Raw genomic sequence first — 57,671 nt, forward strand, 5'->3', positions numbered from 1 at the left:
CGTAAAATAAGTAAAGATTTTAAGGGCGTACGGTGGATGCCTTGGCGATATCAGCCGAAGAAGGACGCGGTAAGCTGCGATAAGCTACGGAGAGGTGCAAGCAACCTGTGACCCGTAGATTTCCGAATGGGGGAACCCGGCAGTGGTTATGCACTGTCACCCATAGCTTAGACTATGAGGAGGGCACCTGGGGAACTGAAACATCTAATTACCCAGAGGAACAGTAATCAAACGAGATTTTCTTAGTAGCGGCGAGCGAACGGGAAAGAGGCCAAACCGGAGCGGGCAACCGCACCGGGGTTGAGGACAGTCATCAAGTGTAAATGAGGTAGAAGAATCGAGCTGGAAAGCTCAGCCGTAGAAGGTGAAAGCCCTGTAATCGAAACCTTGCATACATGGGACTGTATCCAGAGTACCACGAGACACGTGAAACCTTGTGGGAAGCAGGGGGGACCACCCTCCAAGCCAAAATACTGATATCGACCGATAGCGCATAGTACCGTGAGGGAAAGGTGAAAAGAACCCCTGGCGGGGAGTGAAAGAGAACCTGAAACCGTATGTCTACAAACAGTCGAAGTCTGTATATATATCAGGACGACGGCGTGCCTATTGAAGAATGAACCGACGAGTTACTGTTGCTAGCGAGGTTAAGTGGAAAACATGGAGCCGCAGCGAAAGCGAGTCTGAACAGGGCGTATAGTTAGTAATAGTAGACCCGAAACCGTAGTGATCTATCCATGGCCAGGTTGAAGCACAGGTAAAATTGTGTGGAGGACCGAACTCGTGAGCGTTGAAAAGCTTTGGGATGAGTTGTGGATAGGGGTGAAATGCCAATCGAACACGGAGATAGCTGGTTCTCCCCGAAATAGCTTTAGGGCTAGCCTCGAGGTAGAGAGTATAGGCGGTAGAGCACTGATCGGGCTAGGGGCCATACCGGTTACCGAACCTAGTCAAACTACGAATGGCTATACTTATACTCGGGAGTCAGACAGTGAATGATAAGGTCCATTGTCAAGAGGGAAACAGCCCAGAACACCGACTAAGGTCCCCAATGTTACACTAAGTGGCGAAGGATGTGGAATTTCCAAAACAACCAGGATGTTGGCTTAGAAGCAGCCACCATTTAAAGAGTGCGTAATAGCTCACTGGTCGAGAGACTCTGCGCCGAAAATGTCCGGGGCTAAAGTGTAAAACCGAAGTCGTGTCATATGCAGCAATGTATATGGGTAGGGGAGCGTTCTCATCGGGCTGAAGCAGTACCGTAAGGAGTTGTGGACTGATGAGAAGTGAGAATGTCGGTATGAGTAGCGAAAAGAATGGTGAGAATCCATTCCACCGAAAGCCTAAGGGTTCCTGAGCAACGATCGTCGTCTCAGGGTAAGTCGGGACCTAAGCCGAGGCGGAAAAGCGTAGGCGATGGACAACAGGTTGAAATTCCTGTACCGGTGTGAATCGTTTGATCGATGGAGTGACACAGTAAGGTAGGTCAGCACGCGATTGGAAGTGCGTGTTTAAGCAGGTAGGTTGAGCTATAGGCAAATCCGTAGCTCTAAAAGCTGAGATGTGATGACGAGTGACTAGCGATAGTCACGAAGTGATTGATCCTACACTGTCGAGAAAAGCTTCTAGGTAGAGACACATCGCCCGTACCAAAACCGACACAGGTAGGCGGGGAGAGAATCCTAAGGTGCGCGGGAAAACCCTCGTTAAGGAACTCGGCAAAATGCCTCCGTAACTTCGGGAAAAGGAGGACTCATGTAGTGTGAAGAGCAGCAACGCTTGGAGCATGAATGAGTGGCACAAGAGAGGCGCAAGCGACTGTTTACCACAAACACAGGTGCCTGCTAAAGCGAAAGCTGATGTATAGGTGCTGACACCTGCCCGGTGCTGGAAGGTTAAGAGGAGGGGTTAGACTTCGGTCGAAGCTCTGAATTGAAGCCCCAGTAAACGGCGGCCGTAACTATAACGGTCCTAAGGTAGCGAAATTCCTTGTCGGGTAAGTTCCGACCCGCACGAAAGGTGTAACGACTTGCGCACTGTCTCAACGAGGGACCCGGTGAAATTGAAGTACCTGTGAAGATGCAGGTTACCCGCGACTGGACAGAAAGACCCCATGGAGCTTTACTGCAACCTAAGATTGAACTTAGTTAATGAATGTACAGGATAGGTGGGAGACGTAGAACCTAGGACGCTAGTTTTAGGGGAGTCGCTGTTGGGATACCACCCTTTCATTAATTGATTTCTAACGGGCCGAGTAACGACCGGCCGGACAGTCTTAGGCGGGCAGTTTGACTGGGGCGGTCGCCTCCAAAAGAGTAACGGAGGCGCCCAAAGGTTCCCTCAGAGCGGACGGAAATCGCTCGAAGAGTGTAAAGGCAGAAGGGAGCTTGACTGCGAGACGGACAGGTCGAGCAGGGACGAAAGTCGGGCTTAGTGATCCGGTGGTGCCGAGTGGAAGGGCCATCGCTCAACGGATAAAAGCTACCCTGGGGATAACAGGCTAATCTCTCCCAAGAGTCCATATCGACGGGGAGGTTTGGCACCTCGATGTCGGCTCATCACATCCTGGGGCTGAAGTAGGTCCCAAGGGTTCGGCTGTTCGCCGATTAAAGTGGTACGTGAGCTGGGTTCAGAACGTCGTGAGACAGTTCGGTCCCTATCCATCGCGGGCGCAAGAAACTTGAAGGGGGCTGCTCCTAGTACGAGAGGACCGGAGTGGACGAACCGCTGGTGTACCAATTATCCTGCCAAGGGTACAGTTGGGTAGCTACGTTCGGGACGGATAAACGCTGAAAGCATCTAAGCGTGAAACCAGCCTTGAGATGAGGTTTCTCATAGCAAAAGCTAGTAAGATCCCATGTAGACGACATGGTAGATAGGCCAGGTGTGGAAGAGCCGTGAGGTTTGGAGCTGACTGGTACTAATCGATCGAGGGCTTTACTTAAACAAAACATTAAGCAGAATGTGCAACAAATATATATACTTCTATGTGGTTTTCAGAGTACAAACTCTGACAGATTCAGTGGCGATGGCTATGAGGATCCACCTGTTCCCATCTCGAACACAGTAGTTAAGCTCATAAACGCCGAAAGTACTTGGCTGGAGACGGCCTGGGAGGATAGGAAGCCGCTGATTGATTAAAGGCACACTTGAGGGTGTGTCTTTTTTTGTATGGCTTCCTATCCTCCCAGGGGACCTGGTGAGCAGGGCAGTAAAAGTAGGGCAGTAGAAGATGGAGGAGCAACGCGACGACAGATTCACTGCATCACTTTCTTCCGAACGTAAGATTTACCGAACTGCGAAGCAGTGAAGGGAAATCCACAGTAAGGAAGCAAGTAGAGCAAGTTAAAGGTAATAAGAATTAAACGATGACAGATTCACTGCATCGCTTATTTCGGAGCGTAAGATGGATATGTAGCGCAGCTACATAGGTCCATCCACAGCGACGAACACCCAGTATCCTGGAGCAAAGAACCGTACATAAGAACTCGCTGATTAACGAAATAGAGGGTCAACCCTATAAAGGGTTGGCCCTCTATTTTTGTGCTCTAACGAGCACATTCTAATTCCTTCTAGAGCCGTTTTCAGCCAAGGTTGTAGAAGTATTGTCTATGTGTATTGATCAATAGAGACGGCGTGGAAAGGGTAGGGTGTGAGGCCACAGAGGAGTGAAACGACGTATGGGGCTCACACACCACCTTCTTCCGAACGTAAGATTTACCGAACTGCTAAGCGGTGAAGGGAAATCCACAGTGAGGAAGCAAGTAGGGAAAGTTAAAGGTAATAAGAATTAAGCGACGACAGATTCATTGCATCAACCGTTTTTATATTAATCTTATGAGAGATTTTCTTGATAATAGCCACTTATATGTGGTATTCTCATTATGTATGTAAGTCGATGGGAGTGATTATTTTATATGTATAAATATGGCAAGAGCTGTATTAAAAAGTTGTTATATTGTATTGCAATATGTATTGCAATTTTAGCGGTTTCTATTGGGGCTATGTGGGGTCTGTCTTCAAATTATAAGTTATATGGTGTACCGGTACTTAATTATCATCAAATAAATGATGAGAAACACTCTGCTTTAACATTGCATGTGGATCAGTTTAAGGAGCAGATGGAATACCTCCATAATCATGGATATCATACGATAACATTGGATCAATTGTATGAGTATTTGCAAAATGGTACGGAGTTACCAGAGAAGCCTATAGTAATAACATTTGACGATGGTTATGTAGATAATTATGAACATGCATTGCCTATATTAAAAGCATATAATATGAAAGCTACTTTGTTCATGATTAGTGACGCAGCCAATACGCCTGGTTTTGTAAATACAGCACAAATGAGTCAAATGGAGACGGCAGGATTTGATATTCAAGGGCATACAAATCATCATAAGATACTAACTCATATGGATCCTACAGAATTGCCTGATGCCATTCTCGGTGGTAAAACATCTATGGAAGGTATTTTAGGAGAACCTATCAATTATTTGGCGTATCCTGGTGGTTTTAATGATATGCTCGTTCAATATGTTACTAAACAGTCTGGGTATAAAATGGCTTTCACAGTTCAACCAGGAACAGTAAAGCCAGGGGATAATTTATATGCTCTAAATCGACTAGCTGTATTCCAAGGAGATACACCGTATTTATCTTTCTGGTTGCGCCTACATTGTGCACCGCTTATTAAGTATACATGGGCATTGCGTGATACATTACGCGATAATGGATGGCCGATATTGGCGTCTATTGTGCCTTTATTTTAGGAGGAACTATGTCTTACGAAGTTGTAGCAAGACCATTACGTGTTGCAGTATTAACTGTATCTGATACTCGTACATTAGAAACTGATAAAGGAGGCAACAAGGTTCAAGAATTTTTGGAAGCAGCAAATCATATTGTAGCAGATCGAAAAATTGTAATTGATGATTGTGAGGCTATAATAAATGCTATGACTCCATGGTGTAATGATGAGTCTATTGATGTCATTATATCTACTGGGGGAACTGGTATTGCTATGAGAGATGTTACCATCGAGGCGGTAAATAGCTTATATGAAAAGCATATTCCAGGTTTTGGTGAAATCTTTAGATATTTATCCTATACGGAGGATATTGGAACAAAAGCAATGGCATCTCGTGCAGAAGCTGGTGTTAAGAATAACACTTTGATGTTTTCTATTCCTGGCTCTGTTGGGGCCGTCACCTTAGCGATGAGCAAACTCATCATTCCTGAAATGGGCCATTTGGTGCGAGAAATTACAAAATAATATATATGGAGACTGTTCTTTTGAGAGCAGTCTTTTTATATATGATGACAATCAATATTTGATGGATATAAAAGTAGGTAATTGATCCATAAAATATGAGCATGAGAAGTAAGTGAATTAATTTATTCTGTTTAAAACAATACCATTGCAGTATTGTTTTATTTCATTTATACTAGATTTAGTAATACGTTTGTCCGAGTGCATGAGAAAGGAGACTTTATGAAGTTAAATCAGGCCACGGATTATGCATTTCGCATGGTCTTGCATATGGCGCTACTACCTTCGGGCTCGAAGATAACTGGTGCTGTATTGGCTGAGCAAGAGTTGATTCCAGAACGCTTTTTGCTCAAGATTATGCGTAGTCTCATTGCAGCAGGAATTATGAAATCTTTCCGAGGTGTAGATGGCGGGTTTGCCCTGAATCGAAGCCCTCAAGAGATTTCGTTGCTTGATGTAATTAGAGCAGTAGAAGGGGATGCGTATTTACAACGTTGTTTATATGATGTAGGTTCTTGCTCTAAGTCTTGTAAGGGACATTGCGCTATAAATGAAGCAATGGGCGTGATTCAGCATCAATTGATTAATCAGTTGGAAGCGGTTAATTTTAAGACCCTTGCCCAAAGAGAACAGTTGATTGGTGCTGAGGCTTGAGCTTTTTTACAGTCGCAATGATGCAAGGTTTTTTGTAAAAGCTCGTCAAGTGATGTTAGTATTTTATTCTAAGGAGGAAAACACATGTTTGAAGCTGTAGATTTAGCCCGATTGCAATTCGCGCTAACATCTATCTATCACTGGTTATTTGTGCCGTTCACACTAGGCATGACAGTGATTGTTGCTGCTTTAGAGTGGACCTATGTGTCAACTGGTAAAGAAGTATACAAAAAAATGGCTAAGTTCTGGGGCAAATTGTTCCTAATTAACTTTGCCATGGGTGTGGTGACTGGTATTGTTCAGGAATTCCATTTCGGTATGAACTGGGCAGAATATTCTCGTTTTATGGGTGACATTTTTGGTGCCCCATTGGCCCTTGAAGCATTAATGGCATTTTTCTTGGAATCTACATTCATGGGCGTTTGGATTTTCGGTTGGGACCGCTTACACAAATGTGTTCACGCCCTTGTAGCTACATTTGTAGCGTTAGGTACTAACTTATCTGCGTTCTGGATTCTCGTAGCAAACTCCTTTATGCAACATCCTGTAGGCTTTGTATTACGCAATGGCCGTGCAGAGATGGAAAATTTCCTGACCATCGTTCAAAATGGCTATGTACCTGGACAATTTTTCCATATCGTATTGAATGGTTTATTAACAGCTGGTGTAATTATTATGGCAATCAGTGCATGGCACTTATTGCGTAATAATGCGACAGAGTTCTACCGCCGCTCCGCTAAATGGGGCATGGTTATCGCCCTTGTATTTGGTACTTTAGGTGCATTAGCTGGTCATCATCAAGGTCAATACATCACAAAAGTACAACCTATGAAAATGGCTGCTATGGAAGCGTTGTGGGAAACACAAGATCCAGCGCCATTCTCTTTGGTAGCTAATATTGATACTAAAGCACAAAAGAATACAGGTGCTCTTGAAATTCCTGGTGGTTTATCCTTCTTGACTCAAAACTCCTTTACGTCTGGTAAGGTAGAAGGTATCAAAGACCTTCAAGCAAAATCGGAGGCTCAATATGGCCCTGGCAACTATATTCCAGATGTTCCAGCAATCTTCTGGACATTCCGTGTCATGGTAGCATCTGGTTCTCTTATGTTACTTGTTGCCTTTGTAGGTCTTATCCTAAATGCAAAAGACAAGCTTGTTGAAAACCGTACATTCTTAAAAATTATGTTCTGGATGTTGCCATTGCCATTCATCGCTCACTCCACTGGTTGGTTTGTAGCGGAAGCAGGTCGTCAACCATGGCTTGTATATGGGTTGCAATTGACTGCAGATGGTGCGTCTAAATCCGTAACGGCTCCAGAAATTATGACTACAATCATCGGCTTTACACTTGTGTATATCGTGGCTGCTATCGCGGCTATCTACCTTGCTGTAGAACACATTAAAAAAGGTCCAGATGGAAATCCATCTCATGATGTAGTTGAAAAAGAGGAGGCAAGATTATGGAATTAATTTTTAATAACCTTGAAGTGGTATGGTTTATCTTAATTACTGTACTATTCGCTGGCTTCTTCTTATTAGAAGGTTTTGACTATGGTACTGGTATTTTGTTACCATTCATTGGTAAAACTGACGTTGAACGTCGACAAATGATCAATGCCTTAGGTCCTGTGTGGGATGGTAATGAAGTTTGGATGATTACTGCCGGAGGGGCATTATTCGCATCCTTCCCTCACGTGTATGCTACATTATTTAGTGGATTCTACTTGGCTCTATTCTTGATGCTTGCAGCTCTTATTATTCGTGGTGTATCCTTTGAATTCCGTTCTAAGAGCCCTAATTTGTTATGGCGTAAAACATTCGACTACTGCATCTTCTTTGGTTCCTTGATTCCTGCACTATTGTGGGGGATTACAGTAGGTAACTTGATTCAAGGTACTCCAATTGATGCAAGTATGACATATGTTGGTACATTTTTTGATTTATTAAGTCCATACACCATACTTTGTGGTATTGCGTTCATTTTGGTATTTACATACCATGGTGGTTTATTTACTTCTATTAAAACAGCTGGTGCTGTTTCTGAGCGCGCTCGTGCGACATCCTTGGTAGTAGGTGTTCCTACAGCTATCGGTGCATTGGCATTGGTAGGTGCAACTTACGTGTATACAGATTTGTTTAATTCTGTATTAGCTATAGTTTGCTTTGCATTAGCTATCGTGTCCTTCCTCATTTCTTGGGGTGCAGCACGCACTCGAAATACAAAATGGGGTTTCTTATTCAGTTGTTTATCTGTTATTTCTGTAACAGCTGCATACTTTGCGGGTTTGTTCCCTCGCATCATGGTTTCTTCTTTGAATCCTGAGTGGAGCTTGACTATTACTAATGCAGCTAACTCTACTTATACGTTGACTTTGATGACTTGTGTAGCCTTCGTATTTGTGCCAATTATTTTGGTTTACCAATCTTGGGTATATTGGACATTCCGTCATCGTGTAACAGAAAAAGATTTACACTATTAATAGCATAGCTTTACAACTTATGTAAGTTGTAAAAATTAGGTCTTAATGTAAGGCGTGCCGTAGCGGCACGCCTCTTTTTTATGGTAAGATGAATATAATATTGATAAATTTAGATTCACTTGGACTCTTGTAGGCTTAGTAATAGGGATTTAAATTTGTTTGAGTTTATATATTTAAATAGATTTACCGTAGAGGATAGTATGATACAGCGTACCGCATTTAAAGCGCTGCTAGAACATAAAGGACAGTTTGTGCTACTCGGCTTAACCTGTTTAGTAGAAAGTCTGTCCATTGTTGGGCAAGCCTGGTTCTTTGGAACCTTAATAAATAATCTTATATTTTTGGAGCATACACTAGCTGACGAAACGAACACCATTATTTATTTGTTTATTGCTATTATTGTGAGATTGGTGGCTCATTACGTTCAAGAGGCGGTAGCAAATCATTTGGGAAGTGCTGTAAAAGCATCCTTTAGAGAACGCTCTTTGGAGCATATGTTTAAGCTCGGTGTACAGCATAAGGAACGTCATGGCGATGTCATCCATATGCTTACCGATGGTTTAGAACAAGTAGATGCTTACATAGCACGTTACATTCCGCAGATTTTATATGCTATTATGATTCCTCTTATTATGGGGATTGCCATTGTAAATACATTACCAATAATTGGTATTATTTTGATTGTTACGGTGCCTTTAATTCCATTTTTTATGATCTTGATTGGGAAGCAAGCTGATCGATTAAATAAGGAACAATGGGAACGTATGAGCTTCTTATCGGGGCATTTTTTAGATGTACTACAAGGGATTACTACGCTAAAGCTCTTTGGCCGTGCAAAGGATCAAATTAAGGTTATTGGTCGATTATCTCAAGAGTTTAAAGATTCCACTTTACGCGTGTTGCGCGTAGCCTTTTTATCTGCATTAGTACTTGAATTAGTGAGTACAATTAGTACTGCTCTGATTGCGGTATATTTAGGTCTAACCTTATTAGATGGTGAAGTCACATTCTTTTCAGCCTTCTTTATTTTGTTGTTAGCGCCGGAGTTCTATACTCCGTTTAGACAATTGGGGGCAGCTTTCCACACAGGGATGGCAGGAAAAACATCTATTCTGAAGTATGAAGAATTCATGCAGCGTCCACCTTCTTTACCAGTAGGTGGTGAGTCTAAACTTGATAAGCCTATACAGGAAATTGCAATTAAAGATTTAACTTTCACCTATAAAAATAGTGAGAATGGGGTACACCACATTACGCTGCAGGTTGAACGTAATGCACCTATTATGCTCGTTGGTGAAAGCGGAGCTGGTAAATCTACTATGGCCCATATTGTTGGAGGTTTTTTACAGGCTCCGAAAGGAACAGTTACTATCGATGGCATTGATATATGTGATTTAGATATCAACTGGTGGCGTCAGCAAATTATCTATGTATCTCAACATCCACATATTATGAAAGGGTCCTTGCGAGAGGTCTTATCCTTTGGTATGGATGTAAGTGATGCAGAGATTCTTGATGCGTGCAAAGAAGTTCAGCTATTAGATGTTATTAATCGAAAACAAGATGGGCTTGATGCGGTTATCGGTGAAGGCGGTTTAGGTCTTAGTGGCGGCGAGCGGCAACGTATTGCTTTAGCTCGTGCATTCCTCCGGAAGGGTCAAGTATTGATTCTTGATGAAGTGACAGCACATCTAGATGTAAAAACAGAAGCCATTATAAGTACAGCTATTCAGCGTTTGATGGAAAATAAGGTTGTCATCATTATTGGGCATCGATTACAAACTATGCATTGGGCATCTAAGCTATATGTCTTGAAAAATGGATCTATTCTTCAAGAAGGTTCTTATCATGACCTACTTGAAGAAGAGGGGTATTTTAAAGACCTTGTTACATCTGGCTTAGGTCAATTTTCAGCAACTCTTGAAGAACCATTGGATATTGGGAAACAATTTGATTCAGAGAATACATTGGTCATAGATAAACCTATCAATGGCACAGAGCATTTTGTTAAATCTGTTAAATATACTGAGACTTTTAAAGATAATGCAAAAGGTTCTAATATGGGCTTACAAGGTTGGAAGTTGTTGTTTTCTGTATTGAGTCCCGCTAAGTGGTCATTAGTATTAGCTTTGCTATTTACATTCTTAACAGTGTTCATGAATGTTGGGCTTTTAACAGTATCCTCTTGGCTATTGGCATCTGCCGCATTGCAACCAGGGCTCACTTATTTAAGTCTTGCAATCGTAGGAGTTCGATTCTTCGGTGTTAGTCGTGCTGTATGTCGTTATTTTGAGCGCTATACATCTCATCGCATGGCATTCCAAGGACTCTATGGCTTGCGCTTGTGGTTTTATGCTCATTTGGAACCATTGGCACCTGCTATACTCAAACGGTTTGGGGCGGGTGATATGTTGGGACGCATCATGGGGGATATAGAGGTATTACAATTCTTCTACTTGCGCACTTTGATCCCACCCGTAGCAGCCGTTGCCTTGACTATATTGATTGCATATGGAGTTTCTACAATTGACAATAGTTTGATTATACCTATTCTTTTGTCGGCCTTTGTTTTAGGTGTAATAGTACCTTTGGTTGTTTATTTGTATAATAAAGAATCTTTACGTACGATTGGGCCTCAACAAGGCGATTATAAAGCGCTTTTAAGTGATACTATGGATAGTCTGGAAGATGTGATTAGTTATGGTAACGAAGACATGGTATATAAGCGTATTCAGCATATGATGCGCAATGTAGATGCTCAAAAAGGTACTATTGAGCGGGGCATGAATATGGGTAATACACTATTCATAGGCGGCGTTCAGTTAACTGTAGTTATTGTAGCTATTATGGCTTCTAATGTGTTAACAGGCGCTTGGGCTAGTGTTATGGTAGCGGTGGCTGCCATTGGCACACAGGCTTGGTTTGAAGCGTTACAACCTATGATTGCTGCTGTTCATCATGGTGCAGAAAGTAAAGTTGCCACAAGTCGTCTCATGGCTCTCAGTAATGAACCGATATCTATTGTAGAACCTATATCACCAAAATCATTTAATCCTAATGAGGATATTATTTTTACAGATGTATCCTTTGGTTATGATGAATATCGCCATATTTATGAGAATCTCAGACTACATATTCAACAAGGGGAATCCATTGCTATCGTAGGTGCTAGTGGGTCTGGAAAGACGACATTGTTTAATATGCTTGAGAGGTTATATGATTATGGTGGATCCATTCGTATAGGCTCGGTGGAGTTGAAGGATATTTCAATTGATACTTGGCGTAATGCATTGGGGACTATAACTCAAGATACGTATATTTTTAATGCTTCCTTTAAGGATAATATACTACTTGCAAGACCTGAAGCTTCTATGGAGGATTTAGAGCTAGCCATTAATCGTGCATCATTGCGATCGGTAGTTGAAAAATTACCAGAAGGTATGAATACGATTGTAGGGAGTGGAGGGCAAGGTTTGAGTGGTGGTGAACGTCAAAGAGTTGCATTAGCTAGATTGTTCTTGCGCAATCCTAAAATCGTTTTATTAGATGAACCTTTAGAGGGCTTAGATCAAGTCACAAGAAAAGCCTTACATCGTGACTTGATGCATTATGTAGAGGGTAGGACATGTCTATATATTACGCATCAATTGGAAGGTTTAGAACAAATGGACCGGATTTTATTTATGGATAAAGGGCAAATTGTTGAAGATGGAACGTATGAAGAGCTAATGGCGCTTAAAGGTCGTTTCTATGAATATTGTTATTTATCCATGGCAAGTATTCAATAAAACTAAATATCATTTAAAGTATCTATTATTAATGCTTAATTATAGATTTGGACAATGTTTAATATTACGTTGCAATTTAAGATCTATTATGAATATTAAATTATAATACGACTAATGTTTAACTACATTAATAAGGCCCCTTTTACTATGCAAAAAGGGGCTTTAATTATATTTATATTTAATAGTATATGTAGTATACTTTTATCGATAAATCATGCAATATATGGTATAATTTTTGTGTTAAGAGCTATTATTTCACCCTTGGAGGGGTTATGACTAAAATCTTCACCAAATTACGAGCTTTGGTGGATGAAGCATTATCTGATCGAGATGCGGTGGTGGATAAGGCGCCCGTATTAGAAAAAGCACCTTTAGAACAAGATTTGTTTGACCATCGCTTATTATATATAGAAGAAGATATGGTTAATCGCATGTTGCGTGCCGCTCTTCGTAATCATTGGTTCTTTTATGCTGTAACATTTGAATTTGAACCAAACAATCAAATATTCCTATCCATTATTACAAAATGGGGGAATGTGATTAATGTGGAATTCACCTTAGAGGATTTATGGTTCGATGATTATTCATCATCCTTTGCCATTCGTTTAGATACAAATAATATAGATACAGGTGGGTTTATTTTGAACTCTATTTTACACTTGTTGGGAAACTGGTGTCTAAGTCTCTTCGGTATTTTCTTTAACCCTATTGCATTAGGTGAAAAAGGATCTACTGTACGCTTTGAGAAGAAAGGTATAATTCAGTTTGACTTATTACCTAATACACAAGTGAAGAAATTCATACCCATGCCTGAGCGCCATATTGGTAGTAATGGACCTGTTCTCTTGGGTAACCCGCGGACCAGTCAATCTGTGTTACAGTTGGATTACTATGCATTCCATGATCCTGTAGATACTTTTACAGTACCTGATGTGCCAACTCGTACTAGCTGGCTTCGTTCTATCGATATTGCAGCAGTCCTTTTATTGCCAATAGGTGTATGGATTACATTTATTATCTTGCATCACTACTTACCGACAGAAACATTGGAATTTTCATTCTCTACGTACTTTTTAATTTCCTTAGGGATTTTTATCATTTCCTTCTTGGTTATGAATATTCCTCGGTATTTGTACATGTATTTTGATTCTCGCAAACAGTGGCAAAGTGCATTTGTACATAACAATATTAAAATTCAAATGCGTAAACTACACCGACGCATCTTCATGCAACAAGCTACATTGACAGCTGATTGTGATGAGTATACTGCTAATGAAAGCCAAGAGCGAATTAAACACCTTTTGTTGCAAATTCGCGATAAACGATTCCTTGCAAATCGACTTAAAATTGCAGATGATGATAGAGCGCGTAAACAAAAGGTTAAGTTTATTATTGCATATATAGGTTGTACCTTGATTGAGTTGATGTTGTTAATGAACTAATGTTGTACAAACAGAAGACATAATAAAAACGTATCTCTTTGATATGTACTCTCTTTACTGGTTGTCCAGTAAAGAAGGTATATATTACTTATAGAGATACGTTTTTTATTGTAGGGTGTTAATTTTTAATTATCGCTTTTTGCGTCGCTTACGAACTGTTTTTCGACCTTCTTGTTTTTTGTTAGATATAGGTGGCTGTATTGGTTCATAAACTGTCCGATTTACATTCATAAATGGAGGGTTACCATATTGATTAGGCTCAGGTTGTCCTGGTAATACCCAGAATAGGAAGCCGATGAGCCATATAAAAAGCTCTAGCATGTAATTGAATGGAGATACGGCAGAGTAGGTATTGATGAAAATCATGATTACAGACCAGAGGATTCCTGCCCATGCATTGAAGCCGATGTCGTGAATACGACGGCCAAATAAGACACAAGATAAAGGAAAGAGGGTTGCCAGTAAGAGCCAAATAATGACCCTAGTCAACCAATATGCTGGTAGTGATACAACAAAGTCCAAGAATATGTTATCGATGTAGTGGACAATATGAAATAAAATCATTAAAGCGATGAAGCATATGATAAATTGTAGTCGATTTAACCGTCCTGTTAAGTTAAAAATCGATAAACCCATGCGACGTCCTTGGAATGCAATGAGTAAACCGATGGTACATATGAGCAGTGTTCTTAATACAACATAAAGTAAATCCATAAGTTCCCCTTTATTTATAGCTTATAGTTGAGTTAATTCTGGCAAAACTAACTCAAATGCGACTCCATGTTTTAGCGATTGTACTGTATCTAACGTTGCTTGAATCGCGTTGGTAGTAAAATTCATTGCCAGTTCTGCCGCATCATAAGGAGAATATCCCTTCATTACAGCACCAGATAATACAGCAGTAAAAATATCTCCTGTCCCTGTAGCTTTTACAGGAACCAGAGGTATAGAGTATGTTTTTAAAAAGTCTGTAGGTCCATCATAGACCGCAATAACAGCATGTGTTTTCGATGGGACGCTGGTCATGATAACCATTTCAGGGCCCATGTGATGTAATTGTTTACATCGCTCACGTAATTCATCTTCGCTAATAGGATTTGTTGAGAATGGAATATCTAATAAGAAGCATGCCTCAGTATAGTTTGGCTTTACGATGTGGGCCTTAGATACAAGTTGGCGCATAGCTACAACCATATCAGGAGTATAAATGGAATAGAGGCGACCATCATCGGCCATTGCGGGATCGACGATAACCATCTGACCATTAGAGGCAAATCGATCGATTGCTTCTTCAACGAGGTGAATTTGTTCTGGTGATGCCAAGAATCCACTTACGATAGCGTGAAAGTCAATTTCGTTTTTATCCCAGCAGTCCATAAAATCTCTCATATGAGCAGATAAATCAACGAATTCATAGTGTGGATACTCTAAGTGATTGCTTAGTACCGCTGTCGCCAAAGGAACCGCCTGACAGCGCATGGCACTGATGATAGGAATCATAACGGTAAGGGCACAGCGTCCGATAGAGCTCATGTCTTGAATTGTTAAAACTCTAGGTACTGCTATCATAGACACCTCCAAATAATCATATATTTTATTGTACGTTATGTGAGCCTTTCTGTAAATGTAATGATGTTAATCATGAAATTAACTTCATAATGTAGTATAATAAAACGAATAGACTTTTTATGGAGGAAAGTGACAATGACGAGGTATGTATTTCGACGCCTAGGTGGCGCAATCATAATCTTATGGGTCATCATTACCGTAACATTTGCATTAATGCATGCGATACCTGGTGGGCCTTTTACAACAGAAAAGAAATTACCGCCTCAGGTGAAAGCAAGTATCGAGGCTAAATATCATCTCGATGATCCTGTATGGAAACAGTATGGAGATTATTTAGGTGGCGTCATTACAGGTGACTTGGGCCCATCATTTAAATATGAAGGCCGTAGTGTAAACGATATAATTGGTGATGCATTCCCAATTTCCGCACAGCTTGGTTTATTATCTTTAATGGTAGCTATAGTTGGTGGTATTACAGCTGGTGCGATTAGTGCCATGAGACCTAATAGCATTGTAGATTATGCGGTAACTGTATTATCTACAATAGGGATTTCGGTACCAACATTTATTATCGGTGCTGTTCTTGTGTACATAGTAGGCTTTGAATTGGGATGGTTCCCGGTAGCCTTATGGCGTGGCCCCTCTTACATGGTGTTACCTGTGTTGACATTAGCAGCGCAACCGATGGCATTTATTGCTCGTTTAACGCGCAGTGGTTTACTTGACGTGTATCAACAAGAATACATTCGTACAGCTCGCGCAAAAGGTCTAGGTTCTTGGACCATTTTGACACGTCATGCCCTTGGCAATGCAATTTTGCCAGTTATTACGTACTTAGGTCCATTGGCAGCTAGTTTGTTAACAGGCAGCTTTATCGTAGAAACAATTTTTGCGATTCCTGGTCTAGGTCAGTATTTTGTAACATCTATTTATAACCGAGACTATACGGTTATTCTTGGTATTACGATTTTCTATAGTGCGCTTGTAGTATTTCTTAATATTTTGGTGGACATGATTTATCCATTAATCGATCCACGAGTTACAACGGAGGAGGGGACAGATGAATAAGGAAGACTTTTTACCTATTGAACGAGCCCCTCAAGAAGAGATTACTAGCTTTATAAAACGTCCTAGTAAATGGGAACGATTTAAGGTAAATCGTTTAGCTGTAGTTGGTGCAACCATCATTATTGTGATGATGGTGCTTGCTATTCTAGGTCCACTTATTTCACCTTATACCTATGCGGACCAATCCTTAATTGATGCGAACCAAAGTCCAAGCTTTAGCCATTGGTTTGGTACGGATACATTGGGCCGTGATATCTATACACGTGTTATGTACGGCGCTCGTATTTCCTTAACCATTGGTTTTGTAGCAGCTTTTATTAATCTTGTGATTGGCGTTGCCTATGGCGGCATTGCGGGTTATATAGGTGGCAAGGTAGACCGTATCATGATGGGGATCGTAGATGTTTTGTATGGTATTCCACTTTTACTATACGTAATCTTATTGATGGTTGTACTTGGACCTGGGCTAATCTCTATTTTTGTAGCGTTGGGGATTGCGTATTGGCTTAATATGGCCCGTATCGTACGCAGCCAAATTTTGAAAGTTAAAAACGAAGAATACATCATTGCAGCAGAAGCTATGGGTATTCCTAAGCGTCGAATTTTATTACGTCATATTTTACCAAACTGTGTAGGACCGATCATTATTACTTTAACATTGGCCATTCCTGAGGCTATTTTTACAGAAGCATTTCTTAGTTTTATCGGCTTAGGTGTAAATGCACCTATGGCGAGCTGGGGCGTACTAGCTTCTGAAGGTATTAGTAGCATGCGCTCTTATCCGTTCCAATTGATTTTCCCAGCTGTTGCTATTAGTATTACCATGCTTGGTTTCGCATTTTTTGGCGACGGTTTACGTAATGTATTAGACCCTAAGGAAGGAGATAGATAATGAATAATGCTATTGTTGATGTACGTAATGTATCTATTACCATCAATACCTTCCAAGGTCCGTTGCGAGTTATTCGCAATCAAGATATTTCTTTATACCCTGGTGAGATTTTAGGTATAGTCGGGGAATCTGGGTGTGGTAAATCCGTTTTAGTTAACTCTTTAATGGGCTTATTGCCATATGGTAAAACTAAAATTAAAGCGGATACATTCATGATTGATGGTCATGATTGTTTAGGATTTACTGAAGATGATTGGAATGAACTTCGTGGTACGACGGTTGCCATGGTGTTCCAAGATCCTATGACCTCCTTGAATCCTATCATGACCATTGGAGAGCAAATGTATGAGGTTATCCGTCGTACAAATGCGTATGGTGAAGATTACGATGAAAGGGCCATTGCCATCGATTTATTGAAGAAGATGGGGCTGTCTACACCGGAACGCCGGTTATCTCAATATCCTCATGAGTTGAGCGGTGGAATGCGCCAACGCGTATGTATTGCTATGGCAGTGGCCGGTCGTCCCAAGATTTTAATTTGTGATGAGCCCACAACAGCTCTTGATATTACTACAGAGGCACAAATTTTGCGCCTTATGCAAACATTAGCCGTAGAGGCTGGCATAGGGATTATCTTTATCTCTCATAACCTACGTGTTATTGCTCAAATTTGTGATCGGGTTATGGTTATGTACGCAGGTAAATGTGTTGAGTCTGCTACAGTAGATGGTATTTTTAGCGAGCCTCGTCATCCATATACTTTGGGGCTGTTGCTTGCATTGCCTCAAGGTAAATGGCACGGCGAATTGAAGGCTGTTGAAGGTCAACCACCTGATCTATTTGATTTACCTCGTGGATGCGCATTTAATCCTCGTTGTAAATGGGCTATGCGAATCTGTGGTAGTCGGGTTCCGATGGTTACAAATGTTGGTGAAAGTCACCAGTTTACATGTTGGTTAGCTAAGTTGGAGGGACTTTAATGAGTTACGTATGGGAGACTGACAATCTCGTTAAAGAGTTCACCCTGTCAGGCGGCTTATTTAAGCCAAAACAAACGGTACATGCCGTACAAGGCGTGAGTCTATATCAATCACCAGGGGAAACCCTAGGTATCGTAGGTGAATCTGGATGTGGTAAATCTACATTTGGTTACACTTTGATGGGTTTATATCAAGCTACATCTGGTTCTATTTATATGAATGGTCGACATATCAACCCTTATGTGGATAGAGAGTCTGTTCACCCGGTGATGCAAATGGTATTTCAAAATCCTTATGCATCCCTTAATCCGCGGCTTACGGTTAATGCGATTTTAGAGGAGCCTTTAGAACTGGATCCAAAGTATACACCTCGAGATCGCGTGATTCGTGTAAAAGAGGTGCTTGACCAAGTTGGCTTAAATATGTCATTTGGTGAGCGTTATGCTCATGAACTATCTGGTGGGCAACGTCAACGTATCGGCATTGCACGGGCTCTTATTATGGAGCCTCAATGTATCATCTGTGATGAGCCGATTTCTGCGTTAGATGTATCTATCCAAGTGCAAATTATGACATTACTAGAACGGTTACAAGAACAACATGGTATTTCGTACCTCTTTATTTCTCATGATTTAAATATGGTGCGCTACATTAGTCATCGCATGGTTGTTATGTATTTAGGTGCTGTTATGGAAGAAGGTCCTGCATTGGACTTATATGAATTTCCACAACATCCATATACCCGTGCATTGACGGCTCTAAATGGTCCAGTTATGCCACATGCACCAATTGGGGCACCTCTTAAAGGGGATCCACCTAATCCACTAGAACCGCCAAAAGGCTGTTTGTTTAGTGGTCGATGTCCAGAAGCGGAAGGTCGTTGTTTTACAGAACGTCCACCACTTCGAGACTGGGCTGATCGCCGCATTGCATGCTGGCACATATAATGGGAGAATAGTATGGAAAAACTAATTGTTGGCAAGTCCCTGGAACATCAACTAGATACAGTCATTAAAGAATTGGCCCCAGCAGGAAATATATCTTATGCAGTGTTACAATTTGATGATGAAGAGGAACCAATACTCATCGCAGCTAGAGGTGAAAATACTGTACATTCTGGTGCGAGTTTAATTAAGGTACTTATCATGGAATATGTCTTTCATTTAGCTCGTACTGAGCAATTGGACATTAATGATACCGTTCCTTTATCTAGAACTCCACGCGTTGAAGGTGGCGGTGCACTACAAGAGTTAGTAGGTAAACATAGTTTTACCTATCTTGAGTTGTGCCGTCTCATGATGGTTCTTAGTGATAATATTGCGACAAATCTACTCATCACAGTGCTTGGAATGGAAAATATCAATGCTCGAGCGGAAAAGCTTGGCCTGGATGAGATGGAGCTTAATCGCATGATGATGGACCTTAACGCCTTGGTTGAAGGGCGTGATAATTATATTACAGCCATGTCACTAGCTCGTCTGTATAAACATATTTTTGAATATCGTGATAGAGATGCTTATGGCCGAGAAATGTGGAATATTTTAGGTCGCCAACAATTCCGTGATATCTTACCATTTTACTGGGGAGAAGGCATACGCTTTCACCATAAAACAGGATCCCTTGATCGCGTAGAGCATGATGGGGGTGTAATAGAAACATTTAGAGGTCATTTTTGCTTTATTCTTTTAATGAGCGATATCGATAATGGCCGAGGTAAAGAATTAGGCGCTCAAGTTGGGCGCATCATGAAAGAATTTGTAGAGGAAGCATTGCCATGATGGATAAACGAAACTTGTTAAAACTCATGGTCCTCGCTCTAGGGGTGAGCGTACTCTTATTTGTATTTGGGTACCCTCGTGGTGTTCAACCAATCGATGAACACACAATCCGCTATGTTATTGAGCAGGAACCATCCACATTGGATCCCGCAAAGTCTACTACCTCTCCGGAGGCTACGGTTCAACTTCAATTATTCGATGGTCTAGTTCGTTTGAATGATGAAAGTGAACCAGAAGCAGCACTTGCTAAAAATTGGGAAATCTCCGATGATGGCCGTGAGTATACCTTCCACTTACGACCTAATTTGAAATGGTCTAATGGAGAGCCTTTGACGGCTTATGACTTTGAATACGCTTGGAAACGCGTATTAGACCCTGAAGTCCATGCGGACAATGCATACATGCTATATGTATTGAAAAATGGCGAAGCCTTTAATACTGGCAAAGCCACGGCTGAAGAGGTTGGTGTTAAGGCTACTGATGAGGATACATTGGTAGTTACCTTAGAAAATCCAACAGCTTATTTCTTGAAACTATTAGCGTCTCATAGCTATTATCCAGTGAGCAAAAAAGCAGTAGAGGCTCATGAAAATTGGGCAGCTAATGCGGAAACTATAGTATCCAATGGTCCATACCGCTTGCTTTCTTGGAAGCATAATGGGGAAATGGATTTCATCAAGAATCCAAATTATTGGGACGCAGAATCTGTGAAAACAGAGAAAATGAATTGGCCTATTAGTGAGTCTCAAAGTACGCGTCTCACCTTAGTTGAAGGTGGCGAAGCTGATATGACTGTTGAGCCTCCTGTAGCGGATCAAAAACGTTTAGAAGAAGCAGGCCTATTACATATTGGCCCTATGCTTGGTAACTACTATTACGTATTCAATGTGAAAGCAGAACCTTTCACAGATCCAAATGTGCGTAAAGCCTTTTCTATGGTTATCAACCGTGCTAACATTGTTAATAATATTGTTAGAGGCGGTAAAGAACCAGCTTATGCGTTTGTACCATATGGTATGCTCGAAAGCAATGGCCGTGAAGACTTCCGTGAAGCTGGTAGTTATCTCGTATACGAAGATGTAGAGCAAGCCAAGGAAATCCTTAAAGAGGCTGGCTATGGTAAGAATCGTCCATTGCCACAAATTACGATTTTGTATAATACAAGTGAATTACATAAAGCTATTGCAGAAGCGATTCAAGATGCTTGGATAAATGCATTTGGTGCAGATGTACGCTTACAAAATCAAGAGACAAAGGTATTCTTAGCAGACCGTGAAGCTGGTAAGTACCAAGTTGCGCGCGCTTCTTGGGTTGCTGATTATAGCGATCCACAAAACTTCTTAGAGGTATTCTCTGCTGAAGATAATGATGGACAGTACCATAGTGATGAGTATAATGAGTTGATTGCTCGCATTCGTACAACTCCAAATGGGGCTGCTCGTGATGCGTTGATGCATGAAGCAGAAAAAATGATTTTTGATGAATCTCTTGTTATGCCGTTGTACTTTACAACACAACCATATGTGACAAACGGAACAATTCAAAATTATTTCTGGACCACATTGGGACTTGTTGACTTTAAAAAAGCATACAAATAAGATACACTTAAGACGTACACCTTGTGTACGTCTTTTGTTGTATGGGAATATTAATATATTATAAGTTAACAGGTATTTTCTGAGGATATATGGACTGGATTGAACCAAAACGTTTGGCACCGGGGATGACCATAGGTATTATGGCACCTGCTAGTGCTAGCGATGAAGATTTACATAGAATAGAAGAAATTTGTAAGGCTAAAGGCTATAAGGTGCTTGTAGGTGAAAGTGCAAGGAGAAAGGGGCTATATGGAGGCACACCTGAGGAGCAAGCCGTAGAATTTCAATACATGATGACTGTGGCTCCTTGTGATACGGTTCTTGCCTTGCGCGGTGGTTATGGCACGATGCGCTATTTAGATTTATTAGATTATAAAGCGATTCGTAAGTATCGGAAGGCTTTTGTTGGATATAGTGATTGTACAGCACTTCATATGGCTATTAATCGATATAGCCGCCTCATTACTTATCATGGACCTATGGGGGTAGATTTTAAATTAGACCGTAAGTCAGATATTGATACGCTATTTAATGCTTTAGAAGGCAAATTAAAAGTTATAGAACCCTTGCCAGAGCCTCCCCGAGGTGCGATTGGCACAGAACTCGGTGAGGGTATTTTACGAGGTGGTAATATGACGATGGTATCCATGTTATCGGGAACGCCTTATTTTTTAGAGAATGAATCATGGGAAGATACCTTACTATTTATTGAAGATGTAGGGGAGGCTCCTTATAAGCTGGATCGCATGTTACAACAATTTCGACTCAGCGGTTTGTTGAGCCGTATTAAAGGCTTAGTCATTGGTATCTTTACAGATTGTGAAGGAGATGAAGATGAGCGTGATTACGATTTAGGTTATGAAGCATTGCGCTATATGGAGGAAAATAGAAATCCAAAATTACCAGATCCTTTTGTATGCTATGTGCCAACGGGACATGGGGCGCCACATCAAACATTACCGCTAGGAGCGACGATTAGCTTTAGATATATTTCTAATACCATCATCGTTCATCCTTATACGAAATAGTTAAGAGCTTTTGGATGAACGATTTTACTTAATAGGCAAATAGATATTAGATAAAAATAGTAGTTACCGTGATATTAGGTAATAAAATAATAGGTAATAAGATATTAGATAATAACAAGGGGAGTTATGACACTACAAGAACGAGAGGCTCGCGCCTGTGCCATCATAGATAGTATGGCACGGGAATTGCGTGCAGTTTCCATATATTTACACGATAATCCTGAATTGGGCTTGAATGAGCATAAAGCAGTAAAGGTAATTCACCAATTCTTAGAAACACATAATTTTATATCTCATGTAAGTCTAACTAATCGGCCAGAGTTACAAACAGCGTTACGGGGCGACTATAACGGTACTGCACGGCATAAAATAGCCTTCTTAGGTGAATATGATGCGTTACCGGAACTAGGCCACGGCTGTGGTCATAACCTTATTGCTATGATGAGCTTAGGTGCTGCTGTTGCTTTTAGTCAAAGTGCACCACAGGATTGGGGTACAACATTCTTTGGGTGCCCTGCAGAGGAAACTATCGGTGGTAAGGTATATATGGCAGAAGCCGGTCTTTTTAAAGGCTATGAGGCAGCACTTATCATTCATCCAGGTGGAGAAAATGAGGTGGGAGGTACATCATTGGCGACACATCCTCTAGAGGTTACGTTCCATGGACGTTCTTGTCATATTGCATCCTTAACAGATTCAGGAATTAATGCCTTAGATTGTGCGGTAGACTTATATCAAAGGGTAAAAGATTTAAAAAAGACCTTTCCTAAAGGTGCTATTGTAGGTGCCATCTTTACAGAGGCAGGTACGGCACCAAATGTGGTTACACCAAAGGCTACGATTCGTATGACTGTTCGTGGTAGTACAGTGGATGATTTAGAAGGTATTATTTTGCCGGCTATTAAAGAGGCAGCCCAAGAAATCGGTTCATCCTATGGAGCTCAAGTTGAGATGCATCACTATGAGCCACTCTTTAAGGATATGCGTCAAGATAAACAGTTATTAAATCTCTTTAAAGATGTGATGACTGAATTTGGTGAAAGCCCACGTATATTGCCTGATGATGAGGCGGATGGTAGCACTGATGTAGGTAATGTGTCTTACGAAGTACCAACAGCACAGCCTACCTTGCAGATTGGATTAGGTTTAGAAGCGCATACGCCAGAATTTACTTGTGCTGCTGGATCTGACTATGGGTTAGACCAAGCGATTAAGGGTGCTAAGATTATGGCTGTTGTAGCCTTGCGTTATGCGATGTGTAAGTAAGTTCAATTTTTGACATATAGAGGTCAAAAAGGTACAATAGATATAATATTTAAGTAAGTATGAAATAAGCCGTCTTCAACAAGACGGCTTTTATTCCGGTGGAGATAGATATGAGTGTTTTAACCGTTTCAAATGTAACTCATGGTTTTGGAGCGCGACAAATTTTAGATGATGCATCATTCCGTTTGCTAAAAGGTGAACATGTAGGCCTCATTGGTGCAAATGGTGAAGGTAAATCTACGTTTCTTAATATCATTACAGGTAAATTGCCACCTGATGAGGGGAAAATTGAATGGTCCAATCAGGTAACTGTTGGGTATTTGGATCAACATGCTGTTCTTGAAAAAGGTATGACCATCCGTGATGTATTACAACGTGCTTTTGATGATTTATTCGTCATGGAGCAAAACATTAACGATGCGTATAATCGCATGGGTGATGTGTCCGAAGATGAAATGAATAAGCTACTTGAACAGGTAGGGGAATGGCAAGAAATTCTTGAGCAACGTGGGTTCTATGAAATTGATGCGGTTATTGAGCGTACCGCTGCCGGATTGGGACTTATGGATATCGGCTTAGATCGAGATGTAACAGAGCTCAGCGGTGGTCAACGTACCAAGGTTTTGCTCACAAAACTATTACTAGAGAAACCGACTATTTTGCTCTTAGACGAACCGACAAACTATCTTGATGTGGAGCATATTCAGTGGTTGCAAAACTATTTGCAAAATTATGAAAATGCCTTTATCTTGATTTCTCATGATATGGAGTTTTTAAACTCCGTAGTCAATGTTATTTACCATATCGAACAAGCGGTGCTTACGCGTTATACTGGTGATTATCATCAGTTCCAAGCTGCTTACGAGGTGAAAAAAGCGCAAGCAGCTAAGGCGTATGAACGTCAACAGCAAGAGATTGAGCGTATGGAAGACTTTATTCAGCGCAATAAAGCGCGCGTTGCAACACGTGGTATGGCAAATTCTCGAGCAAAGCGCTTAGAAAAGATGGAAATTCTAGAAAAGCCAAAAGAGTATATCAAGCCCACTTTTGGCTTTAAAGAAGGCCGTACGCCAAGTCGCTTTATCGTAGAGGCTTTTGGATTGCAATTAGGTTATGATGAACCATTAACAAGACCAGTAGACTTTCAAATTGAAAGAAACAAAAAAATTGCTATTCGCGGTGTCAATGGTTTAGGTAAAACAACGTTGTTGAAGACTATTTTAGGTCTATTAAAGCCTGTTAGTGGTGAGTTGGTAAAAGGTGAATTCTTACAAGTTGGCTATTTTGCCCAAGAGGATACGCCATCCAATTCTGAAACAGCATTAGATTATATTTGGAATGAATATCCGGCGATGACAAATGCAGAAGTGCGTGCAGCATTAGCTCGTTGTAGCCTTACAAATGAACATATTACGTCTCAAATGCGCGTACTTTCAGGTGGTGAGAATGCGAAGGTTCGTCTATGCAAGCTCATGCAGAATAAGTACAATGTGTTGGTCCTAGACGAACCGACTAACCATTTAGACATATATGCAAAAGAAGAGCTGAGCCGTGCACTACGTGATTTTAAAGGTACAATTATATTGGTAAGTCATGAGCCTGAATTCTATCAAGATTGGGTTACGGATATTTGGAATATTGAAGATTGGACGACAAAGATTGTTTAGGAGGACCGATGAATCAACGTGCAAATGACGGGATAAAGCAATTCTTAGAGGCTTTATCTGTTGATACAGAGGCACCAGAGTTAGAAAAGACACCAAGTCGTGTAACAGAATTATATAGTGAGTTATTTAGTGGCGTAGGAGTCGAAACAAAATCGGTATGGGGTGAAACGTTTAGCACTGATTACAAGGGACTTATAGCCGTTACAGGTATTCCCTTTTATTCTATGTGTGAGCACCACTTATTGCCATTCTTTGGGACTGTAGACATTGTGTATCAACCCAAGGATGGATGTGTGGCAGGGCTCAGTAAGTTTCAAGATGTTGTTAACATACTCAGTCGCAGACCGCAATTACAAGAGCGGTTAGCATCTGAATTAGCAGATGCGATAATGAATGATTTATCTGCTCATGGTGTTTTTGTTCGTATTACATCGACTCAATTATGTATGCTTATTAAAGGAACTATGCAGCAAGATTCAAAGGTAATTACATTAGAAAGCCGAGGCGTATTAGCTGAAACAGGTACAGTAAGGGATGAAGCGTTGGCAATGTTAGGCGGAGGACAGGTAAATGTTTAAACGTAGAAATTATACATGGAATGATGGCAAAAGCTTATCTTTGTGTGATCGTACCCTTATCATGGGTATATTGAATGGTACACCTGACTCCTTCTCTGATGGGGGGCAATTTAATACACCAGAGACAGCTACTGCTCATGTGAAACAAATGATTGAAGATGGTGCAGATATTATCGATTTAGGCGTTGAGTCTACACGACCAGGTTCTACACCTTTGACTACGGACGAAGAAATAGAACGTCTTTCTTTATTGATAGAACCTGTCTTGAAGACCTCTACTGTTCCTGTATCTATCGATACATATCATGCTAAAACCGCAGAATATGCCTTCTCAAAAGGGGCACATATTCTAAATGATGTATGGGGCTTACATTATGACCCTGACATGGCCGCGGTGGTGGCTAAATATAAGGTACCTGTTATCATCATGCATAATAGTAATGATACAAACTATGGTGATATCATTGAAGATATGAAAGCTTTCTTCTTCTGTGCTATTGATAAAGCGTTGAAAGAGGGTGTAACGCCGCAACAAATCTGGCTTGACCCAGGTGTTGGTTTTGGTAAAACTGAAGAACAAAATATTGAAGTTATGCAACGCTTGGGTGAGTTAACCGCTTATGAATACCCTGTTTTGCTTGCTCCAAGCCGCAAACGTTTCATCGGATCTATGTTAGGCGGATTGCCTCCAGAAGATCGCGATGAAGGTACGGTAGCTGCTTGTATTACAGGCGTATTCCAAGGCGTTGATATGGTGCGTGTTCACAATGTAAAGATGCATAAACGCGCCTTAGCTGTAGCAGACGGCTTGTTACGAGGTGAATAATGGATAGAATCGTTTTAAAAAATATGGCATTCTACGGATATCACGGAAATTTGGCATCTGAGCAAGAACAAGGACAACGGTTTTTTGTAGATGTAGAAATAATAACTGATCTTACAAAGGCTGGTCAAAGTGATCAATTAGAGGATTCCATCAATTATGTAGAGGTATATGAAACTGTAGAATCAATTATGACTGGTGAAAAGCATAATCTGTTAGAACGATTAGGGGCGCTTATTGCCGATTCCTTGTACCAATATTATCAAGGCATCGTAGGTCTATCTGTAACGGTGCGTAAACCATCTGTACCGATTTCAGGTATTTTAGATTATGTTGAGGTTATTACCACAAGAGGACAAATTTGATGTATACCTATTACATCAGTGTAGGCTCGAATATGGGGGATAAGAGAGGCTACATCAGTTCTGCTTTTCAATCCTTACTACATCATGAGGCAATTTCCAGGCTAGTCACTTCTCCTCTGATTGAAACTGAGCCGTGGGGATATACGGAACAAGACACTTTTGTTAATGGCGTATGGTCTTGTGAAAGCACTCTAGATCCACATCAAATGCTCAGCCTTATTCAGCAATTAGAGCAGGAGGCTGGACGAAAACGATTGATTCATTGGGGCCCTCGCACATTAGATTTGGATATTATTTTAGTGTACGATATAGAGGGGAAGATGATTTCTTTGTGTGATGAAAGTCTTGTGATACCGCATCCTCATTTTTGGAATCGTAATTTTGTACTAGAACCGCTATCTCAGCTATTACCAACATTCACATATAAAGGGATTAAGATTGCTGACCGATTAGCTCAATTGGGTGCATAAGCTAGAATCGTATATAATCTAATGTTAGATACACTGTAAACACGATACATATTGTACGCATGCTTTTACGTTTTATGATTGGAAAGTCGTGGAGAGCGTAGATGAATATAAAACGTATTGGATTATTTGTACTGGCACTTATTATAATGGGGATATCTTACTGGCTTGCTGTAGGAGCAAATTATGATAGTAAAACAGTACGTATTGATCCAGAAGCGCATACACTGGTTAATTCTAGTGATGCCATTATTTCAAAACGAATATTAGCTATGAAGACTAGTGGATCACAAGTGTATTTCTTAGGTTATGAAGGACTAGGGATTTATAATTTATCTGATAATGCACTTCGTTTAATGCCAATAACCTTTAGGGGGCAACATATAGAGCCAACTAAATCGGATGATTACCAACGAGGTTTACGGAATATAACAAAGCTAAAATCTTTATCCGATTTCAGTGCTGAAGAGCAAAAAGAATTTAAAGGCTTGTTGGAGTCTACTGATGGAGGGGCCCATTATTATGGTGACTTTTACCATTCTGGTTATGAGTCGTCCCTCATTGATTTGAAGGACCAGTATTTTATTACGAATACAGTACGTGCATTAAAACGTGTTAATCATACATTATATGTGTATGATGGATCAGGTTTTATTATTATAGATTTAGATAATCGTCGTATCCAAGGGTTCTTTAATAACCGCATTAGTGGTGAAGGCTCTAAGGGTGTACCTGATAGCTTACGTGGGCACTATGGTTCTGACTTTACTATGATATATGCATTATCAAAATTGGATCCTACAGATTTGGATATTTTATGGTCCATGCGTAAACAATATTTAGAAAAATCTCCTCAAGCGATGGAAGGAAAAGATTTGTTCCCACTCAATCTGGATGAGATGAATTTAAATGAGTTATGATTCTATTAAGATAAATCATATACAGATATACGTGATTTAAATAATTGGCATTTGAGGATATGCTATCGTTTTATGCTAAGGTATGGAGGCTCTTATGAAGTTACGTAAGGTAGGTATTATTGGCACTGGCCATGTAGGCTCTCATGTGGCATTTTCTTTAGCCTTGCAAGGTGAGGTTGATGAATTATATTTGATGGATATTGACGAGAAAAAAGCTCAGGCGCAAGCTATGGATATTAATGATGCCGTTAGCTATATTCCACATCAAGTAACTGCTACCTCAGGCCCTATTGAAGAATGTGGAGATTGTGATATCCTCGTTTTTAGTGCGGGGCCTTTGCCGAATTTGTATCAGGATCGCCTTGAGAGCCTTGGTGAAACAGTGGCTGTACTAAAAGACGTTATTCCACGTATTAAGCAGTCTTCTTTTCAAGGTTTCATCATTTCAATTTCTAATCCTGCTGATGTGGTAGCTACCTATTTATGTAAACATCTTGAGTGGAATCCTAAGCGTATTATTTCAACGGGAACCGCTCTAGATTCAGCTAGATTGCAAAAAGAATTAGCTCATATCTTTACTATTAGTAATCGCTCTATTACGGCCTACTGTTTAGGTGAACATGGAGGTAGTGCCATGGTGCCGTGGTCCCATGTCTGTGTACAAGGTAAACCACTTTTAGAATTATATCGAGAGCTACCTCATAGATTTCCTAAACTTGACCATACAAAAGTACTAGATGATGTTAAAATTGGTGGCTATCATGTACTAGCTGGTAAAGGTTCTACGGAGTTTGGTATTGCGAGTGCTACCACAGAATTGATTCGCGCCGTATTCCATGATGAAAAGAAGGTATTGCCTTGCTCCTGTTATTTAAATGGACAATATGGAGAAGAAGGAATATTTGCATCTACTCCTGCTGTTATTGGTAAAGATGGCATCGAAGATGTTTTTGAACTGCAACTAACCAATGAAGAGCTAGCCTTATTTAAAGCTTCTTGTGCTGTCATTCGTGAACATGTTGCAAAGGCTGAGACTATGTAAGTGGATATTTACTTTTGTATATAGAAAGTTTACATTGCATATGGAGTTTTAAATTTATACGGATTTATGTTATCGTTCTTAATGAGAAATATCTGTAATTTTCTTTAGTCCCAAGCTCTGTTATGTGGTATAATCTAAAAATGACAGTATACAGATGATGAATATTTGGGGGACATTATGACTCAGGACACTATGGATGTACAACGCCCAAAAAGGCCACGCAAACGGGTTCGTCCTAATCGCAAAGCACAGGATCAGCGTATTATCCTCATGTGGATCAAGCGGATTGGCATAGGGATTATGGTGCTGTTACTGTTAGGGCAGGCTTATCGCTTGGTGGCTGTATATCAAGAAAAACAACATATAGAGCAACAATTGCAAGAGTTACAGCAGCGAAATGAAGAGTTAGAACAGGAAAAGGCTAGGTTACAAGATCCAAAGACCATAGAAGGGGTTGCTCGTGAGGAGTTAGGATTGGTAAAGCCTGGTGAAGTACCATATGTAAAATAGAGTGTATTCTATTATTTTTTCTTTGCATCAGTTTGTAGTTTAAGGTTTCCGCATTAATTAGGAGGTTGCATGGCAATCGAAGTTGGTAACATTATTGATGGTACCGTATCAGGTATTACAAAATTCGGCGTATTTGTTGATTTAGGAGAAAAGCAAACAGGGTTAGTTCATATCTCTGAAGTAGCTCATGGATATATCGAAGATATTAATACCCTTTTAAAAGTTGAGGATCCGGTAAAGGTTAAGGTTTTATCTATTGATGGTAATAAAATAGGACTTTCCATTCGTCAAACACAACCTAAAGAGGGGATGGACGAAGAAAAACGTCCTCATCGTGTTCAATCGAAACAAAGCATAGAGTCTTTCGAAGCGAAGATGAAATCATTCTTGCGCGATAGCAATGAACGATTACACGATTTAAAACGCAATACCGAAGGAAAACGCGGAGGCCGAGGTGGTCGTCGAGATTAATAGTGAGAGATGGCATCTAGCCATCTCTTTACTTATGTATAGAGTATTAACGCTATAATAGTATTAGAAAAATGCTATTTATATGTAAGGAGCAATTATGAAGTTAGCAATTATAGATATTGGCTCTAATTCGGTGCGTTTATTATTGGCTACCTATGAGAATAACGAGTGGCGTTATGAGCCTAAGCAGTTGTGGACTACCCGTTTAGGTCAACGAAATACAGATGGTACCTTGCGAGATGAATCCATGGAAGCATCCTATCAAGCCTTTACGGATATACAAAAAATAGCAAATGAATACGGTGCTGACTATTGCTTTGGTTTTGCGACGAGTGCTGTTCGTGAAGCAGCCAATGGACTTGCATTTATGGAACGTATTAATGAATACTGTCCCATGGAGTGGCGAATTTTATCTGGTGCTGAAGAGGCTATTTATGGTTTTAATGGTGCGTTAGGAGATCAATTAAAGGATGGACGTCATTATACGACCATCGATATTGGTGGAGGTAGTACAGAACTTGCATTAGGTAACAAGGACGGAGTGTACTGGAGTCGTTCTTATCCTGTGGGAGCGGTACGCCTTCAATCTATATCTGACGAAGGGCCTCAACGAGTGTGGGAGGAAACTCGTTTTCTTTGGGATCCGATGATGATTGAAGGTGAATTTGGTGAATTTATCGGTATTGGAGGAACCCTAACAACCTTGGCTGCTATTGATTTAGGTTTAGACCATTATGATGGCACAAAGGTACAAGGTCATAAATTGAGCCGTGAAACGGTGGAAGGCATTATTATGAAATTGCGGTATATGAGTCGTGATGAGAGACTACAAGTAAAAGGTTTACCCGCTGGGCGTGCCGACATTATTGTTGCTGGGGCAGAGATTTTAACGTCCTTTATGGATTCCTATGAGGTCCCTCATGTATTTGTGAGCGACCAAGATGGTATGGAGGCGATGGCCCGTGAATGTGAAAGCACTCATTCGAACCGTTAATCACACTTTAAAATTACATGATATATTTCCTGAGAATTGTCGTATCTTGGTAGCTTGTTCTGGTGGTCCTGATTCGATGGCTTTATTGCATTTATTGCAAGATATTGCTACACATCGCCATACAGTATATGAGCTTGGAGTTGCTATCGTAGATCATTGTATTCGTCCTGAAAGTAAGGATGAGGTCCTATGGTTACGAAATCAAGCGGACGTACTAGGACTGCCATTTTATACGGCTGTCTTTGACGTGCCTAAATTGAGTCAAGCTCAAAAGCTATCAGAGGAAACTATAGGCCGCCAAGTTCGGTATCAATGGCTAACCGGTATAGCACAGTCTGAGGGGTATGACTATATTGCAGTAGCTCATCATAAAGATGACCAAGCAGAATCAATTTTAGCACATCTTATTAGAGGGACTGGACTTAATGGTTTGACAGGCATGGCCGTTGTTAGTAATGATTATACTGTTCCAGTAGTAAGACCTCTGTTAGATGTCACAAAAGAAGAATTACTTCTATATTTAAAAGAGAAAGATATTTCTTACTGTATAGATAGTACAAATGAGGATGTACGATATCAAAGAAATAGAATTCGTCATTGCATTATACCTGAGTTAAAAGCCATTAATCCTATCGTTATCGATGCTATAGTAAGGCTAGGGGCTTCTGTACGCGAAGACATTTCTCTTATTTCTAATTTAACGGATATGGCGTTTGATGAGTTAGTAACTATCTCTGATGAGGGCGCGTTTATATCTCGTAGGGGGTTACGTAAGAAGCCGTTGTCTATCCAACGTCGATTGTGGCAAAGACTGGTGAGCATCTTTGATCCTGAAATCAAGCTTACCACTGCTCATCAAGAGCAATTACTCGATATTGTTAACACTGGGGAAGGGAAAACTTTCAATATTAAAAGTATAAAAGTAAGTGCTCAATGTGATACAATAAAGGTATATTGCAAACATTAATATGAATCGCGGAGGTCATATAGATGCATCAAGATGCAAAAGATATTTTATATACAGAGGAACAATTAAAGGCTCGTGTGGCTGAATTAGGTCGTCAAATCAGTGCTGACTATAAAGGGGAATCCGTAGTTCTCGTAGGTGTATTGAAAGGTGCTATCGTTTTCTTTACAGATTTAGCTCGCTCTATCGATGAGAATGTGGATGTAAGCTTCGATTTTATTTCTTGCTCTAGCTATGGCAGTGGTACAACTAGTACAGGGGTAGTTCGAATTTTAAAAGATTTGGATCGCTCTGTAGAAGGAAAGCATGTACTCGTTGTAGAAGATATTGTAGATACGGGTACAACATTACATTACTTGCTAGAAAATTTACATGCTCGTGGAGCTAAAAGTGTACGCCTTGCAGCGTTGTTGAATAAGCCTGAACGCCGTAAAATGGATGTAGAAGTAGACTATGTAGGTTTTGTCATCCCTGACTACTTTGTTATCGGCTATGGTTTAGACTATGCAGAAAAATATCGTCACTTACCTTATATAGGTATTTTAAAGGAAGAAATGTATCAAGATTAAAAATATGATATAATATATGAGTGCATCTCTCAACGAGATGTACTCAATTCGTTTATGCCACTAAACTATTATTGAAAGGGGTAATATTTTGGGTCGATTTACAAAAAATATCGTCCTTTATTTACTTATCATTGCCGCTTTCGTTATCGCCATTGACGCTTTCTCTGGTCAAAGTGCGAATAAATCTGAACTCAGTTATACAGGATTTATTCAACAAGTACAACAGAAAAAGGTTGAGTCCGTAACGATTACCAATGATCATGGTATTAAAGGTAAACTAAAAAATGGAACAGAATTCAATTCTTATGCGCCAACTGATGAAACGTTAATCAAAACTTTACAAGATAATGGTGTAGAAATTACTGCAGCTCCACCTGAGCAACCAGCTTGGTGGATGAGCTTGTTAGGTTCTGCTATTCCGATTATCATTTTGGTAGTATTATTCTTCTTCATCATGCAACAAACGCAAGGTGGCGGTGGCCGAGTGATGAACTTTGGTAAAAGCCGTGCTAAATTGATGGGTGAAGGCAATGTAAAGGTTAGCTTCAAAGATGTAGCTGGTGCTGAAGAAGCAAAACAAGAATTAGAAGAAGTAGTAGAATTCTTAAAGGATCCAGGCAAATTTACAACTATCGGTGCTAAAATTCCGAAAGGTGTATTATTGGCAGGACCTCCAGGTACAGGCAAAACATTACTTGCTAAAGCTGTTGCTGGTGAAGCAGGGGTACCATTCTTTACGATTTCTGGTTCTGACTTTGTAGAGATGTTCGTTGGTGTTGGTGCTTCTCGTGTGCGTGATCTTTTCACACAAGCGAAAAAGAACGCCCCATGTATCATCTTTATAGACGAAATTGATGCGGTTGGTCGCCAACGTGGTGCCGGCCTTGGTGGTGGTCACGATGAACGTGAACAAACATTGAACCAATTGCTCGTTGAAATGGATGGCTTTGGTGCCAACGAAGGTATTATTACTATCGCTGCAACAAACCGCCCAGATATTCTAGATCCTGCACTCTTGCGTCCAGGTCGTTTTGACCGTCAAGTTATTGTAGGTCGTCCAGATCTACGCGGCCGTGAAGCAATTTTGAAAGTTCATGCTCGTAATAAGCCTTTGGCTGACGATGTAGACTTGAAAATAATTGCGAAGAAAACACCAGGCTTTACTGGTGCAGACTTGAGCAATTTGTTAAATGAAGCAGCTCTTTTGGCGGCTCGTCTTAACAAAAAAGTAATTACTATGGCTGAAGTTGAAGAAGCCAGTGAAAAGGTTAGCATGGGACCTGAACGCCGCAGTCATATTGTGAGCGATAAGGATCGTAAATTAACAGCATACCATGAATCTGGTCATGCCATCGTAGCACATCTATTGCCTCATGCAGATCCTGTTCATAAAGTAACAATTATTCCTCGTGGTGCAGCTGGTGGATACACTATGATGCTTCCTACTGAGGAACAAAACTACAAAACAAAATCTCAATTATTAGCAGATATTCGAGTCGCTCTTGGTGGTCGAATTGCAGAAGCCTTGATTTTAGATGAAATCAGTACAGGCGCTTCAGGTGACTTGCAAAGCGTAACTAATACTGCTCGCGCTATGGTAACGCGTTGGGGGATGAGCGATGAGCTTGGTCCTATCGTGTTTGGTGAACAACAAGAACAAATCTTCTTAGGAAAAAACCTGGGCCATGAGCGCAACTATAGTGAAGAAATCGCTGCGAAAATCGACTCTGAAATTCATCGTATCGTAGAAGAAGCTTATAAAGATGTAACAAAACTTCTTAGCGATAATGAAAAATTCTTACATGACATGGCAAATGCTTTGTTAGAAGAGGAAACAATCGATGCGAAAGCGGTAGATAATCTTTACAAATATGGTACAACAAAAGAACCTGAAGCTGAGGAGCCTAAAGTAGCTTCTGAAGTAGAAGGTAGCGTAGTACCAGATAGTGTTGATGCTAAAGAAACAACTAGTACTGTAGCAGATCTTAGTGAAGCATCATCTAATGAAATTAAATAATGGATTTTGTCCAAATGAAAAAGAGCTAGCCTTCTAAAAAGGCTAGCTCTTTTTTACTGTCCATCGTTTATATGACGTGTGGCAAGAAGTTCTGTCATGCGTTGTTCTTTTAGTTTTTGCAAATATTTTTGTGCCAAAACATTTGGTATAGCTACACCGATTGCTATAGCTATAGTTGTAAATGTGCCAGTTACACCATTTTGTATCATAAGGATTAGACTAGCATCATTTAATGCATTGATGTGTAACATGTCGAAGAGAAATCGGTAGTACAATATACCGGGCATTAATGCGATGGCAGACGGTACGATAATGATAGTGCTAGATGTTTTTAACCAAGTAGAAACTTTTACAAAAATAATACTCATAATGGCAGCACCAATAAAGGTAGCACCTGGTGTAGAAAATCCTAATTCTACGGATAGTATATTGCGAATACATACACATAGTACGCCACCAATACCAATGGATACTAATAGTCTGACAGGAGCATTAAAAAGTACCGCAAAAGCGGCCGCAGCTGTAAAAGAACCGATAACTTGCTCTATGGAAATAACATGAGGTTTAATATCAACAAAATTAAATGCTGGTGCAGGGCTAAAGTAGAGTGCCATAGCCATACCTAAAGTCATGCTACCCACGATGAGTAGTGTTCTTATAGCGCGTGTCATGCCCGATAAAATATGATTATTAATGATATCGATGACACAATTGATCAATGGTACCCCAGGAATCATGAACAAGGTACAGCAAACGAGTACATATAGTAAGGATTCATTATTTACATGACTATAAAAAGCGTAAGCCGATATCATGGCACCAAATCCGCCTAATGCGATTCCTACATATTCATTAAGACCTAATCTGCCTGATAGGGTGCGCGTAAAATAACCAATACTAGAACATATGATGGTAACAATGAATGCGATGATATCGCCACTGTAGAGGTATGCAAGACCTGCTGATCCTAGTGCACAAGCTAGTCCTTTTATCCAGTTTGGATACGTTGGTATAGTTGTATCCAGTTTGGCAATTAGTCGTTCATAGGTCGTTAGTGAGTAATGTCGCTCAAATGCGCGCCATGTGAGCTTTGATACGGCATTGATCATAGCCATATTCGGAATATGAACCGGTGTTTTTCTGAAGACCGTTATGGATCGTTCTTTGTGTAATAGATTGACCATAATAGTGGTATATGAAATATGGATATTTAAGTAATCATGAGGAATTCCCATAAATGTTGCAGCTTTTAGCATTTCCTCAATGATTCGATTTGTATTTGCCCCACATTCCATTAGTAACTTCCCTATATTGAGTAGTACATCCAGTTTTCGATGAATATGGATAAAAGGGTTCTCTAAAACTTGATTTTTCTCTTCTAATGTAAACTGTTTCATATATCTCTCCGAAGGATAATAGATAGCATTATTGTTATCTATTTTTTTATGTATACCTTTATACTATATACATTATACCATTAATTATTTTAAATAATCCTTGCATTTTACAAGGTACACTTGTACAATCGAATTGTAAACCTAGGTTGACAAAGAAAGGGGCTCTAAACTATGCGTGATGAAGTGCTAGAATTCTTGAGACAAAACCAAGGTAGTTTCGTATCGGGACAAGATATGTCCGAAGCCTGCCATGTTTCGCGCACAGCTATTTGGAAACATATCAAGGCGTTACGTCAAAAAGGCTACAAAATTGAATCTTATACCAAGAGAGGGTATCGATTATTGGAAGAACCTGATTTGTTGAGCCCCTTGGCAATGAAACAAATCTTAAAAACAGATGTATTTGGTAAACGATATGTTTATATGGATACTACGGAGTCTACGAACTTAGAAGCTCGTCGTTTAGCTCAACAAGGTGCAGAAGAAGGCACGGTTGTGGTTACTGAGGAACAGGCTGCTGGTCGTGGGCGCTTATCTCGTGGTTGGTATTCTCCATTTGGCAAGGGCTTGTGGTTTAGCTTGATTTTACGCCCTGATTTTCCACCTGTAGAGGCTCCAAAGTGTACTTTGATGGCTGCAGTGGCTTTAACAAAGGCCTTTCATAAGATGGGACTCACTGATGCGGGGATAAAGTGGCCTAATGATATTCTTGTGAATGGTCGTAAGCTAGTAGGTATTTTGACTGAAATGTCTGGTTCTATGGAAGAAATTTCTCATATTGTAATGGGCATTGGGGTCAACGTAAAAACAAAACAAGAAGAATTACCAGAAGAGTTAAAATTAATTGCTACATCCCTTGCGATGGAAGATATTGATATTGAGCGCACAGAAGCATTTAGACTTATATTAGAAGAATTAGAACATCAATATTATGAAGTGCTCGATAGTGGCTTTGACGAAACCCTTAATGAATGGCGTCAATTATCTGTTACTCTCGGTGAAGAAATTGAAGTGCGTGCTCCTGGCAATACCTATGAAGGGGCAGCTACAGATATTGATGAAGATGGTAATTTATTAGTAAGAATCCCAGATGGGACAATTAAACGTATTGTGGCAGGGGACGTATCAATTCGTCCGCGTAAATAGGAGGCATTAATGTTATTAGTAATTGATGTGGGAAACACCAATATTGTTCTCGGTGTATACGACAAGACAGAACTTGTGGGTCACTGGCGTATTTCCACAGATCGGGTTCGTACCACCGATGAATATGGCATGCTGATGATGAACTTATTCTTTCACGACCGTAAGGTTGATGTAAAAGATATTAATGCTATCATTATCTCCTCGGTTGTACCACCATTAATGCCTACATTAGAGCGCGTGTGTTTGCGCTACTTTAATGTAAATCCTCTTATTGTAGGACCAGGCACTAAAACTGGCATCGCTATTAAGTATGATAATCCTCGTGAAGTAGGGGCTGACCGTATTGTAAATGCCGTAGCAGCACATGAGCTTTATAAGGGCGATTTAATTATCATCGATTTTGGTACGGCTACTACCTATTGTGCGGTACAAGGTAATGGTGATTATATGGGCGGGGTTATTAGTCCAGGGGTAACCATTTCTGCAGAAGCTCTATTTCAACGGGCAGCCAAATTGCCTCGTATCGATGTGAGAGATCCGGGGCAAGTCATTTGCCGAAATACGGTGTCTTCTATGCAATCTGGTATGTTCTACGGTTATGTAGGGCAAGTAGAAGGACTCGTGTCTCGTATGAAAGCAGAAATGGGAAATCATGTAACTGTAGTGGCTACAGGTGGTTTGGCACAACTTATTAGCAGTGCTACAGACTGTATTGACCATGTAGAACCTATGCTTACATTAGAAGGCTTACGCCTTATTTACGAAAGAAATAAATAATGCTACTATAATATAGTTACGTATATGTAACGAAGTAGTGTACATTCGGGTACAGCTTATGCTGTACCTTTTTTATTAGGGGATATAGAATTATATGAATAATAAACAGTGGCAAATTGGGGCTGTCAAAATTGATGGTCAAGCCATATTAGCGCCTATGGCAGGGGTTAGCGATATTGCGTATCGACTACTGGCTAAAGAACATGGTGCAGCCTTGGTATGTACCGAAATGGTCAGTGCTATGGGCATTAAATATAAGAATGAACGTACTCATGAATTATTGCGCATTGAAGATGCAGAACGTCCTGTATCCATGCAAATTTTTGGCTCTAATCCAGAAGCAATCGCTTTGGGGGCTAAGGTTGTGGCCGATGCGGGTGCCGATATTGTAGATATAAACATGGGCTGTCCTGTAAAAAAGGTAGTTACCTCTGGCGATGGTTCGGCACTTATGAAAAATCCTGATCTAGCGGCGCGTGTTGCAGAAGCTGCTGTTGAGGCTGTTGATGTACCTGTTACTGTAAAAATGCGTATCGGTTGGGATAGTGACTCTATTAATGTCGTGGATTTTGCAAAACGCATTGAGTCTACAGGTGTGGCTGCTATTGCCGTACATGGGCGTACAAAGGAGCAAATGTATAGTGGACATGCGGACTGGTCTTATATTAAAGCTGTGAAAGAAGCGGTATCTGTACCTGTACTTGGCAATGGTGATATTGTGGAGCCTGAAGATGCTAAGCAAATGCTTGATGAAACAGGCTGTGACGCTGTAATGATAGGGCGTGGGGCACAAGGGAACCCTTGGATATTTGATCGCATTCACCACTATCTAGCTACTGGTGAAGTGTTACCTGCACCGACCGATATAGAGCGTCTAGATATGTTATTAAAGCATTTTGACTTGTTATGCCAATACAAGGGTGAAAGTATGGCCGTTAAGGAGATACGCACTCATGCGGGCTGGTATATGAAGGGACTTCCGGAATCTGCATATTGGCGCAATCGAGTGAATACAATTCATACTGTAACGAGCTTTCACAATGAGCTAGAATCATATCGCAAAATACTGTCTGAAGGGGAGTCAGATTGACAAATAAATAGTATTTTTATATAATGATTGAGATAATTTAGAAACAAGAGATAAGGTGTCATCTTATTATGACACTTTTTCTTATTATTTATATGTAGAAAGAGTGGGGTACCCATGGCAGACGTAAAAGAAACATTACTCACCGCCGAAGGTTTAAAGAAGTTAGAAGAAGAATTAGCGTACTATAAATCTGTACGTCGTATTGAAGTATCTGAACGTATTAAAACTGCTATTGAATATGGCGATATCAGTGAAAACTCTGAATATGATGATGCAAAAAATGAACAAGCTTTTATTGAAGGTCATATTGTAGAGTTAGAGAATAAGATTAACACTGCGAAGATCATCGATGAATCTGTAAAAGGTGACGTTGTATCTGTAGGTAGTAAAGTTACTGTACTTGACACTATGTACAACGATGAATTGGAATATGTTATCGTTGGTTCCTCTGAAGCGGATCCATTTAACAATCGTATCTCTAATGAATCTCCTGTAGGTAAAGCTATTTTGGGTAAACGTAAGGGCGATGAAGTAGAGGTTTCCACACCAGATGGTCCTGTAACATTCAAAGTGTTAGCAATCCAATAATTTACAATTACCGACAAAGAGGCGATAACATGAGTGAAGAAATTAAAAATATACAAGAAGAGCTGAATGAGCAAATGCAAATTCGCCGCGATAAATTAGCCGAATATGAAGCTGATGGTATTTACCCATTTGGCCAACGTTTTGTCGTAAAAGATTACGCAAAAGATATTAAAGAAGACTTCTTCTTGAAATATGATGGCCAGCCTGTAGTTATTGCAGGTCGTTTGATGACAATCCGTTCCCATGGTAAAACGGCATTTGCGAATATTCGTGATAAATCAGGTGATATTCAAGTATACTTCCGTAAAGATGTATTGGGCGAAGATGCTTATAAATACGTTAAAATGCTTGATATCGGTGATATCATCGGCATAGAAGGTCACGTATTTAAAACGCATACCGGTGAAGTTACCATTAAAGTTAACAAATTAACATTGTTATCTAAGTCTTTACGTCCACTACCAGAAAAATGGCATGGATTAAAGGATACAGAACTTCGTTACCGTCAACGTTATGTTGATTTGATTGTAAATCCTGAAGTGCGTGATACATTTGTAAAACGCTCTCAAATCGTTGCTAAGATTCGCGAATACATGATGCGTGATGGCTTCATGGAAGTGGAAACACCGATGATGCATGCTATCCCTGGTGGAGCTGCTGCACGTCCATTTATCACTCACCATAATGCGCTTGATATCGATATTTACATGCGTATTGCACCAGAATTGTATCTCAAACGTTTAATCGTTGGTGGTATGGACCGCGTGTTCGAAATGAACCGTTGCTTCCGTAACGAAGGTATCGATAATCGTCATAATCCAGAATTTACTACTATCGAATCATACCAAGCCTATGGAGATGTAGAGGATGCGATTCGCTTAACAGAAAATCTTGTGTCCTACTGTGCTCAAGAAGTACTTGGTACACAAGAAATTACATACCAAGGTACAGAAATTAATTTGACTCCTCCTTGGAATCGTATCACAATGGCTGAAGGTGTAAAAAAATACACTGGTGAAGATTTTGATGCAGTCACAACTATAGAAGAAGCTCGTGCTATTGCTGATCGCTTAAATGTAGAATACACAGAAAATGATGGTATTGGTAAAATCTTAAATCTTTGCTTTGAAGATTATGTAGAAGAAAACTTGATTCAGCCAACTATCGTATATGGTCACCCTAAAGAGATTTCTCCACTTGCTAAAGCAAGTCGTGAAAATCCATTGGCTACAGAACGTTTTGAAGCTTTCATCTATGGTCGTGAATTGGCAAATGGCTTCTCCGAGTTAAATGATCCAATCGACCAAAAACAACGTTTCTTGGATCAATTGAAAGAACGTGAAGCGGGTGACGATGAAGCTCATCGTATGGATGAGGATTTCGTTACTGCTCTTGAGTACGGCTTGCCTCCAACAGCCGGTCTTGGTGTTGGTATCGACCGTCTTGTTATGTTCTTAACAGACTCTGCATCTATTCGAGATGTATTATTGTTCCCGTTGATGAAACCAGAAGCTCCTAAGCATTTTGAAGCTGAAGAAGCAGAATAATAATCGACACTATTAAGGCTCCCTATTCTTTGAGTAGGGAGCTTTTTATATATTTATGAAATAGTTAGTATCATATAAAAATCATTTTAAACCTGTTACTACGATACTGCCTTTAAATATGTATTGAAACATGAATGCTATATGTAATTTTATACGATGGATTAATGGAGTGGTTAATATGTTGAGCTCCTGTACCAGTCTATAAGTATATAACAAAATTAACGATATAAAGTCTATAGAAAATAATTTCTAGGATAAAAAAATAGTTTATGATTATTCATCAATTGTTATTGACAGTGTATAAAAATAATTTTATACTAAGTGTGAGATGTGGTATTTACATAATATATATGATATAAATTCATGCATATAAAGTTTTTCTTATTTATCTTTGCTTTATCGAATCTGAATGTGATGATATAGATTAACTGTATAGAACTACTACATACCTTGTATAACCTTGACGGGATGGGTCAAGTCTCTCTAGCGTGAACCGAGATTTACGGCTACAAGAGCTTATTTATGATGCTCTTGTAGCCGTTTTTTTATTTAACTAAATTTATATTTCTAAAAGTTTAGGAGGTAAGTGCGATGAGTTCAATGGATTATGAAAGAGGTAATCAAGCCAATGGTTGTCTTGATCGGTTTTTCAAGTTAACCAAACATGGAACATCAGTAAAGACTGAGATTTTTGCGGGTATTACAATGTTTATTGCATCAGTATACATTCTGGCAGTAATACCCAATCTATTATCTGTATCAGGAATGCCTCATGGTAGTGCTGTAGCGGCTGTAATTTTAACAACTGCCTTTGCGACAATGCTAATAGGTTTTGTTGCTAATGTTCCGGTTATCGTAGCACCTGGACTTGGCCTAAGTGCATTTTTCTCGTATACCATTTGTGGTGCTATGGGCCTTAGTTGGCAAACTGCATTAGGTGCCGTTTTTATTTCCGGTACAGTTTTTGTTATTTTAACAGTTACTAAAGTTCTTAATAAAATAGTAGATGGTATTCCACAAGTGCTGAAAACCTCTATTGGCGTAGGTATTGGTTTATTCGTTGCCTTCATTGGCTTTAAAAATGCTCATATAATTATTTCTGATAATGCTACATTTGTAACCCTTGGGAACATGAAAGATCCTGCAGTACTATTAACATTGTTAGGCTTGTTTATTACAAGTATTTTATTAGCTAAGCAGGTTAAGGGTGGATTGTTAATTGGTATGGCCTTCACTACGATTTTGGCTATGGTGTTAGGTTTGACTAAGGTTCCTATATCTAGTTCGGATATCTTTAACTTGGTACCACCATTTCCAGTAGACACATTTGGTCAACTTGATGTAATGAGTGCTATTGGGTATGGCTTTTTCTCCATTATCTTCTCCATTACTATTGTGGATATGTTCGATAATATCGGTACATTGATTGGTGTAACGAGAAAAGCAAACTTAGTAAATGAAGAAGGGAAATTTGAAGGTTTGAATCGTGCCTTGCTATGTACGTCTATTGGTGCCGCAGCAGGTGCCGTTGTAGGTACCTCTACAGTTACTTCTTATATTGAAAGTGCGGCAGCCGTTGCTGATGGTGGTCGCACAGGTCTTACGGCAGTAGTAACTGGCCTTTTATACTTGGTATCTTTATTCTTTGCACCATTGTTCTTATTGGTACCGGTACAAGCGACTGCACCTGTACTGATTACTATTGGCGTATTTATGATGAGTGAGGTAACGCATATTGATTTTACTGATTTCACGGAAGCATTGCCTGCGTTCTTAACAATTCTTCTTATGCCATTAACATTTAGTATTGCTCAAGGTTTATCCTTTGGTTTTATTTCTTATACATTAATTAAATTGGCAACAGGTCGTCATCATGAAATTCATCCTATTATGTACATCATGACTGTGGCGTTCATCATTCACTTTGCTATTTAAATAGCATATACTATGAATCATATAGCATAGTCTTTAAACGAAAATCTAGCGTAGTATATGGGCGCAGTACTTTAGGGCTCTAATCACGCGAGGAGGTTATATGAATTCAACGATTATTTTAAAAGGAAATATATTATATACACCGAATCCATCAGCACTTGTATCTATTCAACAGGGTTATGTTATTGCTGTAGATGGGGTGGTTGTTCATTGTGGTGAAAGTATTCCTACAGTTTATACAGAGTATGATGTTGTTGATTACGGTGATAATCTCATTATTCCTGGTTTTGTGGATACCCATGCGCATGCACCACAATATTGTAATCGTGGACTTGGTATGGATAAGGAACTGTTACCATGGCTTGAAACTTATACATTTCCTGAAGAGGCAAAATTTATTGATCCTGACTATGCTCGTCTAGTATATGGTGCCTTTGTTCACGATTTATGGCGCAATGGTACGACGAGAAGTATTTTGTTTGGCACAATCCATAAAGACAGCACATTGGTGTTGATGGAGCTTTTACAAAAAGCAGGATTGTCAGCTTATGTGGGTAAGGTAAACATGGACCGTAATAGTCCGGAATTTTTGATTGAAGAAACGAATCAATCATTAGCTGATACTAAAGTATGGTTAGATACATCAGCTCAATTTGGACCTTTAGTTAAACCTATTATTACACCGCGCTTTGTACCATCTTGTACGAGTGAACTCATGACAGGACTTGCTAAATTAGCGAAAGAATACGATGTTCCTGTTCAATCTCATTTGTCGGAAAATCACGGCGAAATTGATTGGGTCGCATCATTACATCCTGAGTCGTCAAACTATACAGATGTGTACTATGAACATCATTTGATGGGTACCGTGCCAACTGTAATGGCCCATTGCATTCATTTGAGTGACGTAGAAATGGATCGCATGGCTGAAACGCAGACCATGGTATCTCATTGTCCATATTCGAATGTAAATCTTTCTAGCGGAATTGCACCGATTCGTAAGCTGATTGAGCGGAATATACCAATTGGTTTAGGCTCCGATATTTCTGGTGGACATATTGTATCGATGGCAAAGGTCCTTACTGAAGCTATTGGTCTATCGAAAATGAAATGGGCTGAAGTAGACCCAAACTATGCACCTCTTACCTTGAGTGAAGCCTTCTATATGGCTACCAAGGGTGGTGGACAATTTTTTGGCCACGTTGGAAGCTTTGAAAAAGGCTATGAGTTAGATGCCCTTATTATCGATGATACGTCCTTATTTGACCCAAATGAACGTTCTTTGGAAGAGCGTTTAGAGCGCTGGCTATATGTAGGGGATGATCGTCATATTATTGAACGCTATGTAGCTGGTCGCGTAGTTCCGAGTCCAAAAGGGTAAAGTTTATATCTTACAGAAAAAAATACTGATATATTTAAAGCAGCTAGTTTGTATACCCTTCAAACTAGCTGCTTTTCGGTGCTTCTTTTAGAACCTGACCGAGGTGTTAGATAAACTTTGGATTATGATTTATAGTAGGTTTTATAGCTTTTCTGTTTATATTACTGAACAGGGCGATTTTGCTCATCAATTCACTTGGTGTATAATAAAAAAATGTACAAATTAAGAAAGTGGGGGCTTAATGGATATATTAGGAGCAAGGCGCTCTATTGAACAAAAGCTATTAATGCAATCTGTTGCTTTGATGGCGCTAGTTGCGGTGAGCGGCACTGTGATGGGGATTGTAACGGGATCTAGTGCAGTGTTGTTAGATGGGGTATTCTCCTTCGTTGATGTTGTTATTAAGATTATGATGCTTATGACAGCTAAGTTAGTTGCTAGAGAAACGAGTAAGCGATTCCAATTCGGTTTTTGGCAATTTGAACCTCTGGTGCTCGCCGTGGAGGGCTTTTTTATTCTTCTCATAGTAATTTATGCCTTATCTAGTGGGATTACAGATCTTTTGTCTGGTGGACGTCACGTAGACTTCGGGCCAGCTATTTTCTATGCTATATTCTTTACTGTTGCGGATACTGCTTACTATCTTTATGTACGTCGTATTAATAAAAGTTTGCAGTCTAACTTGATTAAATTTGATAATGTAAGCTGGTATGTCGATGCTTTGTTAGAAGCGGCTATCTTGATTAGTTTCGTTGTAGCTACTATGCTAGAAAGTACTGAATATGCTAGATGGGCTACTTATATTGACCCTATTGTATTAATTATTTTAGCGGTACAGATGATACCCTCTGCATTTCGTATCATTGTGCCATCCATGAAACAAATATTAGGATGGGCACCAACTTCATTGCATAATGAAGTGCAAGAAATTATGGATCGATTTATGGAAAAGTATAATTTTAAAGATTATGTGACGAGCGTGCAAGTATATGGCAATACTCGAATCATTGAAATTGATATTTTAGTTCCTAAAAGTTTTCCATATCAAACCATTGCTGAAATTGATGCTATTCGCAATGAAATTGACCAAGAAATCGGCGGTAACCCAACGGAAAAATGGGTGACCATTTCTTTTACAGGCACGCGTAAATGGATGGCAAAAGATTATTTGCTAGATGAAGAAGAGGATGAATAATATAAAATATTGGTGAGAAGTCTAGTATATAGCACATAATTTAATGATAAATACACCAATATATGGTATACTTAAACGTATTGAATATATTGTGCGTAACATAGTTGGAAAATGAGGTTTATAGTATGTTAGATTTAAAATTTGTCCGTGAAAATATTGATTTAGTGCAACAAAATTTAGATAATCGTCATACAAAAGGCGATCTGAAAACCTTTGTATCCGCTTATGATGAACGTCGTCAATTGATCGGTCGAGTAGAAGAATTAAAAGCGCTTCGCAATTCTGTAACAGAAGAAATTAGCAAATTAAAACGCAACAAAGAAAATGCTGATGAAAAAATCGCAGAAATGAAAAAAGTAGGCGATGAGATTGCTGAGTTTGATAACCGTATTCGCGAAGTGGAAACAAAATTGCGCGATGCGGCATTGATGTTGCCAAATATGTGTGATGCATCTGTTCCTGTAGGGGCCGATGAAGATGAAAATGTGGAGCAACGCAAATGGGGCGAACCACGTCAATTTAATTTTGATGTACAGGCTCATTGGGATTTAGGTGAAAGCCTCGATATCCTTGATTTCAATCGTGCAGGCAAAATGAGTGGAGCTCGCTTTACTGTGTATAAGGGGTTAGGGGCTCGTTTGGAACGCGCTCTTATCAACTTCATGGTGGATCTTCATGTAGATAAACATGGCTATACTGAAATGATGACTCCATATATGGTAACACGTGAAACTTTGACGGGCACTGGGCAATTGCCTAAATTTGCTGAAGATATGTACCATGTAGAGGGAACGGAATATTTCTTGATTCCAACTGCTGAGGTTACATTGACTAATTATCACGGTGGTGAAATTTTGAGCGAAGAGGAATTGCCTAAATACTATACTGCATTCACCGCATGTTTCCGTGCTGAAGCGGGTTCCGCGGGGCGTGATACTCGTGGCCTTATTCGACAACATCAATTTAACAAAGTTGAAATGGTTAAATTAGCTAAACCAGAAGATTCTTTCAAAGAATTAGAAACATTAACAGATAATGCAGAAGAAGTATTGCGCTTATTAGAATTACCGTTCCGTGTTATCACTCTGTGCACAGGTGATATGGGCTTTGGTTCTGCTAAAACCTATGATGTAGAGGTGTGGATGCCTGCACAAGGCAAGTATAGAGAAATTTCCTCTTGCTCTAATATGACTGATTTCCAAGCTCGTCGTGCTAATATTAAATTCCGTCGTGGACCTAAGGGTAAACCGGAATTTGTTCATACATTAAATGGATCTGGCCTTGCAGTAGGGCGTACAGTAGCTGCTATCTTGGAAAACTATCAACAAGCCGATGGGTCCGTTGTAATTCCAAAAGTTCTCGTGCCATACATGGGTGGCGTTGAAGTGATTTCACCGGCTAAATAAGAGGGGGCATTTTATGAGATTCTTTATTGATACAGCAGAATTTGATGAGATTAAAGAGGCCTATGATTTTGGTTTTATTGATGGCGTAACTACAAACCCATCGCTTATCGTGAAAGCTAAACGCGATTTGAAACAAGTTATTTCTGAAATTGTAAACCTTGTTGATGGACCTGTTAGCGCAGAGGTTATTTCCTCTGATGCTGAAGGCATGGTGGCGGAAGCACATGACCTTGTGAAATTAGGCTCTAATGTGGTTATTAAAGTTCCTATGACTCCAGAAGGTCTTAAAGCCGTTGCTATTTTGAGCAAAGAAGGCATTAAAACGAATGTGACTTTGATTTTTTCTGCAAACCAAGCCTTATTAGCTGCTCGTGCAGGTGCAAGTTATGTGAGTCCATTTGTGGGTCGTATTGATGATATCAGCATGGATGGTCTTACATTGATTCAAGATATTACAGATATTTTCGCTATTCATGAAATTGAAACTGAAATTATTGCTGCAAGTGTGAGAACTCCGCTGCATATTATTCAATGTGCTAAAGCAGGTGCTCATATTGCAACTGTTCCATTTAAAGTACTCATGCAAGCTATGAAACATCCGTTGACTGATGCAGGACTTGCAAAATTTATGGAAGATTGGAAACAAGCTAATCAATAAGTTAGAGACTCTAGGTAAGAGTCATATCAATACATAGAGGACTTATAAGGAGGCCCATTATGGATCGTACATTATCTTTGGAATTTGCTCGTGTCGTTGAAGCCGCAGCTTTGCGTAGCGGTCGTTTGCTTGGCCGTGGGCAAAAGGATGCAGCCGATGGTCTTGCTGTAGATGCTATGCGTCAAGCGTTTGATTCTGTTCGCATTTCTGGTACTGTGGTTATCGGAGAAGGCGAAATTGATGAAGCTCCTATGCTTTATATCGGAGAACACGTAGGTGCTGGCGGACCAGAAGTAGATATCGCTGTTGATCCTATTGAAGGGACAAACTTGATTGCTAAAGGTCAAAATGGTGCTATTGCAGTTATGGCGATTGCAGAAAAAGGTGGCTTGTTACATGCACCGGATATGTACATGGAGAAACTTTGTGTTGGTCCTCGAGGTGCAGGTGCTATCGATATTACGAAATCTTTGACCGAAAATATCAAAAATGTAGCGGCTAAAATGGAACGTAATGTAGATGAAATCACGTTGGTTATGCTTGATCGTGAGCGTCATCAAGGCTTGATGAAAGAGGCTCGTGAAGTAGGGGCTCGTATTATGCTCATTTCTGATGGTGATGTTAATCCAGCTATGGAATGTTGTATCGAAGGTTCTGGGGTGCACATGGTTGTAGGTACTGGTGGTGCACCTGAAGGTGTATTAGCGGCTGCAGCCTTAAAATGTGTAGGCGGCGATATGCAAGCTCGCTTAAAACCAGAAACGGAAGAAGAAATTCGTCGTTGCCATGAAATGGGCATTGCCGATGTAAACCAAGTGCTCACATTAAATGATTTAGTTCGTACTGATGATGTTATTTTTGCGGCTACTGCCATTACACGTGGTAACTTATTAAATCCAATTCAATATTTCCCAGGTGGTGCGCGTACACATACTATTGTGATGCGGTCTAAAACTGGTACGGTTCGTTTCCTTGATACAGTGCATATGGATCATAAACTTAAAACATTAAAAGCTAAATAAGAATAAAGCCCTGAATATATCTCAAAAATTTGGCACAAATTTTTGAGATATATTCAGGGCTTTTTTTCTTTGTATTTTCTCTCATTCTCTTGATGAGATATATCGAAAAATAGTATAATAACATTTAGTATATGACGTTATAAATACAAGGTCTTGTAGCTTATACAAGATGAACGATATAAAGTGTAGGAGGAATTCTGTTGGAAAAGTTAATCATTCAAGGTGGCAATCGATTGGAAGGACGTGTACGTGTTAGTAGTGCTAAAAATGCAGTACTCCCTATTATTGCCGGTACTTTGCTAGCATCAACGCCTAGTAAATTGCTTGAAATTCCAAATTTAGAAGATGTAGGCACGATTTGCCAAGTTATCGAGTCTTTGGGGGTTAAAATCACTCGTAATAATGCAGATGGTGAAATTGTTTTCGATGCTTCTACATTGACTGCTACGGAAGCTCCTTATGAACTTGTGCGTAAAATGCGTGCATCCTTTCTTGTCATGGGTCCACTTTTGGCTCGTAAAGGGGAGGCTAAAATCTCAATGCCTGGTGGATGTGCTATCGGTGCACGTCCCATTGATCTTCATTTAAAAGCATTTGAAGCATTAGGTGCAAAAATTGAAATTACTGAAGATTATGTATATGCTCATGCTCCGGAAGGACTTAAAGGGACTCAAATTTATTTGGATTTCCCAAGTGTGGGGGCTACAGAGAATGTAATTATGGCTGCTTCTATGGCGGAAGGTAAAACCGTTATCGAAAATGCTGCAGAAGAGCCTGAAATTGTTGATTTAGCTACATTCTTAAATGCTATGGGGGCTAATATTCGCGGAGCTGGCACAAATGTGATTCGTATTGAAGGTGTACCTCAATTACACGGTGCTATTCATACAGTTATTCCTGATCGCATTGAAGCTGGTACATATTTAATTGCAGCTGCTATGGCAGGTGGTGATGTATTCGTAGAAAATGCATTGCCAGAACATCTAAAACCAGTAGTGGCTAAATTAAAGGAAGCTGGTGTAACAGTAGAGGAAGAAATCGACGGCATTCGCGTTATCAGTAGTGGTAAAGGCATTAAAGCTGTCGATATTAAAACCTTGCCATACCCTGGATTCCCAACAGATATGCAAGCTCAATTCATGGCTCTTACTACGATTGCGGAAGGCACTAGTACAGTAACAGAAACTGTATTTGAAAATCGTTTTATGCATGTTGCTGAACTTCGTAAAATGGGGGCGCATATTGACATCGATAATCGTCAAGCTATTGTCGAAGGTATGCCAAGCTTACACGGGGCTATAGTGAATGCTACTGACCTGCGTGCTGGAGCGGCGCTGGTATGCGCTGCATTGACTGCGGAAGGTAGAACAGAAGTCGGTCGTTTACATCATATTGACCGAGGTTATGATGATTTTGTAGGTAAATTGCAAAGGTTAGGTGCTGATATTGTTCGGGTTGACGAATAAGAGTACACAGCCAAAACAAAATAAAAAGAAAAGAAGCCGGCGCTCTAAAGGGCCGGCTTTATACAACGAGCAACAGAACTTAGGTGCTGCAAAGGTTGAGAATTCGAAAGCGAGTACTACACGTAAACCATTGAGAAGGACAAAACGTAAGTCTACTAAGCTTTCAAATGGCGTGGCAAAGCAAGCTAATCATTTGGCCTCCAATATGCGCGAGACCATGATTAAAGTTACAAAAATGCGCCGTGCTGAACGACGTAGTCGTGAGACTGTAGCGATTGCTAAAACAACGCCAGCCATGACATTAAAACGTTTAGTTCGACCTGAGCAAGTTGGAGATTTTATGAGTCGTTTGAATCGATCCTTAAACTTCGATTTGGGAATTGATTTAGGGACTGCAAATATCCTCATTTTTGCGAAGGGTAAAGGCTTGGTATTAGATGAACCTGCGTATATTGCACGGGATAATAAAACCGGTGATATTCTTGCTTTAGGTGAGGCTGCACGTTCTATGGTAGGCCGCACTCCAAAAGGGATTTCCGTCATCCGTCCAGTTCAAGCGGGCGTTATTGCAGATTATGATATGACAGAATTCATGTTGAAGTACTTTATTCGCTCCGTTGTACCTGCTTCTAGATTGATGAAGACGCGTATTATCGTATGTGTGCCATCAGGCATTACACCTGTAGAGAAACGCGCCATTTTAGAGGCTTTACTCAGAACCGGTGCAAAAAAGACGGTCCTTATTGAAGAGCCATTGGCTGCTGCTATGGGGACTGGTCTCAATGATGCTAAGCACGTAGGGGCGATGGTTGTCGATGTTGGCGGTGGCACTACGGATATTGCCGTTCTTTGTGATACGGGTGTGGTTGTAAGTGAATCACTTCGCATCGGTGGAGATTCTTTTAACGAATCTATTATTCGTTATATCCGCCGTAAGAAGCGCCTCGTTATTGGTCCGCTAACGGCAGAGAAAATTAAAATTTCTGTAGGGACTGTGGATCGTCGTGCAAAGGAGCGTACGATTGAGGTACGAGGACGAGATGCAAGTTCTGGATTACCAAAGATGGTTGCGGTGAATTCTTTAGAGATTCAACGTGCTCTAGAAGCACAAGTGATGAATGTTTTGGAAGGCGTTAAGTCCATTTTAGAAAAAACTCCACCGGAACTTGTGGCCGCTATCAATGATCATGGTATCATTCTTACTGGTGGTGGCGCGCTCATCGATGGATTAGACCGTGTTATTACACGTTCTATTGGAATCGCGGCATACCTTGTAGAATCTCCAAGATATGCAGTAATTAAAGGTGTTGCAAAGGCTTTAGATGAAATGTCACAGCTTCGTGATACATTAGATGAGTTACAATAATATAGTTACAATAATATACCATGATGAAGTGAGCTTAAATTGACGAGGTTATGGTCTACAGTTATTCTATTTTATGTATGGAGTATCTTTAGATTGTAACCTCGTTTTTCGTTTATTTTTTGAATTTTTCATCTTTATGCTGTATACTATAGTAAAAGTATATTGCGTAAAATTGATGTAATGATATAAGGCCATTATTATGGTTTGTAGCTATAGAGGAATTAAAGATGAAACGATATCTGTATATGACTTTTGCTGTTTTAGGTCTACTGGGTAGTACCGTTCCTCATGCTGAGGCCGGTAATTTAACAGGGGTGCGCGTATCTAATCATGAAGGTACAAGCCGAATTGTTTTAGATGTATCTGAAATGCCTGTATCTTGGACTCAATCCTATAATGAAGAAACACATGCTCTTACATTGAACTTAGGGGGTACTACAAATGGTTTAACTGGCCCCATATCACAAAATGATAAAAAAACGGGAGTTCTTAAAGGCATTGGCTTACAACAGGTTAATGGGGCTTTACGAGTAACATTAACAGCGAATAAGGATGTACAACATCATGAGTTTGCATTAGAAAAGCCTTCGCGTATAGTAGTGGATTTATTTTCTGGCTATGCGCAACAGACTACAAAAGATGTAAATAAATCTGTAACGTATAGCAAAATTAATAACACCGTAGCTGAAGGGAAAATTCAAGCCTTTGCATTGACCGTAGATAATGATTCACCTATGGTGGTGGCGCATGTTCCAGAAGGTAAACCATTATCTTCTGTTACTCAAGCTCATACAGCTATCATTGGAGCAAAGGTAAAAGGGGGCAGTTTTGAACGACCTTACTCAGTGGCGAGTGATGGAGCCATTGATTTAGAGCGTATTTCTAATCGTGGTACGTTACGATATACGCCTAATAGAGGATACTTTATAGAAGAGAAAAAACCTTTACTTCAAGCTAAAACAAAGAATGAGAGTTTTGTAATCACCTCCGTTGATACGGTTCGTAAAGAGAATGCCTTGACTCTTTATACGTCAACTTATGGTCCTTCTACAAAGACCAATGAATATGGTTATGAAGTGACTATAGCTAATGGCAAGGTTATTAGTAAACAAAAGGGAAATTCTAAAATTGGGGAAAACCAATACGTATTGTCTGGTCATGGCGAATCTGGAAATGCTTTACGTAAATTAAAAGTTGGAACACCTATTACGATTCAAAATAGAGAAGAACTTGCTCAAGTTAGTACTACTGGAGGAGCTAGTTTAGAAGTGGGCACTATGGTGATGAAAGGCGGTCGCTATGTAGGCGCTGATGAATCTAATAACAAAGGTCGTAGCTTCATTGGAACCACAAAGGAACATGATTTAGTTGTGCTAACAGTTGATAAATCCGAACTTCAATCTGTAGGTGTGACTCAAAAAGAAGGAGCTCAGTTATTGTCTAAATTAGGTGTTGTTGATGGCGCTGAATTATCAAATCAAGGTAGCATTGATATAGTTATCAATGATGATTATGTACACAAATCTTCTGCACCTATGAGTTATGAGGATATAGTAATCATAAAATAGATTCGCTGCATACAATTTTGTTTGAAATATTACTAATAATTTAGTATACTATAAATACATAACTAATTTTGTAAAAGGAGGGATCGTTATGAAAAGAGTAGTGTTAGCTTTAGCTGCATTAGGCATTTTAAGTGTTAGCTCTGTAATGGCGGCCCCTGTATCATACCAAAGTGTATTAACAGGTAAAGTTGCTTCTACAGTTTCTGTTGGTACTTCTGTAACAGAAGGCCAAACATTGGTGACTGTAGAGACATTGGCTGGTCCTATGGCTGCTGCTAAATCTACTGTAACTGGTACTGTAACGGCGGTTAATGTTACAGTGGGTTCAGACGTTTCTCGTGATCAAATCGTTGTCACTGTAGAAAGTAAATAAAGGAGAGAAGGAATGAAGTTTTCTCATTCTTGGCGTCGGTATAGAAAAGCGATACTGGCGCTTTTCTTCTGTACTTCACTTACAACTGCACAGGCTATTGATTTTATGCCTGTCAATGATGTAACAACAGGTATGGAAGGTATTGCAAAAACTGTAATCGTAGGGGATACTATTTCCACCTTTGATGTAAAGGTACTGGGTGTCATGAAGGATAAGGGACCATCTGGTCATCTTATTTTAGCCAAGTTTTCCGGACCCGTTATGGATCAAACTGGTGGCATTGCGCATGGTATGAGTGGTAGCCCTGTATATATAAATGGTAAACTCGTTGGGGCTGTTGCTTATGGCTGGGGGTTTGCGGATGGTACGATAGGTATGATTACTCCTATTGAGGATATGGTCAAACTATGGAATATACCATATGAGAAAAACTTATCTAAACCTTGGGATGATACACAATTGATTCCTTTAGGTACTCCACTTATGGCATATGGCTTCGATGCGGCATCAATGGAATACTTTAAATCGAAGTTACCACAATATAAATATGAAACATATGACACCGCAAGTGCTAGTGGTGATGAAATTGCAAAACCTTTAGAAGCTGGTGGCTCAGTAGCGGCTTTGCTAGTTGATGGTGACCTTAAATTGGGCGCTATTGGTACTGTTACTCATGTAGATGGTGAAAAGGTTGTTGCCTTTGGTCATCCATTCTTAAAACATGGTTCTTCTAACTATTTTATGCACAATGCAAGTATCTTTACCGTTGTAAAAAGCTATAATGCTGCCTTTAAGCTTGGCTCTATGGGTAAAGAGATTGGCTCTGTTACCGAAGATAGAGGTGCCGGTATTGCAGGTGTATCAGGCGTGATTTCGCCAGGTATTCCATTGCGATTCCATTTAAAGGATATTGATATGGGCCGTGATAGAACTAGTTCCGTCAAGGTTATTGAAGATGGTGAAATGACACCAACTTTAGCAGCTACAGCCTTATACAATATGTTGAATAAAACATTGGATCGCAGTGGCTCTGGTACGGCTACAATTTCTTATACTATTACGCCAAAAGGGAAAGAACATAAGCCATTAACGCGGACAAATATGTTCTACAGCTCTGATTCTATTAGTGAAAAAGCAGTTGATGAATTTTATAATGTCATTGATGTTCTTATGAACAATCGATTCATCAACTATGAAATTTCGGATATTTCGGTTGAAACAAACGTAACGCAAGATAAGAAAACAGCAAAGCTTATCGATGCTTCTGCTTCGTCTACTGTAGTTTCTCCTGGGGATACTATCGTAGTAGATGTAACATTAGAGCCGTTCCGCGGTGAAAAGGTTATTAAACAAATTTTCTTTAAGGTACCTGAAGATCAAGCTATTGGTAAGTATACCTTAGAGGTGCGTGGCGGTGGCGAGATTCCATTGCCATACGTATTGGAAAAACAGAAATATAATTTAACAGATGAAATTTTACGTCGTTTGAAGGTTCATAAAGATTTTGATGAGCTTTATGATGAAATTCAAAAGACAGATACAAATAATCAAATTGTTGTAGAGTTTTTGGAAGATGGTATCAGCTTAGTTGATGAAGATGGCTCTCAATCTGTTAAAAAGGCTAAGCTTAAAGATGTGGAATCAAAACCTATGCCAGGGGATGTAAAGAAAAAAACAGGTCAAGAAGATTTGAGTTCTAGTAAGGATGATGAAAAGAAACCTGAAAAGACTGCTGTTGATACTGAGTACATTGTGCAAGGTGATGGTCAATTTACGATTCATGTAATGAAGCCTGCTGATCGGGATAAAGAATTAGCAAAACGTGTCAAAGAAGCGAAACATCAGATTAAGATGGAACGCAAGTTAGAATTGGAAGATCAATCTAAAAAAGATAAAACGGATAAAGCTGAGTCTAAAAAGGATTCTAAAAAAGAGTCGAAAGAAACTAATAAAAAAGACGAGGCTAATGCTGGTGGAACAAATACAGCTGAATAAGTTGAAACTTTAAGGGAAAGGGATAGACTGTTGAGTTGGCTAGAATCGATAGGTCGAGTCGTCATAAACGGCTTATCGCAGATGGGTAGTGCTACATTATTAGTGTGGCAAACAATAAAACAATTAAAAATGATTAATCTGTGGCATGTATTTCAACAGATGGCTCACTTAGGGGTAGACTCCTTGCCTATTATTAGCTTAACTCTACTCTTTGCTGGTGCCGTTATGACCTTACAGATTACAGATGTACTCATTACCTATGGTGCTCAAAGTACAGTAGGTGGTCTTATGGCTGTAGCTATGGGCCGTGAATTGGGTCCTATCTTAGTTGGTGTAGTATTAGCCGGCCGTGTTGGCGCAGCTATCACGGCTGAAATTGGTACAATGAAGGTAACAGAACAAATTGATGCCCTACGTGTTATGGCTGTTGATCCTGTTGGTTACCTCGTGGTACCACGTGTAGTAGCGTGTATGATTATGGTGCCAATTTTGGCATTTTATGGTGTTGTTATCGGTATTGCCGGTGGTTACTTTGTAGCCACTGTTATCAAGGGTTTGGCGCCTAGTACATATTTAGATTCTATTCAAATGTTTTCTACCATTTCAGATTTCACCTTAGGACTTATAAAGTCTAGTGTGTTTGGTGCTGTCATTGCATTGGTAGGTGCTTATAAGGGCATGGAAACTAAAATGGGCGCAGAAGCTGTTGGTTTTTCCACTACTAGTTCTGTAGTAACTAGTATTATTCTAGTATTTGTATTAAATTACTTTTTATCTACATTGTTATTTTAGTGGATATTTTTAGAGGGATTTATGATTGAACTACGCAATGTTGTAGTTGCCTACGAGTCACGTGTGATTTTAGACTCTGTTAATCTCACTATTAATGATGGGGAGACGTTAGTTATATTAGGCGGCAGTGGTAGTGGTAAAAGTACATTACTTCGCTTATTAATAGGTTTACAACGTCCTACATCAGGGCAGATTATCGTAGATGGCACAGATATAACTACATTATCTGAAGATGAATTTAATACGGTACGAAGAAAAATGGGGATGGTATTCCAATATTCAGCTTTGTTTGATTCTATGTCGGTAGGTGAGAACGTAGCTTTTGGTTTGCGTCAACATACGAAGTTAAAGGATGACGAAATCAAACGCATTGTGGCAGAAAGACTTGATTGGGTTGGTTTAAAGGGATATGAGTCCTATATGCCTAATGAGTTATCTGGTGGTATGAAAAAGCGGGTTAGCTTAGCTCGTGCTATAGCACTAGATCCGAGTTTAATTCTTTATGATGAACCTTCATCAGGGTTAGATCCTATTACATCAGGTACGATTAGTATGCTAATTAAGGGGATGCAGAATCGGCTTGGTTGTACTTCTATCGTGGTAACACATGATATGCAGTCAGCATTTTATGTTGCTGACCGCATAGCTTTACTCGATCAGGGGCATTTTGTAGAAATTTCTGATACAATAGAATTTAAGAATTCTACAAATAAGAAGGTACAACAATTTATTCATGGTGAAGCAGAGCCGATTAA

49 protein-coding genes, 2 rRNA genes and 1 riboswitch (1 of these 52 only partly in view) are annotated in these 57,671 nt (G+C 39.9%); of the genes, 48 read left to right on the forward strand and 3 right to left on the reverse strand.

The features are described 5' to 3' along the window. Positions 1–9 precede the first annotated feature (9 nt). The 9 genes from DWV85_RS07925 to DWV85_RS07965 all read left to right on the forward strand — a co-directional run bounded on the left by DWV85_RS07925 (position 10) and on the right by DWV85_RS07965 (position 13,645). Positions 10–2,944, forward strand: a 23S ribosomal RNA gene (locus DWV85_RS07925). Positions 2,945–3,018: 74 nt separating this feature from the next. Next, positions 3,019–3,135 (forward strand): 5S ribosomal RNA (gene rrf, locus DWV85_RS07930). 782 nt (positions 3,136–3,917) lie between these two features. Next, positions 3,918–4,778 (forward strand): polysaccharide deacetylase family protein, encoded by an 861-nt coding sequence (locus DWV85_RS07935; protein ID WP_123138490.1) that lies wholly within the window; start codon positions 3,918–3,920, stop codon positions 4,776–4,778. An 8-nt stretch (positions 4,779–4,786) separates the two neighbouring features. Then, positions 4,787–5,281 (forward strand): MogA/MoaB family molybdenum cofactor biosynthesis protein, encoded by a 495-nt coding sequence (locus DWV85_RS07940; RefSeq protein ID WP_060919836.1) that lies wholly within the window; start codon positions 4,787–4,789, stop codon positions 5,279–5,281. A 219-nt stretch (positions 5,282–5,500) separates the two neighbouring features. Then, positions 5,501–5,932: an Rrf2 family transcriptional regulator gene (locus DWV85_RS07945; RefSeq protein ID WP_004695360.1), complete on the forward strand. Its 432-nt coding sequence runs from the start codon at positions 5,501–5,503 to the stop codon at positions 5,930–5,932. Between the two features lie 84 nt (positions 5,933–6,016). Further along, on the forward strand, positions 6,017–7,405 hold the full coding sequence (locus DWV85_RS07950; RefSeq protein ID WP_120055702.1) for a cytochrome ubiquinol oxidase subunit I: 1,389 nt from the start codon (positions 6,017–6,019) through the stop codon (positions 7,403–7,405). Beyond that, positions 7,396–8,415, forward strand: a complete 1,020-nt coding sequence (gene cydB / locus DWV85_RS07955; protein WP_123138491.1) for a cytochrome d ubiquinol oxidase subunit II — start codon at positions 7,396–7,398, stop codon at positions 8,413–8,415. Before DWV85_RS07950 ends, cydB begins: the two co-directional genes overlap by 10 nt. Positions 8,416–8,615: 200 nt before the next feature. Beyond that, positions 8,616–12,203 carry a thiol reductant ABC exporter subunit CydD gene (gene cydD, locus DWV85_RS07960; protein ID WP_123138492.1) on the forward strand — a complete coding sequence of 1,196 codons (3,588 nt, stop codon included), beginning with the start codon at positions 8,616–8,618 and terminating at the stop codon, positions 12,201–12,203. A 272-nt stretch (positions 12,204–12,475) separates the two neighbouring features. Then, positions 12,476–13,645: a hypothetical protein gene (locus tag DWV85_RS07965; protein WP_004695368.1), complete on the forward strand. Its 1,170-nt coding sequence runs from the start codon at positions 12,476–12,478 to the stop codon at positions 13,643–13,645. Between the two features lie 129 nt (positions 13,646–13,774). Here the strand turns inward: DWV85_RS07965 and DWV85_RS07970 are convergent, their stop codons facing one another. Both DWV85_RS07970 and DWV85_RS07975 read right to left on the reverse strand, forming a co-directional pair. Further along, on the reverse strand, positions 13,775–14,359 hold the full coding sequence (locus tag DWV85_RS07970; RefSeq protein WP_042466700.1) for a DUF805 domain-containing protein: 585 nt from the start codon (positions 14,357–14,359) through the stop codon (positions 13,775–13,777). A gap of 21 nt (positions 14,360–14,380) precedes the next feature. After that, positions 14,381–15,214, reverse strand: coding sequence for a pyridoxamine kinase (locus DWV85_RS07975; protein WP_077708230.1), 834 nt, complete (start codon positions 15,212–15,214; stop codon positions 14,381–14,383). Between the two features lie 135 nt (positions 15,215–15,349). Between DWV85_RS07975 and DWV85_RS07980 the strand changes: the two genes are divergently transcribed. The 21 genes from DWV85_RS07980 (at position 15,350) to ftsH (ending at position 35,214) form a co-directional block, all read left to right on the forward strand. Continuing rightward, positions 15,350–16,282 carry an ABC transporter permease gene (locus tag DWV85_RS07980; RefSeq protein ID WP_004695374.1) on the forward strand — a complete coding sequence of 311 codons (933 nt, stop codon included), beginning with the start codon at positions 15,350–15,352 and terminating at the stop codon, positions 16,280–16,282. Next, positions 16,275–17,174: an ABC transporter permease gene (locus tag DWV85_RS07985; RefSeq protein ID WP_008603497.1), complete on the forward strand. Its 900-nt coding sequence runs from the start codon at positions 16,275–16,277 to the stop codon at positions 17,172–17,174. Before DWV85_RS07980 ends, DWV85_RS07985 begins: the two co-directional genes overlap by 8 nt. Further along, the gene (locus tag DWV85_RS07990) at positions 17,174–18,154 is read left to right on the forward strand and encodes an ABC transporter ATP-binding protein (RefSeq protein WP_008603495.1); all 981 of its coding nucleotides are present in this window, start codon (positions 17,174–17,176) and stop codon (positions 18,152–18,154) included. The genes DWV85_RS07985 and DWV85_RS07990 overlap by 1 nt, the downstream gene beginning before the upstream one ends. Then, positions 18,154–19,101, forward strand: coding sequence for an oligopeptide/dipeptide ABC transporter ATP-binding protein (locus DWV85_RS07995; protein WP_077708232.1), 948 nt, complete (start codon positions 18,154–18,156; stop codon positions 19,099–19,101). Before DWV85_RS07990 ends, DWV85_RS07995 begins: the two co-directional genes overlap by 1 nt. Positions 19,102–19,113: 12 nt before the next feature. After that, positions 19,114–19,932: a serine hydrolase gene (locus tag DWV85_RS08000; protein WP_077708233.1), complete on the forward strand. Its 819-nt coding sequence runs from the start codon at positions 19,114–19,116 to the stop codon at positions 19,930–19,932. Further along, on the forward strand, positions 19,929–21,530 hold the full coding sequence (locus DWV85_RS08005; RefSeq protein WP_077708234.1) for a peptide ABC transporter substrate-binding protein: 1,602 nt from the start codon (positions 19,929–19,931) through the stop codon (positions 21,528–21,530). Before DWV85_RS08000 ends, DWV85_RS08005 begins: the two co-directional genes overlap by 4 nt. 89 nt (positions 21,531–21,619) lie before the next feature. Further along, positions 21,620–22,558, forward strand: a complete 939-nt coding sequence (locus DWV85_RS08010) for an LD-carboxypeptidase (protein WP_004695389.1) — start codon at positions 21,620–21,622, stop codon at positions 22,556–22,558. A gap of 126 nt (positions 22,559–22,684) precedes the next feature. Then, the gene (locus DWV85_RS08015) at positions 22,685–23,824 is read left to right on the forward strand and encodes an amidohydrolase (protein ID WP_008603490.1); all 1,140 of its coding nucleotides are present in this window, start codon (positions 22,685–22,687) and stop codon (positions 23,822–23,824) included. 110 nt (positions 23,825–23,934) lie between these two features. Beyond that, positions 23,935–25,491 (forward strand): ABC-F family ATP-binding cassette domain-containing protein, encoded by a 1,557-nt coding sequence (locus tag DWV85_RS08020; RefSeq protein ID WP_077708236.1) that lies wholly within the window; start codon positions 23,935–23,937, stop codon positions 25,489–25,491. Between the two features lie 8 nt (positions 25,492–25,499). Beyond that, positions 25,500–26,069 carry a GTP cyclohydrolase I FolE gene (folE, locus tag DWV85_RS08025; RefSeq protein WP_060919845.1) on the forward strand — a complete coding sequence of 190 codons (570 nt, stop codon included), beginning with the start codon at positions 25,500–25,502 and terminating at the stop codon, positions 26,067–26,069. After that, positions 26,062–26,895 carry a dihydropteroate synthase gene (folP, locus tag DWV85_RS08030; protein ID WP_118091599.1) on the forward strand — a complete coding sequence of 278 codons (834 nt, stop codon included), beginning with the start codon at positions 26,062–26,064 and terminating at the stop codon, positions 26,893–26,895. Before folE ends, folP begins: the two co-directional genes overlap by 8 nt. Beyond that, positions 26,895–27,257, forward strand: a complete 363-nt coding sequence (folB, locus tag DWV85_RS08035) for a dihydroneopterin aldolase (protein WP_004695400.1) — start codon at positions 26,895–26,897, stop codon at positions 27,255–27,257. Before folP ends, folB begins: the two co-directional genes overlap by 1 nt. Continuing rightward, a complete protein-coding gene (folK, locus tag DWV85_RS08040; RefSeq protein WP_118091600.1) occupies positions 27,257–27,727 on the forward strand; it encodes a 2-amino-4-hydroxy-6-hydroxymethyldihydropteridine diphosphokinase in 471 nt (156 codons plus the stop codon). Before folB ends, folK begins: the two co-directional genes overlap by 1 nt. 101 nt (positions 27,728–27,828) lie before the next feature. Beyond that, positions 27,829–28,644, forward strand: coding sequence for a hypothetical protein (locus DWV85_RS08045; protein WP_008715821.1), 816 nt, complete (start codon positions 27,829–27,831; stop codon positions 28,642–28,644). A 94-nt stretch (positions 28,645–28,738) separates the two neighbouring features. Further along, complete coding sequence (locus DWV85_RS08050) at positions 28,739–29,686, forward strand: L-lactate dehydrogenase (RefSeq protein WP_118091601.1); 948 nt, start codon at positions 28,739–28,741, stop codon at positions 29,684–29,686. A 177-nt stretch (positions 29,687–29,863) separates the two neighbouring features. After that, the gene (locus tag DWV85_RS08055) at positions 29,864–30,196 is read left to right on the forward strand and encodes a septum formation initiator family protein (RefSeq protein WP_004698500.1); all 333 of its coding nucleotides are present in this window, start codon (positions 29,864–29,866) and stop codon (positions 30,194–30,196) included. 69 nt (positions 30,197–30,265) lie between these two features. After that, positions 30,266–30,667, forward strand: a complete 402-nt coding sequence (locus DWV85_RS08060; RefSeq protein WP_004695410.1) for a S1 RNA-binding domain-containing protein — start codon at positions 30,266–30,268, stop codon at positions 30,665–30,667. Positions 30,668–30,764: 97 nt separating this feature from the next. After that, on the forward strand, positions 30,765–31,661 hold the full coding sequence (locus DWV85_RS08065) for a phosphatase (protein ID WP_123138493.1): 897 nt from the start codon (positions 30,765–30,767) through the stop codon (positions 31,659–31,661). Continuing rightward, positions 31,630–32,628, forward strand: coding sequence for a tRNA lysidine(34) synthetase TilS (gene tilS / locus DWV85_RS08070; RefSeq protein WP_123138494.1), 999 nt, complete (start codon positions 31,630–31,632; stop codon positions 32,626–32,628). Before DWV85_RS08065 ends, tilS begins: the two co-directional genes overlap by 32 nt. A 23-nt stretch (positions 32,629–32,651) precedes the next feature. Next, on the forward strand, positions 32,652–33,197 hold the full coding sequence (gene hpt, locus DWV85_RS08075; RefSeq protein ID WP_004698467.1) for a hypoxanthine phosphoribosyltransferase: 546 nt from the start codon (positions 32,652–32,654) through the stop codon (positions 33,195–33,197). 88 nt (positions 33,198–33,285) lie between these two features. Continuing rightward, positions 33,286–35,214, forward strand: coding sequence for an ATP-dependent zinc metalloprotease FtsH (gene ftsH, locus DWV85_RS08080; RefSeq protein ID WP_123138495.1), 1,929 nt, complete (start codon positions 33,286–33,288; stop codon positions 35,212–35,214). 53 nt (positions 35,215–35,267) lie between these two features. Here ftsH and DWV85_RS08085 read toward each other — a convergent pair whose 3' ends face one another. After that, positions 35,268–36,611, reverse strand: coding sequence for a threonine/serine exporter family protein (locus tag DWV85_RS08085; protein ID WP_004695419.1), 1,344 nt, complete (start codon positions 36,609–36,611; stop codon positions 35,268–35,270). Between the two features lie 171 nt (positions 36,612–36,782). Between DWV85_RS08085 and DWV85_RS08090 the strand changes: the two genes are divergently transcribed. The 18 genes from DWV85_RS08090 to DWV85_RS08175 form a co-directional block, all read left to right on the forward strand. Then, positions 36,783–37,757 carry a biotin--[acetyl-CoA-carboxylase] ligase gene (locus DWV85_RS08090; protein WP_123138496.1) on the forward strand — a complete coding sequence of 325 codons (975 nt, stop codon included), beginning with the start codon at positions 36,783–36,785 and terminating at the stop codon, positions 37,755–37,757. A 9-nt stretch (positions 37,758–37,766) separates the two neighbouring features. Continuing rightward, the gene (locus DWV85_RS08095; protein WP_123138497.1) at positions 37,767–38,534 is read left to right on the forward strand and encodes a type III pantothenate kinase; all 768 of its coding nucleotides are present in this window, start codon (positions 37,767–37,769) and stop codon (positions 38,532–38,534) included. Between the two features lie 94 nt (positions 38,535–38,628). Then, positions 38,629–39,624 carry a tRNA dihydrouridine synthase DusB gene (dusB, locus tag DWV85_RS08100; protein ID WP_123138498.1) on the forward strand — a complete coding sequence of 332 codons (996 nt, stop codon included), beginning with the start codon at positions 38,629–38,631 and terminating at the stop codon, positions 39,622–39,624. A 114-nt stretch (positions 39,625–39,738) separates the two neighbouring features. After that, positions 39,739–40,212: a transcription elongation factor GreA gene (greA, locus tag DWV85_RS08105; RefSeq protein ID WP_004695428.1), complete on the forward strand. Its 474-nt coding sequence runs from the start codon at positions 39,739–39,741 to the stop codon at positions 40,210–40,212. Positions 40,213–40,241: 29 nt separating this feature from the next. Beyond that, positions 40,242–41,759 carry a lysine--tRNA ligase gene (gene lysS / locus DWV85_RS08110; RefSeq protein WP_123138499.1) on the forward strand — a complete coding sequence of 506 codons (1,518 nt, stop codon included), beginning with the start codon at positions 40,242–40,244 and terminating at the stop codon, positions 41,757–41,759. Positions 41,760–42,189: 430 nt separating this feature from the next. After that, positions 42,190–42,288, forward strand: a riboswitch (purine riboswitch). Between the two features lie 62 nt (positions 42,289–42,350). Beyond that, positions 42,351–43,694 (forward strand): NCS2 family permease, encoded by a 1,344-nt coding sequence (locus DWV85_RS08115; protein ID WP_004695433.1) that lies wholly within the window; start codon positions 42,351–42,353, stop codon positions 43,692–43,694. Between the two features lie 100 nt (positions 43,695–43,794). Next, entirely contained in the window at positions 43,795–45,075 is a 1,281-nt protein-coding gene (gene guaD, locus DWV85_RS08120; RefSeq protein WP_118091606.1) for a guanine deaminase, read from the forward strand. Positions 45,076–45,316: 241 nt separating this feature from the next. Continuing rightward, positions 45,317–46,270 carry a cation diffusion facilitator family transporter gene (locus DWV85_RS08125; protein WP_004695437.1) on the forward strand — a complete coding sequence of 318 codons (954 nt, stop codon included), beginning with the start codon at positions 45,317–45,319 and terminating at the stop codon, positions 46,268–46,270. A 125-nt stretch (positions 46,271–46,395) separates the two neighbouring features. Then, entirely contained in the window at positions 46,396–47,676 is a 1,281-nt protein-coding gene (gene serS / locus DWV85_RS08130; protein ID WP_004695438.1) for a serine--tRNA ligase, read from the forward strand. A 13-nt stretch (positions 47,677–47,689) separates the two neighbouring features. Next, positions 47,690–48,334 (forward strand): fructose-6-phosphate aldolase, encoded by a 645-nt coding sequence (fsa, locus tag DWV85_RS08135; protein WP_058948504.1) that lies wholly within the window; start codon positions 47,690–47,692, stop codon positions 48,332–48,334. 59 nt (positions 48,335–48,393) lie between these two features. Continuing rightward, on the forward strand, positions 48,394–49,356 hold the full coding sequence (glpX, locus tag DWV85_RS08140; RefSeq protein ID WP_004695442.1) for a class II fructose-bisphosphatase: 963 nt from the start codon (positions 48,394–48,396) through the stop codon (positions 49,354–49,356). Between the two features lie 200 nt (positions 49,357–49,556). After that, positions 49,557–50,822, forward strand: coding sequence for a UDP-N-acetylglucosamine 1-carboxyvinyltransferase (gene murA / locus DWV85_RS08145; RefSeq protein WP_004695444.1), 1,266 nt, complete (start codon positions 49,557–49,559; stop codon positions 50,820–50,822). Continuing rightward, positions 50,803–52,188 carry a rod shape-determining protein gene (locus DWV85_RS08150; RefSeq protein WP_123138500.1) on the forward strand — a complete coding sequence of 462 codons (1,386 nt, stop codon included), beginning with the start codon at positions 50,803–50,805 and terminating at the stop codon, positions 52,186–52,188. Before murA ends, DWV85_RS08150 begins: the two co-directional genes overlap by 20 nt. A 227-nt stretch (positions 52,189–52,415) precedes the next feature. Then, complete coding sequence (locus tag DWV85_RS08155) at positions 52,416–53,756, forward strand: phosphodiester glycosidase family protein (protein WP_123138501.1); 1,341 nt, start codon at positions 52,416–52,418, stop codon at positions 53,754–53,756. 88 nt (positions 53,757–53,844) lie between these two features. Beyond that, the gene (locus DWV85_RS08160; RefSeq protein WP_004695449.1) at positions 53,845–54,129 is read left to right on the forward strand and encodes a biotin/lipoyl-containing protein; all 285 of its coding nucleotides are present in this window, start codon (positions 53,845–53,847) and stop codon (positions 54,127–54,129) included. A 12-nt stretch (positions 54,130–54,141) separates the two neighbouring features. After that, entirely contained in the window at positions 54,142–56,124 is a 1,983-nt protein-coding gene (locus tag DWV85_RS08165; RefSeq protein ID WP_004695451.1) for a SpoIVB peptidase S55 domain-containing protein, read from the forward strand. 30 nt (positions 56,125–56,154) lie between these two features. After that, positions 56,155–56,916 carry an ABC transporter permease gene (locus DWV85_RS08170; RefSeq protein WP_004695453.1) on the forward strand — a complete coding sequence of 254 codons (762 nt, stop codon included), beginning with the start codon at positions 56,155–56,157 and terminating at the stop codon, positions 56,914–56,916. Between the two features lie 21 nt (positions 56,917–56,937). Continuing rightward, a protein-coding gene (locus DWV85_RS08175) for an ABC transporter ATP-binding protein (protein WP_004695454.1) crosses the window boundary here: on the forward strand, positions 56,938–57,671 show its 5' portion. 25 nt of this gene lie beyond the right edge of the window; 734 of the gene's 759 nt are visible here — the first part of the coding sequence; its start codon is at positions 56,938–56,940; the stop codon falls past the right edge of the window.

It is taken from the genome of Veillonella sp. AF13-2 (assembly GCF_003603295.1).
Taxonomy (GTDB): Bacteria; Bacillota; Negativicutes; order Veillonellales; family Veillonellaceae; genus Veillonella; species Veillonella parvula_E.

Bases quoted from the DNA above. Each gene is read 5' to 3' on its own strand.
- fsa (WP_058948504.1), top strand. From the start codon at position 47,690: ATGAGATTCTTTATTGATACAGCAGAATTTGATGAGATTAAAGAGGCC.
- DWV85_RS08055 (WP_004698500.1), top strand. From the start codon at position 29,864: ATGACTCAGGACACTATGGATGTACAACGCCCAAAAAGGCCACGCAAA.
- DWV85_RS07940 (WP_060919836.1), top strand. From the start codon at position 4,787: ATGTCTTACGAAGTTGTAGCAAGACCATTACGTGTTGCAGTATTAACT.
- DWV85_RS08060 (WP_004695410.1), top strand. From the start codon at position 30,266: ATGGCAATCGAAGTTGGTAACATTATTGATGGTACCGTATCAGGTATT.
- cydD (WP_123138492.1), top strand. From the start codon at position 8,616: ATGATACAGCGTACCGCATTTAAAGCGCTGCTAGAACATAAAGGACAG.
- DWV85_RS08050 (WP_118091601.1), top strand. From the start codon at position 28,739: ATGAAGTTACGTAAGGTAGGTATTATTGGCACTGGCCATGTAGGCTCT.
- DWV85_RS08165 (WP_004695451.1), top strand. From the start codon at position 54,142: ATGAAGTTTTCTCATTCTTGGCGTCGGTATAGAAAAGCGATACTGGCG.
- hpt (WP_004698467.1), top strand. From the start codon at position 32,652: ATGCATCAAGATGCAAAAGATATTTTATATACAGAGGAACAATTAAAG.
- DWV85_RS08090 (WP_123138496.1), top strand. From the start codon at position 36,783: ATGCGTGATGAAGTGCTAGAATTCTTGAGACAAAACCAAGGTAGTTTC.
- DWV85_RS07985 (WP_008603497.1), top strand. From the start codon at position 16,275: ATGAATAAGGAAGACTTTTTACCTATTGAACGAGCCCCTCAAGAAGAG.
- serS (WP_004695438.1), top strand. From the start codon at position 46,396: ATGTTAGATTTAAAATTTGTCCGTGAAAATATTGATTTAGTGCAACAA.
- DWV85_RS08095 (WP_123138497.1), top strand. From the start codon at position 37,767: ATGTTATTAGTAATTGATGTGGGAAACACCAATATTGTTCTCGGTGTA.
- DWV85_RS08000 (WP_077708233.1), top strand. From the start codon at position 19,114: ATGGAAAAACTAATTGTTGGCAAGTCCCTGGAACATCAACTAGATACA.
- DWV85_RS08010 (WP_004695389.1), top strand. From the start codon at position 21,620: ATGGACTGGATTGAACCAAAACGTTTGGCACCGGGGATGACCATAGGT.
- DWV85_RS08160 (WP_004695449.1), top strand. From the start codon at position 53,845: ATGAAAAGAGTAGTGTTAGCTTTAGCTGCATTAGGCATTTTAAGTGTT.
- DWV85_RS07970 (WP_042466700.1), bottom strand. From the start codon at position 14,359: ATGGATTTACTTTATGTTGTATTAAGAACACTGCTCATATGTACCATC.
- guaD (WP_118091606.1), top strand. From the start codon at position 43,795: ATGAATTCAACGATTATTTTAAAAGGAAATATATTATATACACCGAAT.
- glpX (WP_004695442.1), top strand. From the start codon at position 48,394: ATGGATCGTACATTATCTTTGGAATTTGCTCGTGTCGTTGAAGCCGCA.
- DWV85_RS08115 (WP_004695433.1), top strand. From the start codon at position 42,351: ATGAGTTCAATGGATTATGAAAGAGGTAATCAAGCCAATGGTTGTCTT.
- DWV85_RS08045 (WP_008715821.1), top strand. From the start codon at position 27,829: ATGAATATAAAACGTATTGGATTATTTGTACTGGCACTTATTATAATG.
- dusB (WP_123138498.1), top strand. From the start codon at position 38,629: ATGAATAATAAACAGTGGCAAATTGGGGCTGTCAAAATTGATGGTCAA.
- greA (WP_004695428.1), top strand. From the start codon at position 39,739: ATGGCAGACGTAAAAGAAACATTACTCACCGCCGAAGGTTTAAAGAAG.
- DWV85_RS07965 (WP_004695368.1), top strand. From the start codon at position 12,476: ATGACTAAAATCTTCACCAAATTACGAGCTTTGGTGGATGAAGCATTA.
- folP (WP_118091599.1), top strand. From the start codon at position 26,062: ATGTTTAAACGTAGAAATTATACATGGAATGATGGCAAAAGCTTATCT.
- DWV85_RS08065 (WP_123138493.1), top strand. From the start codon at position 30,765: ATGAAGTTAGCAATTATAGATATTGGCTCTAATTCGGTGCGTTTATTA.
- DWV85_RS07995 (WP_077708232.1), top strand. From the start codon at position 18,154: ATGAGTTACGTATGGGAGACTGACAATCTCGTTAAAGAGTTCACCCTG.
- DWV85_RS07950 (WP_120055702.1), top strand. From the start codon at position 6,017: ATGTTTGAAGCTGTAGATTTAGCCCGATTGCAATTCGCGCTAACATCT.
- DWV85_RS07990 (WP_008603495.1), top strand. From the start codon at position 17,174: ATGAATAATGCTATTGTTGATGTACGTAATGTATCTATTACCATCAAT.
- DWV85_RS07975 (WP_077708230.1), bottom strand. From the start codon at position 15,214: ATGATAGCAGTACCTAGAGTTTTAACAATTCAAGACATGAGCTCTATC.
- cydB (WP_123138491.1), top strand. From the start codon at position 7,396: ATGGAATTAATTTTTAATAACCTTGAAGTGGTATGGTTTATCTTAATT.
- folE (WP_060919845.1), top strand. From the start codon at position 25,500: ATGAATCAACGTGCAAATGACGGGATAAAGCAATTCTTAGAGGCTTTA.
- folB (WP_004695400.1), top strand. From the start codon at position 26,895: ATGGATAGAATCGTTTTAAAAAATATGGCATTCTACGGATATCACGGA.
- DWV85_RS08155 (WP_123138501.1), top strand. From the start codon at position 52,416: ATGAAACGATATCTGTATATGACTTTTGCTGTTTTAGGTCTACTGGGT.
- DWV85_RS08005 (WP_077708234.1), top strand. From the start codon at position 19,929: ATGATGGATAAACGAAACTTGTTAAAACTCATGGTCCTCGCTCTAGGG.
- DWV85_RS07935 (WP_123138490.1), top strand. From the start codon at position 3,918: ATGTATAAATATGGCAAGAGCTGTATTAAAAAGTTGTTATATTGTATT.
- DWV85_RS07980 (WP_004695374.1), top strand. From the start codon at position 15,350: ATGACGAGGTATGTATTTCGACGCCTAGGTGGCGCAATCATAATCTTA.
- DWV85_RS07945 (WP_004695360.1), top strand. From the start codon at position 5,501: ATGAAGTTAAATCAGGCCACGGATTATGCATTTCGCATGGTCTTGCAT.
- DWV85_RS08125 (WP_004695437.1), top strand. From the start codon at position 45,317: ATGGATATATTAGGAGCAAGGCGCTCTATTGAACAAAAGCTATTAATG.
- DWV85_RS08085 (WP_004695419.1), bottom strand. From the start codon at position 36,611: ATGAAACAGTTTACATTAGAAGAGAAAAATCAAGTTTTAGAGAACCCT.
- DWV85_RS08015 (WP_008603490.1), top strand. From the start codon at position 22,685: ATGACACTACAAGAACGAGAGGCTCGCGCCTGTGCCATCATAGATAGT.
- lysS (WP_123138499.1), top strand. From the start codon at position 40,242: ATGAGTGAAGAAATTAAAAATATACAAGAAGAGCTGAATGAGCAAATG.
- folK (WP_118091600.1), top strand. From the start codon at position 27,257: ATGTATACCTATTACATCAGTGTAGGCTCGAATATGGGGGATAAGAGA.
- DWV85_RS08020 (WP_077708236.1), top strand. From the start codon at position 23,935: ATGAGTGTTTTAACCGTTTCAAATGTAACTCATGGTTTTGGAGCGCGA.